Source organism: Echinicola arenosa (assembly GCF_014841125.1).
GTDB classification, from domain to species: domain Bacteria; phylum Bacteroidota; class Bacteroidia; order Cytophagales; family Cyclobacteriaceae; genus Echinicola; species Echinicola arenosa.
In genome coordinates, this window is record NZ_JACYTQ010000004.1 from 388,055 (window position 1) to 445,725 (window position 57,671).

The 57,671-nt window shown below is 40.4% G+C and carries 48 protein-coding genes (1 of these 48 cut by a window edge); 26 read left to right on the plus strand and 22 right to left on the minus strand.

All coding sequences use genetic code 11. The features are described from left to right. Positions 1-215 precede the first annotated feature (215 nt). Together IFO69_RS13765 and IFO69_RS13770 are read left to right on the plus strand one after the other, a co-directional pair. Positions 216-1,394 carry a 6-bladed beta-propeller gene (locus IFO69_RS13765; protein ID WP_192010701.1) on the plus strand — a complete coding sequence of 393 codons (1,179 nt, stop codon included), beginning with the start codon at positions 216-218 and terminating at the stop codon, positions 1,392-1,394. Positions 1,395-2,085: 691 nt separating this feature from the next. Then, positions 2,086-3,192: a redoxin family protein gene (locus IFO69_RS13770; RefSeq protein WP_192010702.1), complete on the plus strand. Its 1,107-nt coding sequence runs from the start codon at positions 2,086-2,088 to the stop codon at positions 3,190-3,192. A gap of 252 nt (positions 3,193-3,444) precedes the next feature. On the opposite strand, the gene IFO69_RS13775 is transcribed toward IFO69_RS13770, so the two are convergent. The 4 genes from IFO69_RS13775 to IFO69_RS13790 all read right to left on the minus strand — a co-directional run bounded on the left by IFO69_RS13775 (position 3,445) and on the right by IFO69_RS13790 (position 7,158). Beyond that, positions 3,445-3,864: a lipocalin-like domain-containing protein gene (locus IFO69_RS13775; RefSeq protein ID WP_192010703.1), complete on the minus strand. Its 420-nt coding sequence runs from the start codon at positions 3,862-3,864 to the stop codon at positions 3,445-3,447. 13 nt (positions 3,865-3,877) lie between these two features. Continuing rightward, positions 3,878-5,038 carry a zinc-dependent metalloprotease gene (locus IFO69_RS13780; protein WP_317173463.1) on the minus strand — a complete coding sequence of 387 codons (1,161 nt, stop codon included), beginning with the start codon at positions 5,036-5,038 and terminating at the stop codon, positions 3,878-3,880. Between the two features lie 63 nt (positions 5,039-5,101). Beyond that, entirely contained in the window at positions 5,102-5,524 is a 423-nt protein-coding gene (locus tag IFO69_RS13785; protein WP_192010705.1) for a hypothetical protein, read from the minus strand. A gap of 509 nt (positions 5,525-6,033) precedes the next feature. Next, complete coding sequence (locus IFO69_RS13790) at positions 6,034-7,158, minus strand: OmpA family protein (protein WP_192010706.1); 1,125 nt, start codon at positions 7,156-7,158, stop codon at positions 6,034-6,036. A 376-nt stretch (positions 7,159-7,534) separates the two neighbouring features. Here IFO69_RS13790 and IFO69_RS13795 point away from each other — a divergent pair, with 376 nt between their 5' ends. The 6 genes from IFO69_RS13795 to IFO69_RS13820 all read left to right on the plus strand — a co-directional run bounded on the left by IFO69_RS13795 (position 7,535) and on the right by IFO69_RS13820 (position 20,033). Continuing rightward, a complete protein-coding gene (locus tag IFO69_RS13795; protein WP_192010707.1) occupies positions 7,535-8,647 on the plus strand; it encodes a DUF4221 family protein in 1,113 nt (370 codons plus the stop codon). Between the two features lie 434 nt (positions 8,648-9,081). Beyond that, the gene (locus IFO69_RS13800) at positions 9,082-10,794 is read left to right on the plus strand and encodes an erythromycin esterase family protein (protein ID WP_192010708.1); all 1,713 of its coding nucleotides are present in this window, start codon (positions 9,082-9,084) and stop codon (positions 10,792-10,794) included. A gap of 445 nt (positions 10,795-11,239) precedes the next feature. Further along, complete coding sequence (locus tag IFO69_RS13805; protein WP_192010709.1) at positions 11,240-12,424, plus strand: 6-bladed beta-propeller; 1,185 nt, start codon at positions 11,240-11,242, stop codon at positions 12,422-12,424. Between the two features lie 131 nt (positions 12,425-12,555). Then, positions 12,556-13,635, plus strand: coding sequence for an efflux RND transporter periplasmic adaptor subunit (locus IFO69_RS13810; RefSeq protein ID WP_192010710.1), 1,080 nt, complete (start codon positions 12,556-12,558; stop codon positions 13,633-13,635). 3 nt (positions 13,636-13,638) lie between these two features. Then, the gene (locus tag IFO69_RS13815) at positions 13,639-16,668 is read left to right on the plus strand and encodes an efflux RND transporter permease subunit (RefSeq protein WP_192010711.1); all 3,030 of its coding nucleotides are present in this window, start codon (positions 13,639-13,641) and stop codon (positions 16,666-16,668) included. 239 nt (positions 16,669-16,907) lie between these two features. Further along, positions 16,908-20,033 carry an efflux RND transporter permease subunit gene (locus tag IFO69_RS13820; protein WP_192010712.1) on the plus strand — a complete coding sequence of 1,042 codons (3,126 nt, stop codon included), beginning with the start codon at positions 16,908-16,910 and terminating at the stop codon, positions 20,031-20,033. Positions 20,034-20,149: 116 nt separating this feature from the next. Here the strand turns inward: IFO69_RS13820 and IFO69_RS13825 are convergent, their stop codons facing one another. The 4 genes from IFO69_RS13825 to IFO69_RS13840 all read right to left on the minus strand — a co-directional run bounded on the left by IFO69_RS13825 (position 20,150) and on the right by IFO69_RS13840 (position 23,714). Beyond that, positions 20,150-20,842 (minus strand): hypothetical protein, encoded by a 693-nt coding sequence (locus IFO69_RS13825; RefSeq protein ID WP_192010713.1) that lies wholly within the window; start codon positions 20,840-20,842, stop codon positions 20,150-20,152. A gap of 89 nt (positions 20,843-20,931) precedes the next feature. After that, a complete protein-coding gene (locus IFO69_RS13830) occupies positions 20,932-22,092 on the minus strand; it encodes a 6-bladed beta-propeller (RefSeq protein ID WP_192010714.1) in 1,161 nt (386 codons plus the stop codon). Beyond that, a complete protein-coding gene (locus tag IFO69_RS13835) occupies positions 22,092-22,592 on the minus strand; it encodes a hypothetical protein (RefSeq protein ID WP_192010715.1) in 501 nt (166 codons plus the stop codon). Before IFO69_RS13835 ends, IFO69_RS13830 begins: the two co-directional genes overlap by 1 nt. A gap of 3 nt (positions 22,593-22,595) precedes the next feature. Further along, on the minus strand, positions 22,596-23,714 hold the full coding sequence (locus tag IFO69_RS13840; protein ID WP_192010716.1) for a 6-bladed beta-propeller: 1,119 nt from the start codon (positions 23,712-23,714) through the stop codon (positions 22,596-22,598). Between the two features lie 142 nt (positions 23,715-23,856). Between IFO69_RS13840 and IFO69_RS13845 the strand changes: the two genes are divergently transcribed. From IFO69_RS13845 to IFO69_RS13855, 3 genes are all read left to right on the plus strand, one after another. Beyond that, on the plus strand, positions 23,857-25,050 hold the full coding sequence (locus IFO69_RS13845) for a hypothetical protein (protein WP_192010717.1): 1,194 nt from the start codon (positions 23,857-23,859) through the stop codon (positions 25,048-25,050). A gap of 355 nt (positions 25,051-25,405) precedes the next feature. Next, positions 25,406-26,011, plus strand: coding sequence for a hypothetical protein (locus tag IFO69_RS13850; protein ID WP_192010718.1), 606 nt, complete (start codon positions 25,406-25,408; stop codon positions 26,009-26,011). 1,232 nt (positions 26,012-27,243) lie between these two features. After that, positions 27,244-27,828, plus strand: a complete 585-nt coding sequence (locus IFO69_RS13855) for a hypothetical protein (RefSeq protein WP_192010719.1) — start codon at positions 27,244-27,246, stop codon at positions 27,826-27,828. A 58-nt stretch (positions 27,829-27,886) separates the two neighbouring features. Here the strand turns inward: IFO69_RS13855 and IFO69_RS13860 are convergent, their stop codons facing one another. Then, complete coding sequence (locus tag IFO69_RS13860) at positions 27,887-28,594, minus strand: hypothetical protein (protein WP_192010720.1); 708 nt, start codon at positions 28,592-28,594, stop codon at positions 27,887-27,889. 604 nt (positions 28,595-29,198) lie between these two features. Here IFO69_RS13860 and IFO69_RS13865 point away from each other — a divergent pair. Beyond that, positions 29,199-29,789, plus strand: a complete 591-nt coding sequence (locus IFO69_RS13865) for a DUF3244 domain-containing protein (RefSeq protein WP_192010721.1) — start codon at positions 29,199-29,201, stop codon at positions 29,787-29,789. A gap of 63 nt (positions 29,790-29,852) precedes the next feature. Here IFO69_RS13865 and IFO69_RS13870 read toward each other — a convergent pair whose 3' ends face one another. Further along, entirely contained in the window at positions 29,853-31,850 is a 1,998-nt protein-coding gene (locus IFO69_RS13870; protein ID WP_192010722.1) for an alpha-ketoacid dehydrogenase subunit alpha/beta, read from the minus strand. A 143-nt stretch (positions 31,851-31,993) separates the two neighbouring features. Between IFO69_RS13870 and IFO69_RS13875 the strand changes: the two genes are divergently transcribed. Further along, a complete protein-coding gene (locus IFO69_RS13875) occupies positions 31,994-32,560 on the plus strand; it encodes a helix-turn-helix domain-containing protein (protein WP_192010723.1) in 567 nt (188 codons plus the stop codon). 52 nt (positions 32,561-32,612) lie between these two features. On the opposite strand, the gene IFO69_RS13880 is transcribed toward IFO69_RS13875, so the two are convergent. The 10 genes from IFO69_RS13880 to IFO69_RS13925 form a co-directional block, all read right to left on the minus strand. After that, positions 32,613-33,203, minus strand: a complete 591-nt coding sequence (locus IFO69_RS13880; RefSeq protein ID WP_192010724.1) for a porin family protein — start codon at positions 33,201-33,203, stop codon at positions 32,613-32,615. A 105-nt stretch (positions 33,204-33,308) separates the two neighbouring features. After that, positions 33,309-34,928 carry an alanine/glycine:cation symporter family protein gene (locus IFO69_RS13885; RefSeq protein ID WP_192010725.1) on the minus strand — a complete coding sequence of 540 codons (1,620 nt, stop codon included), beginning with the start codon at positions 34,926-34,928 and terminating at the stop codon, positions 33,309-33,311. 245 nt (positions 34,929-35,173) lie between these two features. Then, positions 35,174-36,106 (minus strand): SDR family oxidoreductase, encoded by a 933-nt coding sequence (locus IFO69_RS13890; protein ID WP_192010726.1) that lies wholly within the window; start codon positions 36,104-36,106, stop codon positions 35,174-35,176. After that, entirely contained in the window at positions 36,084-36,926 is an 843-nt protein-coding gene (locus tag IFO69_RS13895; protein ID WP_192010727.1) for a peptidylprolyl isomerase, read from the minus strand. The genes IFO69_RS13890 and IFO69_RS13895 overlap by 23 nt, the downstream gene beginning before the upstream one ends. 3 nt (positions 36,927-36,929) lie before the next feature. Next, complete coding sequence (gene hemC, locus IFO69_RS13900) at positions 36,930-37,865, minus strand: hydroxymethylbilane synthase (RefSeq protein WP_192010728.1); 936 nt, start codon at positions 37,863-37,865, stop codon at positions 36,930-36,932. Continuing rightward, positions 37,865-38,773 (minus strand): 30S ribosomal protein S6--L-glutamate ligase, encoded by a 909-nt coding sequence (gene rimK, locus IFO69_RS13905; protein ID WP_192010729.1) that lies wholly within the window; start codon positions 38,771-38,773, stop codon positions 37,865-37,867. Before rimK ends, hemC begins: the two co-directional genes overlap by 1 nt. Continuing rightward, positions 38,770-39,213 carry an ATP-dependent zinc protease family protein gene (locus IFO69_RS13910; RefSeq protein WP_192010730.1) on the minus strand — a complete coding sequence of 148 codons (444 nt, stop codon included), beginning with the start codon at positions 39,211-39,213 and terminating at the stop codon, positions 38,770-38,772. Before IFO69_RS13910 ends, rimK begins: the two co-directional genes overlap by 4 nt. Beyond that, positions 39,210-40,355, minus strand: a complete 1,146-nt coding sequence (locus tag IFO69_RS13915) for a DNA polymerase III subunit (protein ID WP_192010731.1) — start codon at positions 40,353-40,355, stop codon at positions 39,210-39,212. Before IFO69_RS13915 ends, IFO69_RS13910 begins: the two co-directional genes overlap by 4 nt. 14 nt (positions 40,356-40,369) lie before the next feature. Then, on the minus strand, positions 40,370-41,572 hold the full coding sequence (locus IFO69_RS13920; protein WP_192010732.1) for a GlmU family protein: 1,203 nt from the start codon (positions 41,570-41,572) through the stop codon (positions 40,370-40,372). A gap of 78 nt (positions 41,573-41,650) precedes the next feature. After that, complete coding sequence (locus IFO69_RS13925; RefSeq protein WP_186756068.1) at positions 41,651-41,896, minus strand: type B 50S ribosomal protein L31; 246 nt, start codon at positions 41,894-41,896, stop codon at positions 41,651-41,653. Positions 41,897-42,209: 313 nt separating this feature from the next. Here IFO69_RS13925 and IFO69_RS13930 point away from each other — a divergent pair, with 313 nt between their 5' ends. The 4 genes from IFO69_RS13930 (at position 42,210) to IFO69_RS13945 (ending at position 47,780) form a co-directional block, all read left to right on the plus strand. Continuing rightward, positions 42,210-43,886, plus strand: coding sequence for a hypothetical protein (locus IFO69_RS13930; protein ID WP_192010733.1), 1,677 nt, complete (start codon positions 42,210-42,212; stop codon positions 43,884-43,886). A gap of 33 nt (positions 43,887-43,919) precedes the next feature. After that, positions 43,920-45,752: an ABC transporter ATP-binding protein gene (locus tag IFO69_RS13935; RefSeq protein WP_192010734.1), complete on the plus strand. Its 1,833-nt coding sequence runs from the start codon at positions 43,920-43,922 to the stop codon at positions 45,750-45,752. A 32-nt stretch (positions 45,753-45,784) separates the two neighbouring features. Further along, entirely contained in the window at positions 45,785-46,150 is a 366-nt protein-coding gene (locus tag IFO69_RS13940) for a hypothetical protein (protein WP_192010735.1), read from the plus strand. 91 nt (positions 46,151-46,241) lie between these two features. Beyond that, positions 46,242-47,780 carry a YifB family Mg chelatase-like AAA ATPase gene (locus tag IFO69_RS13945; protein ID WP_192010736.1) on the plus strand — a complete coding sequence of 513 codons (1,539 nt, stop codon included), beginning with the start codon at positions 46,242-46,244 and terminating at the stop codon, positions 47,778-47,780. Positions 47,781-48,085: 305 nt separating this feature from the next. Here the strand turns inward: IFO69_RS13945 and IFO69_RS13950 are convergent, their stop codons facing one another. Continuing rightward, positions 48,086-49,195, minus strand: coding sequence for a trans-sulfuration enzyme family protein (locus IFO69_RS13950; RefSeq protein ID WP_192010737.1), 1,110 nt, complete (start codon positions 49,193-49,195; stop codon positions 48,086-48,088). Between the two features lie 189 nt (positions 49,196-49,384). On the opposite strand from IFO69_RS13950, the gene IFO69_RS13955 reads away from it, so the two are divergent. The 3 genes from IFO69_RS13955 to IFO69_RS13965 are packed head-to-tail and all read left to right on the plus strand — an operon-like array spanning position 49,385 to position 51,421. Next, positions 49,385-49,915: an RNA polymerase sigma factor gene (locus IFO69_RS13955; protein ID WP_192010738.1), complete on the plus strand. Its 531-nt coding sequence runs from the start codon at positions 49,385-49,387 to the stop codon at positions 49,913-49,915. Continuing rightward, positions 49,912-50,604, plus strand: a complete 693-nt coding sequence (locus IFO69_RS13960) for a hypothetical protein (RefSeq protein ID WP_192010739.1) — start codon at positions 49,912-49,914, stop codon at positions 50,602-50,604. Before IFO69_RS13955 ends, IFO69_RS13960 begins: the two co-directional genes overlap by 4 nt. A 58-nt stretch (positions 50,605-50,662) precedes the next feature. Next, a complete protein-coding gene (locus IFO69_RS13965; RefSeq protein ID WP_192010740.1) occupies positions 50,663-51,421 on the plus strand; it encodes a mitochondrial porin family protein in 759 nt (252 codons plus the stop codon). A gap of 119 nt (positions 51,422-51,540) precedes the next feature. Here the strand turns inward: IFO69_RS13965 and IFO69_RS13970 are convergent, their stop codons facing one another. Beyond that, the gene (locus IFO69_RS13970; protein ID WP_192010741.1) at positions 51,541-52,020 is read right to left on the minus strand and encodes a DUF4293 domain-containing protein; all 480 of its coding nucleotides are present in this window, start codon (positions 52,018-52,020) and stop codon (positions 51,541-51,543) included. 107 nt (positions 52,021-52,127) lie between these two features. Between IFO69_RS13970 and truA the strand changes: the two genes are divergently transcribed. From truA to hemE, 6 genes are all read left to right on the plus strand, one after another. Continuing rightward, positions 52,128-52,883, plus strand: a complete 756-nt coding sequence (truA, locus tag IFO69_RS13975; protein ID WP_192010742.1) for a tRNA pseudouridine(38-40) synthase TruA — start codon at positions 52,128-52,130, stop codon at positions 52,881-52,883. Between the two features lie 13 nt (positions 52,884-52,896). Further along, the gene (locus tag IFO69_RS13980) at positions 52,897-54,669 is read left to right on the plus strand and encodes an ABC transporter ATP-binding protein (protein WP_192010743.1); all 1,773 of its coding nucleotides are present in this window, start codon (positions 52,897-52,899) and stop codon (positions 54,667-54,669) included. Positions 54,670-54,839: 170 nt separating this feature from the next. Further along, positions 54,840-55,421, plus strand: a complete 582-nt coding sequence (locus tag IFO69_RS13985) for a hypothetical protein (protein ID WP_192010744.1) — start codon at positions 54,840-54,842, stop codon at positions 55,419-55,421. Position 55,422: 1 nt separating this feature from the next. Next, positions 55,423-55,941: a hypothetical protein gene (locus tag IFO69_RS13990; protein WP_192010745.1), complete on the plus strand. Its 519-nt coding sequence runs from the start codon at positions 55,423-55,425 to the stop codon at positions 55,939-55,941. Between the two features lie 120 nt (positions 55,942-56,061). Further along, positions 56,062-56,580, plus strand: coding sequence for a hypothetical protein (locus IFO69_RS13995; protein ID WP_192010746.1), 519 nt, complete (start codon positions 56,062-56,064; stop codon positions 56,578-56,580). Between the two features lie 136 nt (positions 56,581-56,716). Continuing rightward, positions 56,717-57,671: the 5' portion of a uroporphyrinogen decarboxylase gene (gene hemE / locus IFO69_RS14000; RefSeq protein ID WP_192010747.1), read on the plus strand. 95 nt of this gene lie beyond the right edge of the window; 955 of the gene's 1,050 nt are visible here — the first part of the coding sequence; it begins with the start codon at positions 56,717-56,719; the stop codon falls past the right edge of the window.

Here is a 57,671-nt window from a genome sequence, read left to right on the forward strand (position 1 = left end):
TGAATTACATCCATAATAATCCGGTTAGTGCGGGCATCGTAGAAAAGCCTGAGGATTATTTGTATTCCAGTGCAAGAAGTTATGCAGGCTTAGCAGGTCTTATAGAGGTCGATTATTGGTGAGGTACGTTTAACTATTCAATTAAGATTGGTAGAGGATAGGAGGGTGTAATTGCAAATTTCACCCAGTTAAAGAAACTTTTTAAAAGAAAAATAATGAGTGAATTTCATAAATCCCAATTCAAAATTACTTGTGTTTTACTATCCTTTATTATTCTATCATGCTCTGATAAGAACCATAATGAAGATTATTTTCAGGTGAAAATAGATTTGGATGATTCCAGAGCGGGGAAATTATCTGATTATTTTGAAGCACCAGAATTTATTTTTTTGCACTCCCAAGATACCTTGCCCTTGGTATCACCTTATGATTTTGAGTTTAAAAACGAAAAAATATATGTCCTTGATTACACCCTGAATAATATTTTGATTTTTGATAAAGAGGGGCATTTGCTGGACGCGCTCCTTCCACAAGGAAAAGGTCCCAATGAGTTTTTTCAGCCTGATGGCTTTCAGGTAGTGGGCGACAATATTATTGTCCAAGATACCTATCTCTCCAAGGACTTGACATTTGACAATAATATGAAGGTTGTTCTGGAGAGGAAAAACAATTTTAATACTACTTCCTTTTATTATGGGGAGGATTATATGCTATACTTTTTGGACTATAATCCTGAATTTGGAAGGCATAATTTCCTAAGGAAAGATTTAAGCTCTGGTGAAGAGGAAACCTTTGTGGACATCCCAGGTAATTTGGAGAATTTGACGAAATACAGCAAAAGAAATGATTTTGTAATTGATGAAAGAAACCAAAAGCTTTTATACACTATCCCCCATTCCACCAATTTAGCCGTGTTTGATAAAGAAACTGGTCGTCTGGATTCTCTGGTTTATTTTGATTTTGGAAAGCATAATATGGATGATGAATTTAGAAAACTAGACAGGAAGCAGAAAAATGAGGTGATATATGAAAGAGGTTATGTTGAACGGGTTGATTTGTTCGGGGGTTTTGGGAATACAAATTTGCTTTATGTAAAGCAGGGTGGAGAGGACCATCATCTTATCTTTCTCAACAAACAATTGGAGCTTACAGACCAAACGGTGAACCCAACAAATGACTTCAATAAAATCAAATTGAAGTTTCCATGGACATTAAATGAAAACGCTATTTTCTACCTTAAAAATTCCATCAGGTTCTATAATGAATACCTTGAAGCTTACTCAGGGAAAAAAGTGAAGGTCCAGGAAGGAAATGTGCATGATTTCTTTTCCAAAAATAAAGAAGAATTAAAAAATGAGGGTTGGATTTTGGTAAAGCTCAGGCTTAAATCTTAATAGAGGGAATTGCTGTTTTTGAATTGTCGGAATGATGATTATCGGTGACTTAGGTTTATTGTCAATGGGTAGGGATAGATGGGGTGTAATTGCAAATTACACCCAGTTGGGCCTGAAGACAACCCTGTCATTGTCCAGTTTGCCATAAAAAAGAAGTTGGAGTTAGATTGACATTCAGTTGTGCAGAAGGAGCCCTCTCTGTGATTCCTCCGTGTCTTCAGTGGTTATTAGCGTCTAATATCTAAAATCCATTCTTAGCTCCTTAATATTGACCTATAGTGTGACGATTATAAGGATTTTTAAGCTGCTTATGACCAAAATATTGAAAGGTATGTCCCTTATTGTTCTAGGACATAAGGTGCAGACACCCCTAAGACAAGCCTAAGTCACTGATAAGAGAAACACGGGTTAAACACGGGTTAAACACGGGATAAACACGGCTTAAGGAGGGGTTAAATATGGGTTAAACAAGACCGTTAAAAATGTTACATATTAATATGATTATCCGTTTTTACAGTGTGGGGTGGATCTTTAGTTTACACGGCTAAAAGGAAAAGGCAATTGCAATTTATACCCAGCTGTAGAGTAAGCTTTTATTAAGAATTGGTGAAATGGTAGAATTTGGGATAATTTATTTGCAAAGATCAGCGTTTTTATAGACTATAGTAGTAGGGTTTAAGATTATGTGAAAATGAAATACCTGATGTCTTTTCTTGGCTGTTTGTGCCTGGCAATTGCCTTTTCCAATGCGCAAAGCTTGAAGGTGGCTGAAAAGATCAGTGAAAATCAGATAGCCCCTTTGGCAGACCAAAAACTGCTGGTGATTGATTTTTGGGCTACTTGGTGCGGCCCTTGTATTCCGGCCACCAAGCAAATGGAGATTTACCAGGATTTGTATAAGGAGGAGATCTATTTTATGGCGCTGTCCGATGAATATTTCGGTACCATCAGTACCCACCTGCAAAAGCATCCCATCCAACTGGCGGTATTCCAGGATGCAGAGAATTACACTTTTAACAAATACCAAGTGACCAGTCGCCCTCATGTGGTGGTGTTGAACGCCAAGGGGAAGCTCCTTTGGCAAGGGAAGCCGGGAGATCTTCGGCCTGCAGATTTCGATAGGTTTCTAAAACGAGAAGCCAACGCCAATAGTGAAGATTTAGCTGAATTGATCAATTATCAAGTGGTCAATAAGGAAGTGGTGCCCGATGAAATTGTCAGTACAGTCCAAATAGATTTATGTGAGGGTGCTTGTTATGATCGTATGGAGCTTACGCCTCAGTATATTAATTTTCAGGGCCACCTTTCCCATTTATTGGCTGAGCTCTACCAAGTGTCAGATTTTGAGGTGGTCATGGAATATCCTGATGTCCAAGTCATGTTAAAAGCACCTTATCAAACTTGGAATGAAGCGCCTGATGACATTGTCCGTCAATTGGCTGATCAGTTTGGTTTGGAGATTAAAAAGCAATCGATAAAGATGAAAATCCAAGAACTTGACATCGTGGATCGCTCCAAACTTTGGGATGACCAACAGATCGACTGGGGCAATCCACAGGGGAATTTTTTGGTAGGAAACAGTAGGATGGAAGGAGATAATTTAAGCCTAAAAAGCCTGGCCAGACTTTTGTCTAAAGAGAAAAAGACACTCTACAAATACCAAGGAAAAGATAAGCTCTTACGGGATTGGAACTTTCATTACCTCTATGATGACCTGATGAAAAGTGAGTTGCTGGATCAATTTGGCATTGCCATCCGGCCTACAGTAGCTGATGTAGAAGTGATCCTGGTCAATTAATTTTTTTGCCTATAGAAAGAAAGTAACTAAGTATGGACTGATTATAGCTGGGAAATTATTCCAATAAAACCGATTTTGGTGTCCACAATATATCGCATAAAACTGAAAATTTTCTGATTACGAATATAAAAATCCAACGTATTTATTTATTCAACCAGAAACTAAAGCTAGTTAAAATTCAAAGAGCCCAAACTCTATTTCTGGGCTCTTTAAAAATGAATTTATTTTTTTTTCATGGCAAAATAGATGCTATCATTCCGATGATATTTTTTTAAATTTATCACCACACCCTTCGACACAATTTAAATAATCAGGCACTAAGATCATTAAACTGTTTTCGAATTCTAATTTTTCAACAAAAGTACCTTTGGGAGTTTCTATTCCCGTAGTAAATTCTTCACATCCAAATATTAATGTTAAGGAATTTGCGGAAAGAATATAAGTACCATATCCACATTCAGAATATTTATTTGAAACAAATGTGCCGTCGTTTTTAAATGAATAAGTATATCCATCATTAATAGGACTCCATTTTCCTTGACCAACATCACTAGTATACCTTTCTATCAGCTGCCAAGTACCAATAATAGACACTTCATTATCAATTTGTCCATTACTATTACAACTAGATATGGATAATAAAACACTTAAAAATAAAGTTAACATTTTCATAACTACCAATTTTTTATTCTAAAATAATGTGATGGGACTCAATTGCCCCATTTGATAAAAGCTTCAAAATATATCTTCCTCTCATAAATTTGGACACATCAATACTTTTATTACCGTTGATTTTCCCTTCCAAAACTAGATTAGAATTTGAGTCATAAAGCTGGAAGGTATCTTCACTGGATTTAACTTCACTATCTAAACTTTTTATTTCGGAATTAGTGCCTTCAAATTGTTCTTTAATATATAAAGTTTCTGATGAAGGATTTGGATAAACACTGTACATATAACTTCCTGAAGTTACTTCCATAGTAACAGGAAGGCTCCAGTTACTCCATCCACAGCAATTTAGTATACGAGCTCTTATGTAATAAGTTCCTGGTTGATGGAACACCATTAGCTTATTGGAGTTATTATCTATTACGCAAGGAAAACTTCCGTTCATTATAGTAACCCCCGACACTTGCTGCCATTCAACATCGAGAATATCACATCTATTTCCAGGAGGATATCCCAGTGTAAACTCCACAGGAGTATTCGTTGGGGTTGTATTATAAGGGTAGGTAGTTTCTGTGGAGTTCCAAATTTCAATATTACCTGCATTTAGCTTTCCTATACTTACATTTAATGATAATGTTTCAAAAGGTAATATTGCTTGAATTTCACCTGTACCTGTGGTAGAAGAATTATTAGGCCTAACAGTAATGCTTGAATTTGAGGATGATAGAATTTGAACATTTGATGGTACTTGCCAAGTAACTGAGTTCCCTCCATTTTGTAAAGTATAAGTCGTTCCTCCAGCTGAATAGCATAATGATTCATCTCCGGACAAAATAGGTATTGAACAATTATCTCCTATTGTCTGAGAAAGCAATGAAGAATTGGCAATTGAAAGTAACATTCTTTGACCTTGTCCATTAGTAAAATGATCTGCATCAGGATAATAAGACATGATGTTTGTTAAATCCGGATTAAATCCAAAAGTTGTACCAAAGCCATCATCTGCAGGAGTATCACATACTAGATCACCACAGGAATTGCAATTTGAACCATTAATTGCTTCAGCACATCCTGGAGTTCCAGCCATTGTACCTTGAAAAGTATGGAAAAGATTAAGGCAATGTCCCATTTCATGGGAAGAAACATGTTCCAAAACTTGGTCCCTTCTAATAACCAACCTATTTGATGTTATTGATAAAGCTGTTCCAAAAACACTTCCTTGCGGTGTATTCCATAAAGATTAAACTATATAATAATTTATTGCATCTGATTGATTATTGACTTGGGCTAAAGTTGCCGCTTCGGTTGCATCATCTATGGTTTGAAAATTAGTATTATCAATAAAATCATGTCCATAATTATTAAAATAAATATTGTGCGAATTATAAAATTGGCTTAAATCATCTATGATTCCATCAAGTTCATTCACTGTAATCCCACCACTGCCACTATTATTCCTTACAATATGAAAATATACATTAATGCAAACCCCTCCGTCAGTTGATCCAAAAGCTTCTACAATTGACTGATTTAATGATTCTTGTTGATCCGAACTATGAAAGATTTCTGAATTCAAATCATGTGGTGTTCCACAAACCCCCTGTCCATAAACCGTGACTGAGACACCTAAAAGAAAAAACACTAGTAAAATTTTCCTAATCATCTTTAAATAGTTATTTATTTTGTTTAATAAAAAAGACTATTCAAATAAATCCGTAGTTAAAACAACCTGAATAAGTATTTATTTAAATCTCTCAATAATAACCCAGGCCAATCAATTAAAAAATACCCCATATGAGGTATTTTTTAATTGATTGATCAAAACTTTCATAATTAAACCTGGGTATTTTACTAGTTAATTACATTTTTCTTACACTAAATTTCATTTATCTATTTGTAAGGGTCAAAAAAATATTTATAGAGCTTCTTCAAATTTTTTTGTCTTATAGAACATGGTTCTTACTTTTTTTAAATTTTTAATATTATAAATCTGTGAGAATAAAACTGAGGTATTAAATAATACAAATTTTGAAACTACCTTAAAGACCATAAAACCTCTTTTGAAAATTTAAAAAGGATATACCCTAACCATAAAAAATGATTAGAGGCATATCCTTTACCTAACTGACAGACTATAAAGTAAATATGTGGTTGATTTAATTGGGGCGGAGACTACTGAATAATCCTAAACTCTGTCCTTCTGTTTTCATGGTGCATGGACTCAGGACAATCCACTCCATTAGCACATTTATTGATCAGGCGGGTTTCACCATAGCCTTTGGCCACCAGTCTGTTTCTACTGATCCCTTTGTTGACCAGGTAATTGACCACAGATTGCGCCCGCTGCTGAGAGAGGGACATGTTATAGTCATCACTTCCCCTGGAGTCGGTATGGGACATGATTTCTATCCTCAGGGCTGGGCTATCCTCCATCAAGGCCAGTAAGTGTTCATCTATGATATCTTCAGATTCAGGGGTAAGCCTGGCACTGTTGAGCTCATAAAGGATAGGCAGTAAGTTGATATTGCCTACCAGCTCGCAGTCTACTTCTTCCCAAACGGTCATGCCGCCTTTGTTGACCAAGACGGTTTTGGTGATGGTTTTGGTCACAGCAGGGACGACCTCTTTTTCTGTTCTGGCAGGCTGGTCAACCACTTGTCGGGTGATGGTGGCATATTCTGCCGGGATCTCTATTTCTTCCATTCTGGCAGGAGTTCTGACCACTTGTTTTTTATAAGTAGCATTTTCTTCAGGAATAGGAATGGGGGCAGTGCTGGCATCGGCCACCAAGGTTTGGGTGGGGACTGTTTCACTTTTAGAAGGATATTCTACATAGCAGGCGACCATACAGTCTTCCTTGTCGACTGATGGACAATCTTCCAGGATGCGATATTCCCATCTACCCACCATGGGATAGGTTTCTACTTCCTCCAAATCATCACCAAAAGAAGCAGGGATTACCTTAAGGTTTTGGGCCTCTTCCTTGGAAATGTAGGGAACCTCGATGGTCTCATAAACCGCAGGAACATACCTAAGTTCCTTGGAAGCTTCTTTGATGATCACCCGGTCTTCCACCGTCTTGTAGGTGGCGGGATAAGTGACCAGCACGGAGTACTCCGGCTCAACGATCACGGTAACCGTCTCATCCTGGAATTCATCAGGCGTGATACATTTTACATAGCATTTTCCAGGTGATGGACTTTCAGTAGGGGCTTCTTCTACAGGGGGCTGACTTTGGGCGGTTGCATAGCTAATGACCCCCACTAAGACAATAGTGGTTAATGTAAAAATTTTCATTTTTTGTGTATGGTTGGTTTGGACTATACTAAAATAATCATAATAAATCTGTTTTAAATATTAAAAATAGCTTTAGGTGATATCTGAAATGATTTAGATTATGGAAGCGTTATTTTTGATGATAAAAAAAGTTTTGAAGGTTTAGTATTAAAAGTTTAATAATGAAATGGTCAGGGTTGTATTGGGAGTTGCTTGCTTAAGGTGTTGATTATGAAGGATAAAATCATCTGGGGAAATGGGCGGTGGATTATGGAATGGTTGTCAGTGATAGCTAAGACTAAGCTTATTTAAGAAAGCTTAACTTTTTTGATTTTTAAGTGTGTCCGGAATTAGGCTATTTGAATCATTGATAATTCTTTGAACTAATTGCTTTTTTATGATCCAATGGAGATATGTTTTGTTTTTTGGATTGACGTTAGCTTCTTGCCAAAAGTCAAAACGAGCTACTTTTAGTAGAAAAGTGGAAATCACCCATGTTAAAATTCCTATTACCCACATGCAGTTGAATGCTTATCCTATTAGTCATGCTTTTGAGGAGCAGGGAACTCCAAAGTTGGTAGGATACAATAAGCCTGCTCATGCTTTGGATTTCTTTGACCTGGAGGCCGAAAAAGCGGGAGAAGTGGTTCCTCTGGAAAAGCAAGGTCCCAATGGGATCGGTGACATCAAGTCCATCTATTATCATAATCAGGATTCAATATTTCTATACGAGCAAGGGAAACTACAAATCGTCAATCTTCAGGGCAGATTGACCCAGTCTGTGGATCTGTTCGAACTGGTGGATGTGAAACAATATGGCATGCCTGTTTGCAATTTGTTCTTTAAGCTGAATTATCAAGCAGAAAACCATGCGTTACTTTTTACGTTGATCAACCGGAAAAATCCTATTGAGGGGAGCTTGGTAGTTGCACTGGACATCAAGAACAGGCAAGTAGCTTACCTACCTATTTCCCATACGCAGGTATTTAAAGACAGGAAAGGACAGGTGGGCTATATGCGAAACATAGGTTTTTATGGCTATTGGCAGGGTAAAATTCTTTATAACTTCCAATATGCTTCTTCCCTTTTTCTATATGACCCTAATGGCCCTGAGCCCCTAATCCAATCAAGTGGTGTGGAAACAGCGGAAGGGGAAACTGTAGCGATGTTGGAAGATAAAGCGCCAGGCGAGGCCTACGACCAGCATATGCTTCAAAGCACCTGGTATTTTACGGCGATTCCCGACCCATGGCGCAACTTGGTCTATAGGTTGGAATGGGGCGCACCTAACCCGAAGTATGCGCATCCCAACAATATGGAAAAGTCTATGACTTTTTCGGTCTATGATGAGCAGCTGCAATACCTTTACAGCTATCCCTTACCGGATCACACCTATGAGCTCAACAATTGGTTTGTCAATAAAAATGGCCTTTACCTCAATGCATCCCATCCCAAGAACACAGCTTACAGTGAAGACTTTTTGGAGTTTGATGTGTTGAAGTTTGAATAGCAAGTTAGGTTCCTTTGGTTATAGAGTGATCCAGCTATGTTTAGGTTATTAGGCTTCTTGGTTTTGGTGAAAAATCAAAGAAAACAAGCCGTTAACAGATTATGTCTGTATCAAAAGCAATTATTTTTTCAAAACAAGGAGTAATTTACCTTGGTCTGGGATTTTTTAAGTAATTGGCTACCCGTGTTTGATCCAGTATATGGAATATTGAGATGTGATTTTGTATTGCCTTTTTTAATGTAGAAAGTGCCGTTACTGTTTGATTGAGGCAAAAGGGATCATGTTATTACCAATAACTTTAATTTGCTGATTTTAAAAATGAAAAGAGATATCACAGTTTTTGATTTAGATATAAGCTTCTTTTCCATCGCAAGTATGTTCAATTGATCTAATGACCAGCCAAGAAAATCAACTATCAGAAAATAACTTAAACTATGAGAACAGCTAATTTTTATTTGGTCATACTAATGACATTTTTTATTTCTTGCAGCAATCCTGTTAAAGAATCCAAGTCGGATATCTACAACTTCAGTTTTGATAAGTACAATAGTTATTTGTCCACTGAAGGGAATTGGCAGTTTGGTGGTTGCTATATGGGTATGTTGAATCATGATACCATCAATGTAAAAGAAGGCTATGCTTCCGGAAAAATCGAGGTGCAGAGCCCCCAGCACTTCAAAGAAATGCCCTATTACGTTTTTCAAAAGGTCCCTTTGCCAGGTGAATTCAATAAAATCAATATTTCTTTTTGGATGAAGACCGATCTTTTGGCAGAATCCAATTTCACAGTAGTGGTCCAGGATCAAGATGAAACCACTGTAAATCATCAAAAACTACCCCTATCAAGGAGTAAGGATTGGAAACTGGTCAATACCCAGTTGTCTGTAAGGGGGGGGAAGGCTATTTTCTTAAAGTTTGATGTTAAGCCTGAAGGAGTCCTGTGGCTGGATGATATGGAGATCACTGTTGAAGGAAAGGGGTACTATGAGTATTTGGATGAAATGATTGGCCTCCAATCTGAACAAGAAACAGTAAAAAGTGAGAGTATAAAGGAGTTTCCTTCAGAGATAGGAAACATCATAGAGGATATTGGTGATAGCAGAATCATTGGGCTTGGTGAAAGTAGCCATGGAGTAGAGGAAATGCAGGAGGCCAAAAATGAAATGGTAAAGGCCTTGATTGAACAAGGCAATTGCAATCTAGTGATGTTTGAATTACCGGATCTTTTTATGCTAAAGATGAATGACTATGTTTTGGGAAAGACTACGGAAGGTTTTCCTCAAAAAACACCTCAGGTAGGCTTCTTTGGATTAACGGTTAAAAACAAAGAACTGTTTGATTGGATAAGGGAGTACAACCTTAAAAATAAAACTAAGGTATCTGTAGCAGGGATGGATTTTTCTTTGAAATGGCGTGAATTAGTAGAGAAGAAAATAAAAGAATACAAAGAAGGAAGCTGTTATAAAGGACTATGGCACCATTCAAGCAAGTTGTACCCTGATAGCCTTTACAACTATATCAAAAATAACCAAAAGAAACTGGAAGCAGAAGCTGGCAAATCAAATTACAGGCAACTACTGGAATATTCACAAGGCTACAATCAGGCTTTAAATGTTTTATCTGTTCAATTATATCCACAAATTAGGGATTCAATTATGGCAAACAATGTGATCAACTTAGTTGAAAAAAATCTTAAAAAAGGAGAAAAAGGTGTAGTATATGGGCACCTATCACATATCAACAGGCTAAGAACAAGTAATTCTGATTTTGTCTCTTTGGGCAACCGACTGGCAAAACATTTTGGAGACCAATATTTTGCCATTGGAATATTGGTTGGAGAGGGAGAAGTTCAGGGAATGCCCGGACATGTTAGTGGAGATAATAAAACAAATATTCAAGAGCTGTCCTCTCCTCATCCTTTAAGTATAGAAAAATACTGTATGGATCAGTCCATCTCCCCATTTTACTCCAACATTAATGATATTCCTTCACTTGGAGATCAAATGCTTATGTATCGGTTTGTTGGAGGGCAGCCTAGGGAGAATCAATTTTTTCCGGGCAATATTTTCCAAAGACTAGATGGAATTATTTGGTTACCAAAAGGGTCACCCTTAAAGCTTCTACCCTACTTTAATGAATTTATGTAATAAGTAGAAGTAGCTTAATGGGACAACTTAGCTTTAATTTAGTTAATCATTTGATGAAATGATACTGGAGTTTAGGCTTGATCTTTTTAACGATATTCATGGCATGACTCCAAGTCATGCCATGAATTGCAATCCTAATATCTTTCCCCCTTGGTGTAAATTGAATATACATCATTCATTTTGTTGAATTTGTAATACCAGCATCGACCATTGCTTTTCTGTTCTTTTTAGATAAAATACCCTACGTGGGGTATTTTTTGTTTACAAAATATTTCATTGTTTTAAAGATTGACGTTTTAATGAATGGGATAAATGGTTTTCTACTGCTCTAAATAAGTGGTCAGGGTTGAGTTTTTAATAGACATGTGTCAATCAATATAGAAAATTGGAAATAAGGTTTCCTTGTGAAAGCTTCAAGATTAGAATAAGAGAATTATTATTAGAAATGAAAGGATATATTTTATTAGTTCTTATTGGGATAATAGCGCTTGGTAGTTGTACTAAGAATAAGCATGAAGCTGGTTTGGTCCAATCCCCAGATCACCTTGACTTGACTATTACTTCCCAATTGGATAATATGGCCAATGGTTTTAGCGATATTTTTAATGAGGGGACTTTTATACCAATTGATTTAGGGGAATCGCTTTACCTCGCTTCATTGGATGAACTGGAGCTGGATGATGACAAATGGATTATTTTGGATCGAAAGAGCTCACAGCTGCTGGTTTGTAATAATTCTGGAAGGTTGATAAAGAAAATTGGAGAATTGGGGTCCGGTCCAGGGGAATTTCAGGGGCTGAATGATTTTTTTATAGATAAAGGAGAAAAAGAGCTGATTGCATTTTCCAATTCAGACATGTCCTTCTATTGTTTTTCGTTAGAAAACGGGGATTTTATAAAGAGGGTAAAGTTAGGCATGTATGGGGATAAAATAGAGCAAGTAGATAAAGATTCCTATTTACTTTACTTAAACCACAATCTAAGTGATAAAAGTGGAGAGTTCAATCTGGTTTTGATTGATAAAAAAGGTCAGATTAGAGATAAGTTCTTTCCAATTGATCCTCAAAAATCCAATATGGTAATTCCATTCTCAGGATTTCTTACCAAGTCAAATGGTGAACTGCTTTTTTCATCTCCATTTAGCAATGAGGTCTTTCAATTTGATGGGGAGTCAAGGAGTTTTCAGAAAAGTATCAGCATGAATATTAACAGTGATTATATGGAAGAAAACAAAGCGGATTTTCAAAAAATAGTAAATGCCAATGTGTTGGTACATGATAAATCAGTAAGATTTCTTGGTGAAACATTCATGAAAAATAATGACTTCATTTTATTTAATTATCAATATAAATCCCAGAGAAGATTTGGATTGTATAGTGTCAAGGAAGAATCACTTAAGTCTTTTAGTAAATCTTTAAATGACCCTCTCTTCAAATTACTTGAAAAGCCTTTATACTTGGATGAAGAGAACTTTGTCTACTTTGGAATTTCTTCAGACCAAATTGCTTACCTAAGAACGAAAAGTCCTGATTTATATCAATTACTCAATTCGGAAACGCGACAAATGTTTGAAGAAAATAGGGAGCAGATCAGCCATTATGTTTTAAAAACTAAAATAAAGGATCGTTAATTCATGGCATGTCTTCAAATCAAAGCCAGCATGCTCAAGTCTAGCGTTTAATACCTGATATCTCTCCTAGTTTCTTTTCTATTACTTAATAATTTAGTTAATTAAGGATTCGAAAATTTTAAATTAAATACATGAACTTAAAGCCACTTTTTTTTCTACCATTACTGGCAGTATCGGTCTTCTTTTCCTGCGAAACCAAAGGGGACAAAGCAGAGGAGATTCCCATAGAATCCATGCGCAAGGAGGTAGCGGGAACCAAGGTCACCGTAGCCAAAGCAGAAAAGCGTTCTTTTGATTACCTGATCAATGCCTCGGGCAAGGTGGAGGCCGCCCAGCAGGTGACTGTAATCATCCAAAGACAGGGCTACCTCAAGGAGCTTGATGTCAAGGAAGGCCAGTCCGTGCAGGCAGGCACCCTTATCGCCCAGCTCGACAATACCAACAATATCTTCCAAAAAGAAAAGGCCTGGGTCCAGTTAAAAAATGCCCAGGCTTCTTACAACAGTGAAAAGCTGGGCTATGCCACCATCTTTGAAGGAGAAAATACCGATCAGATTACCATGTTGGAGGAACAGCTCAAGGCCAGCAGTGGCTTATTGTCCGCAGAGATCGAACTCAAAGAGGTAGAAATGGAACTGGCCAAAGCGGCCATCAAGGCCCCGATATCCGGTAAGGTGGCTGACCTGAAGATCAAGCCCGGCAGCTTGGTCAATGCCGGGGATGAACTTTGTGAAATTCTCAGCACCAACCTTCTGGAGCTCCATGTCAAGGTACTGGAATCCGATATTCCCTTTATTGCTTTGGGACAAATAGCTGAAGTCTATCCGGTTTCCGGAGGCACAGGCAGCTTAAGCGGAAAGGTCAGCAGCATCAACCCTAAAGTGGATGAAAATGGTCTGGTAGAAGTGGGGATACAGCTTTCGGGCGCATCCAAGCTCCTTCCCGGGATGAATGCCCGTGCCGTCATCCGGGCCCCGCAGACCAACAGTGTCGTAGTGCCCAAACAGGCACTGGTATACCGTTCTGGCAGACCGGTGGTCTTTACCCTCAGTGGCACGGAATCCAAATGGAACTATGTGGAGGTCGGCAAGGACAATGGTCGCGAAATCGAAATCCTGGATGGGGTAAAGGATGGGGAAACGGTTATTACCAGTAATAACCTCCAGCTTGGCCACCAAGCCCAGGTTCAGGTAGTAGAAGAAAATAAATAGCCCATGGTCAGATTTTTATTGGCTAGGCCCATCGCAGTGACCATGGTCTTTCTGGCCCTGATGGTCTTTAGCCTGATAGCATTCACCAAACTTCCGATATCCCTGCTGCCACCTATAGACGTGCCCCAGATTGTGGTCAAGGTCAGCTATCCCAATGCTTCCCCGGAGGCCATCGAGCAAAATGTACTGCGGCCGGTGCGGGAGGGACTGCTTACCCTCAATGGCCTGGAGGACATGGAAAGCAAGGCGGGCAGCGAAGTGGGCACAATCCGCCTGCAGTTTGCCTTTGGCACTTCCATGGAGCTGGCCTACATCGAAGTAAACGAGAAGATCGATCGCCTGACCAATAGCCTGCCGGAAGAGTTGGACCGTCCTCAGGTCATCCGCATCAACACCAATGACATTCCCATGGTCCGCATTCAGGTGACGCCCAAAGAAGGCATCGACCATGCGGAAGTGACCAAGTTGGCAGAAAATGTCCTCAAGAAAAGGATCGAACAGCTGCAGGGCATTTCTCTAGTGGACATCAACGGCAAGCAAGAAAGGGTCATCACCGTAACGCCCAATAAGGCCGTCCTGGCAGGACTGGGCATGACTGAGCAAAATGTCATCAATGCCATACAGTCCGGCAACCGCGAGCTGCCTGGCATCAGCGTAAAGGATGGGCAGTACCGTTACTTTTTAAGGCTGGCCAGCAGGGTAGATAGCCCTACTGACATTGAGGGTCTTCCGGTCAGTGCAGCGAATGGCCATACAGTGCCACTGGGAAAAGTGGCCCAAGTGCAGTATGAAATGGGCGAAACCATGGGCTACCACCTCTATGGTCAGCAGGAAGGCTTGGTGGTCACGGTTCATAAGCAGGCTGCGGCGAAGATGAATGAACTGATGGAAAAGGTCAGGGCGTCCGTGGAGCTGTTTAAAAAAGACTACCCACAAGTGGACTTTGCCATGACCCAAGACCAATCTACCCTGCTCAATGCCGGGATCAGCAACCTGCAGACCAGTTTGCTTTTTGGTGGGATTTTTGCCTTTGGGGTGCTCTTTGTCTTTATGGGCAATTACCGCATGCCCATTATCATTGGACTGAGCTTGCCCACTTCCTTGGTGATCAGCTTTCTGGTCTTTTATGCCTTTGGCATCTCCATCAATGTGATTTCACTCAGTGGCTTGGCACTGGGCCTGGGCATGTTGATCGACAATGCGATCATTGTACTGGACAATATTACCCGCAAGCGGCAGGAGGGGCTTCCCATATTTGAGGCTTGTGTGACCGGGGTCAATGAGGTGATGTCAGCCCTGATTTCCTCGGTATTGACAACCTTGGCGGTATTTGTGCCCTTGGTCTTCCTAAGTGGGATTTCAGGAGCCTTGTTTTTTGATCAGGCTGTATCTGTGGCAGCCATTCTCTTTGTATCCTTACTGGTGGCCTTTGTGCTTTTACCTTTGCTTTACAAACTATTTTTTGCCAAACAGGAATGGAATTCAAAGCAGGAAGACAGTCGCTTTTTCAAGGCCATTCTCAAACTATACAAAGGAGCTTACCAAAAACTCATGACCCACAGAAAGCTCAGCTTGGCCTTGCTTTTTGCTTTGGTTCCGCTCTTCCTGCTGGTTGGCCTGGCACTGCCCACAGCAGGTTTGCCGCCCATCGATAAAAAAGATGCCGTACTGGAAGTGGATTGGAACGAGCCCATTGGGGTGGAGCAAAACCGGGACCGGATCAAAAACATCATGGCCAGCTTGGAGGGCCAATATGAGCAAGCAGAAGCGGATATAGGGGTAAGGCAGTTTTTGCTTTTTGATGGGGAAAATGCGGTGCAGCAGGCTACCGTTTATATGGACTTTGAGGACAGGGAAAGCAAGGAAAGCCAGATGGAGCAATTGGAAGGTCTCCTGACCGAGAATTACCCCATGGCAAGCATGGAGATCAAGGATGCCCCCAATGCCTTTGATCAGCTGTTCAATGCCAATATCCCCTATTATGAGTTGCGCTGGAAAATGCTGGAAAGCAAACAGCCCGTGGAGGCCAGCACCATGGGCACTTGGTTGGAGAAGCTGCCTTTGCAGGATTGGAAAAAAGGACCGGGCCTGCAAGAGGAATCAGCGGTGATTTTCCGTATTGACCTGGAGAAGCTGGCCCTGTATGAAGTGGAGATCGGTGCGCTGACGGGGGCTGTGGAGAAGCTCTTTGGCCATTACCCCATCGATGAGATCAAGCACTTCAATGAGGTCACCCCAATCAAGCTTCAGGGCAATAAAAATGATTTTGGGCAAATCCTCAATAACAATTACTTGCAAGGCAAAGAGGGACAGCGATATGCCTTGTCCAATTTTATCCAGGTAAACTATGAGAACCACTACAAATATGTGACGGCAGACAAAATAGATGTGTACCAATCCTTGGAGTTGACAGGGGAAAACCCAGCGGAGCATGAGCTGGCCTTAAAGCAATGGGGCAAGGACAGAAGTCTGAGTGTTTCCTTTTTTGGGCAGTACTTTAAGGATCAGGAAAATGTCAAGCAGCTGATGGGGATCCTGGGCGTTTCGGTACTCCTACTCTATTTTATTTTGGCCGCCCAGTTTGAAAGTTTTGTGCAGCCCATGATCGTGATATTTACCTTGCCCTTGGGAATTGGTGGGGCATTATTGGTGCTTTGGCTGACAGGAACTTCCCTGAATGTGATGTCAGCCATTGGCTTGGTGGTGATGTTGGGGATAATGGTCAATGACGCCATCCTAAAGATCGATACCATCAACCGCTTAAAGGTAAAATACAAGGAACAGGAAAAGGAATGGTCGCAGGCAAAAGTATTGGACAGGGCCCTGTATGAGGCAGGAGAAATCAGGTTGAAACCCATCCTGATGACCTCCATTACCACGATCTTGGCCCTCTTGCCGGTGATCTTCAGTGCTGGCTTAGGAGCCGACCTGCAAAGGCCACTGGTGTACAGCGTTATCGGCGGCCTGACCATCGGTACCCTGACGGCATTGTACTTTGTCCCTTTGGCGTATTGGGCGGTAGTGAGGAAGTAGGTGGAGTAATGCGTATTAGGGAAAACCAGTTGTGTTGTGTTGTGTTGTACCAAGTCTCTGACTTGGTACTGGTGACCTAGAGTCTCCGACTCAAATAAAAGTAGAAGTGGAGTAAGAGACTCCAAGTTATTTGATCCCGCGACAGAGTCGACGGGATAACGGCAACTTAAAAGAAATAAAAGCTAAGATAAATAAATACTTATATCAAATTTCATTTCTAAAATCCAGCATCTAAAATATTGAATTCATTCAGAATAGTCATATCGTTTTTTGTCCTGGCCATAATTGGTTTTGCCTTGGTGCCCAAGCTGACAGTGGAGCTCAACCCTCGTGAGCAGCAGCCGGTATTGACCGTTTCTTTTTCCGTGCGGCAATCCGCTCCCGAATTGGTGGAGAAACTGGGGACAGCGCCTTTGGAGGGACTTTTTAGCCAACTAGCAGATCTCAAGAAGATTGAGTCGGTATCCAATTATAACAATGGCCGGATTACCCTGCGCTTCGACAAGCATACGGACATGGAGTTCAAGAAATTTGAAGTGGCCTCGCTGATCAGGCAGGTTTACCCTTCTTTGGACCGGAAGGTCAGCTATCCTTTGATCTACCAGTCTGCCCAGCGCAATGATGAGCCTCCTATTCTCCAGTACAGTATCAATGCTCCTTTTGCTGCTTTTGAAATCAAAAAGGTCACGGAAGATGTACTGAAGTCCGTGATCAACCGGTTTGATGAAGTGGAGGAAATCCAGGTTTACGGAGCCAATGACCTGCAGTTGTATGTGACCTACGACATCCAGAAAATGCAGGCTTATGGGGTCAACCGGGGCATGTTGACTGGCATGCTGCGCAGTGCCTTTGGAACCAGTTATCCGGGGATGGCGCTGAACCATCAGGGAGAAGCCTTATTTATCCAAGTGGACCGGTCATTGACTGATGTGCAGCAACTGGAAAACCTGCGCATTACTACCAGGGGAGGCAAGGAAGTGTACCTGCGTGACCTGGCCAAGCTGACCCTGGAGGAGGCAGAGCCGAACCGCTATTACCGTATCAATGGCAATAACTCGGTGACCATGAGTATTACCAGCCGCGCCGGGGTCAACAAGGTAGTGTTGGCACAAAAGCTTAAACAGGCGATGGAAGAAGCTTCGGAATTGTTGCCTGCTGATTATGATGTGCGATTGGAGCAGGATGATACCGAATACCTGTCCAAAGAGCTCCATAAGATCTATCAACGCTCTGGGCTCTCCATTTTGATTTTGGTGGTCTTTATCTTTTTGATCAACCGCAATTGGCGTTACTTGACAGTATTGTTTTTGGGGATCTTGGTCAACCTTAGTGTCACGGGCATTATCCTTTATGCTTTGGGGACCCATTTGCACCTCTATTCCATTGCGGGATTGACCATTTCTTTTGGCTTGATCGTGGACAATGCCATCATCATGATCGACCACCTGCACAAGCACAAAAACAGAAAAGTCTTTTTGGCTTTGTTGGCGGCTTCCTTGACGACCATTGCCGCTTTGCTAATGGTGTTTTTATTGCCGGAAGAGGACCAGAAGAACCTGACGGACTTTGCGGTGGTGGTGGCCGTGATGCTGGCAGTGTCGCTGCTGGTAGCTCTCCTGTTTACCCCGGCCATGTACCAAATGCTGTTTGGGGACAAAGTGGGTCAGGGAAGAAAAATTACTTTTATCAAGCTGAGGAGACGGGTACGGTGGTTTGGAAGGTACCAAAGGGTCATTGGCTTTGCTGCCCACTATCGAAAGACTTTTATTATCCTCTTGGTCCTGCTTTTTGGCCTGCCCATATTTTACCTGCCGGCCAAATGGGAAGGGCAGGAATGGTACAACAAGACCATTGGCAGCACGGTTTACCAAGAGGATATCAGGCCTTATGTGGACAAGGCCTTGGGAGGTTCCTTGCGCATGTTTGTTCGTGGGGTGTTCGAAAAGTCAGGTTATCGGGAAGCTGCCCAGACAAGGTTATATGTCAATGTGCGCCTGCCCTTTGGCAATACCTTGGACCAAATGGATTTTATTGTCCGTGAATTTGAAGAGTTCCTAATAGGAGTGGAAGGGGTGGACAAGTTTGTCAGCAATGTTTCTTCTGGACAACAAGCCTCTATCACCATTACCTTTAAAGAGGCCTACGAAAACTCAGCAGTGCCTTATCAACTCAAGGGAAGGTTGTCCGTCAAAGCCACGGACTGGAGCGGGGCAAATTGGGGTATTTATGGGGTCGGGCAAGGCTTTAGTGCAGGACCGGGAGGGGAAGGCATTCCCTCTTTTACGGTGATGATGAAAGGCTATAACTTTGACGAACTGGAAAGACAGTCAGAAGTCCTGGCAGAAAAGCTGCTCAAACATAAAAGGATTCAAGAAGTCAATACCAATGAACGCTTGTCCTATGGCGAAAAAAGCTCCGAGGAATTGGTGCTGCGCTTTGATCAGCAAAAATTGGCCCTCCAAGGCACCAGCCAATATGAAGTGATCGGGGCATTGCAGGATGTATCCAAACCTAGCGGCCCCGCCCTGTATTTGAACCTGGATGAGGTAAATTACGGGGTGATGGTTCGGGAAAGAGCGGCTGAGGATTTTTCCCGCTATGATTTGGAAGAGACTACTTTGATTGGCAGTGAAGAGCGAATGTTTAAGGTGTCCAGCTTTGGATCCTTGGACAAGGAAACCACCACCAATTCCCTCTACAAGGAGGATCGGCAGTATATCCGACGCGTTGCCTTTGAGTATATGGGCTCCAGAAAATTCGGAAATGAATACCTGGAGGAAGTCCTGGAAGAGATGAAAACGAGTATGCCCATTGGTTACTCGGCAGAAACTTCCTCCTATGGATGGGGCTATGGCAAGACCAAAAGGCAATATACTTTGCTGCTGGTGCTGATTTTAGCCATTTTCTTTATTTGTGCGGTGTTGTTTGAAAACTTGAAGCAGCCTTTCTACATCATTGCCGTGATCCCTATTGCCTTTATCGGCCTGTTCCTGATCTTTTCGGTTTTTGACTTTTACTTTGACCAAGGGGGCTATGCCGCCTTTGTGATGCTGGGAGGATTGGTCGTTAATGCCGCCATCTTCATTGTCAATGACCTCAACAGCCGGGAAGCTTTTGGGGTGTACAACCGTAATGTGCTGAAGGCCGTAGCCGGAAAAGCCATTCCCATTTTGCTGACGGTGCTGTCTACCTGTTTTGGGCTGATTCCTTTTATCATGGAAGGTCAAAACGAGATCTTTTGGTTTTCACTGGCCATCGGCACCATCGGTGGCTTGGTTTTCAGCATGGTCGGGGTGTTTTTGGCTTTGCCCGTGTTTTTATGGAGAAAAGGGAGTGGGAAGTATCAAATATCAAGTACAAAGTAGGAAGTACAAATTGAATAAAGAGCTAATTACGCCATAATACCGCTGGAAGTATACAAGTAACTTCAGGTCTGAGTTAGGCTATAGATTATTTACCCTTTCAAAAATTCTAAGAGGCCTCAATCAAGTAGTATCCGAACTGCTATACCCGGCCTGAGAAGTTCGAATGGACTGCGTCGGGGATGGAAGAAATACGCTCCTTCGGAATCGTAGGAGGTGTCCTTGCTGGTAAGGTATTCCGTGATGGCGGAATGGAGATAGTCCATTCTTAGTTCCAAGGAAAGCCTTCCCCAGCTTTCAGGAGTAAGGACCATGCCCGCTCCAAATTGCCAAAACTCTGCCCAGTCATAAAATTCCGTTCCTTCAGAATAGGGTTCGGAGAACCGGTCTTCCCTGACTTTTGATCGGGTATAGGTGTGGAGCCCTCCTAATTGCCCTTCAATAAAAGGCCTGACAATGCCTGGTAGTGCTGGCATCACGCGAACGATACCCGATAGGGTGACAAGGTTATTGTTCCTACGGATTCTCCAGCTTTGCTCTACTCCATCAATGATTTCATGGTCTATGGTGAGCTTGGTGCCATATTGGCCATAACTCAAGGCAGAGCCAATGAATATGGGTGTTTCTGGAATTTGATAAAGGATATCTATGCCTAAGCTTGGTAAAATAAGCGTGCCAGCATCCTTTTTCATTTTTCCATGGCTTATGCTCGGGCTGAGGGTGGCTCCAAAGTAGAAATCTTGGGCATGACTGGGTAATCGACAGCCAAAAAATATCAATAGAAAGAGCGAAAACAGTACAGGACTTCTCATGTTTCAAAGAATTTATATGGTGTTTTATACGTCCTGCGCTGTTTTAAGTTGGGTTTGGAGGTTGTGCTTTTTTATAGCTTAGAAAAGGACTATTTCAAATGATACTTGACCAAGATACTCCCGGAATCGCGATTGAGTTTTTTGGCCATTTTGGTGAATGCATTATTAACCTGTGATAATTGTTCTTGGTGTTTTTTATCATGTTCCATCAATGATTCAGGAGAAAAGATATTGAAGATAATATTATCCTGGAGAAATCTGGGGCTTAGGTAGGATAGTCCATGATCAATATCGTTTTTGAATTGAGTACTCGAAATGGATTTTCCAGTGTGCCTATTATAAATTAAGGTGCCATTGCCGTTTTCTTGATAGGAATCAATCATATAATCCTCACTGGCGAATAGTCTGGCAAAATGATAAATATACCTTTCTCTTGTATTGGGATTATTCAGTAGCTCGACCATGTCATTTTCTTGTAAAAGCTTCATTGGGATTAGTTTGTTTCTAAACTCTAGATGATATTTTTGGACTACTTGATCGCCCCTGATCCAGTAGATGGAATCGGTAAATGATTTGGTGAAGAAGTAATCCTTATTTACTTTTTTCAGGATATTGGATTCGCTCATAAAGGGGATTTGACCTTCATAGGGATTGGGTAAAATGGGTGTTAAATCATTTGTATTGGTGTTCCACTGATACAGTAAATAGTTGCTTAAGGATTCATTATTTTTAGCAGTAATGCTTTTTACCCAAGGGTGGATATGAATGATATAATCATCGTTCTGAAGGTGTTCCAGTTTGGAAATAATATAGGGCACTTTGAATTCTTCGATAAAATCCCCCTTAAAATCAAAGCGAAGAAGCTTGTGGTTAGAAAGGATGTCAAGGCTTTTCTTGGAACTATTGATGCAGGCATCAGTGATGTATTGGTATTCACCCGGTCCCTCTCCATAGTTTTCGATGGTGCCTTTTAAATTAAAATTTTTATCAAGAATAGCTATTTTATAAGTATGTCCAAAGTCACAGAAGAAATAGTACTCCCCTGTAAAAAGGATTTCGTCGACAAAGGAGAAGTTGAAATTATCAGGCAGCACAATATATTCGATCTTGCTGATGATCTCACTCATAGGGATTTCCTTTTTTTCGGATAAAGAAATGCTGATGATGTTTTCATCCGATTGGGTGGGCTTTTTGCAGGATAGACAAAAAAACAGAATAAATATGGAGGCTGTAAAAAAAGTTGATTTCATTAATTCTCTTTTAGTAGTTCTTCAAGTTGTTGGTAAAAGAAATTGATCATGCCAATTTGGGCCAGACCCTTAGATTGATGGTTTTTAATCAAAAAAGGTAAAAGGTTTTTGTTGTCCAGCGATACCGTGTCCAATTTATTCAGTTGGTAAAATGAACCGGAAGGATCATAAAGCACTGGGAAAGGAAAATGGTAACCTGAGAGCTCTCGCTTGATTTTTTCTTTGTCCTTACCGCTTAGATAGAAGATAAAGGCTATGTCCGGGTATTTTACCTTTGTGTCAGCCCATCCAAAAGCGCCTGAAAGTGCATGTAGGTTAAGTTTCTCTGCGTTTAAATAGACCACGACCTGATTATCACATTCAAAGCAAATATGTTTGGTACCGTCATTTGTTGGAATGACCTCAAGCTCTTGGGGAAGATTTAATGGTTTGGAGTTATGATTACAAGCGCTGAAGAAACAGATGATTAGACAAAGATAAAATAGATGATACTGTTTCATATATCAAGGAGTTAGGCTGACAGAAATGATAACTGGGAAGTTGAAATCACTTTCAGGCAGAGAAAAGCTAAAAGGCTGTCCTGATTTAGCTAAATAGTCTTTGAGCGAATCTTGATAAGTGAGAAAGAGAAAGTGTCCCTCTTGATCTATTCCTATAGGGTAATAGAAAACAGGAGATTCATCTTCATTTATTTGAATACTGTATTTTGAATTTTTATCATCTTCCAAGAATAAAAGTTGTTTATAAACACCAAAAGGTCCTTGGAACATACATTCAATCATAGTGTATAGATCTGCTTGGAAAATGGCAGTGATGTTGCCAAACCCCTTTTCATTTAGCATGGAAAATCCTTCCATAAAATCCATATCCCAATAAGATGATGGAATGGCATATGCACCGAAGTCTATTTCAAAAATCGGGGTTAATGAATCCCCTATATATTGATAGACTTGATGATCGAATGACTCAATAAAATTGACGTTATCACCAGAGGGAAAGAAGTTTCGCTCTGTCATGGGAAGTAACTTTCCTGAATAATCATTTGGAAGATAAGTATCTGCTATTTCACCTGTTGCTGATACTTTGACCACCCTGTTTTTAATTATAGGAAGGTTATATCCGCCACAGAGTAAGTACTCATCATTTGGGAGTTTGGTGAAAGATGTCGCTACATATTCTGATTTGAATTTGACATTAGGACTTCCTGATGTGTCGATTTGATAAATGGTGGCCATGTCTCCCACCGTGGATAGTAGTTCCAATTTTCCATCAGAACCTATAAAGAAATCATCCAAGGATGGAATGTTTTCAGGGCCTTCACCTTCTTCAATAGCTTTTCCGATATAATTGCCGGTTGGTGCAAAAACATGGAGACTTTTTCGTTTGCTTTCTTCATCCATGATATATAAATGGGATGAGGATTTTCTGATTCTTAATCTGTTTCCCATCAAGTTCTCTGAGGTGGTTTCCAAAGGAATGGCATTGATGATTTCAAGGTTCTTTGCTTGAAGTTTTTTGGTATTTTCCAGTGAGATTATGTTTTCAGCGTTCTGCTCAGAGGAGGATGATCTACAAGCAGATAATAGCAAAGAGAATGTGATATAAGTAAAAATGTATTTCATGATTGAGTTTGAAAATGCTTGACGTATAATAAACCTATAAAAATAGTTTTGAAACTAAAAGATTTTTAATACGTTTTCTTAACTTGTTGTTGAAAATGGCAATCGTTTTGTAACTCTCTCAAAAATCATATTATCCATCACTATGAAATTTCCACACATTCAGTATAGTTATGCCCTTACTTTAGTTTTAGGGCTATTTGCCTGTAGTACATCTGAAAAGAAAAAAGAACAAGGTCCCACTTCACCGCTTGAACTGGAAGTGGTGGATTCACTCGTGGTGCATGAGCTGGAACCTTTGGTGATGGATGATCATATGGCCAGTTTGGGTTATTACCTTTTGAGAAACACCAAAAGCCGTCAACCGCTTTTGGTAGATGAGAAAGGGGCAGTCATCAAAGAATTTGATATTCTTCATGATGGACCTGATGGCATAGGAAGTTTTGGTACAGGGTACAGGTTGTTGGATGATAGTCTGTGGGTAGCCCAAAACCTTATGACAGGCTATCATGTTTTTGATTATCAAGGAAAGAAGATCAAAGAGCTTCCCTCTGAGAGAGCTGGGCTTTTCTCTATTTCCATTTATAGCAATAGGACCACCTTCACCCCTTATGTCAAAAACGGGAATGGCTATATCATAGGCGAGGAACCCAATGCTTTTGATCACAAGGAGATCAGTGCCGAGGAGTTAGGGCCGAAGTTTTATGGCTTGGCAGAGACAATATTTAACTATGATATTGAAAAAGAAAGTCAGGAAATGATTACCACTTTCCCAGAGACTTGGGAGCCTAGGGCCAAAGAAAGGTTTGTAGGTCAGGCCTTCCCGTTGGTGGCCATGAATAGAAAAACTATGGAAATGGCCCTGCTGCCTACCGTAGGCAATCAGTTGTTTATTTATGATTATAAAGGCGAGGCGCCCATATTGATCGATACTGTGCGCTTGACTCACCGTTACAGGCCTGATGAAGCTCGGGAAGTAGACCTGAATACTGAGCGATGGTTTGATGACTATCCCTTATTTACAGATTTGAGGGTGTTTGGAGATGGTTATCTGGTAGGGTTTTATACGAGGATTCCGAAAGAGGTCATGAAGGAATTGAGAGCAAAAAGTGAGGAGTATTATAAGTTGCCGGAATTCCAAGAGGCCAATGATCAATATGCCAAGCCTTATTATATCTATGTCAAAGATGGTGAGCAAATAGGAGTCATTGACAAGCTGCCGGTACATGGGGTTGTGGACTTCGCAGATGAATTAGGTGTCTTATTTGTGAATGACAATGGAGATCCGGAAATAGAGCGGGATTACAATGTTTTCTATAAATTAAAGGTTAAAGAGTGATTTTTTTTAACGCATTAAAAGAATATTTTTTGAGGGTAAAATTTTAAAATTTGTAAATAATCAGTAAAAAAGATGGCTTAAGTTGTGTTTTATAGATGTTGCAAACGGTTTCTAGGTGAAAATATTGAATAATTATCGGTTAGTGCTTATTATTGCTAAATTGTTAATGAATAATATTTATTGTTGTAGTATTTGCAATTATGAATCCTCTTTTTTACGTTTGAATTACAATCACGTGATTCACTAATTAATAGTACCTGCCCAAAGTAATTAGCCTCAGTAATATCTGGCTGTTCGGACGGACAGCTGGGAGGTTTGAAAGAGTTATTTTATTAACCCTTAAAATTTTAAAACCATGAGATTAATTATTGCAACAATGATGGCGCTATGCATTTCACTTAATGCAACAGCCCGTACCGCAGGTCACACAGACCTCAAGAAAGAAGAAAAAGAAGCAAAGGTGGTCCTGGAGAAAATCGGGGACAAGAAAGTACAGCTCAAGTTTTTGACCGAGCCAAGCGGAAATGTTTTGGTAAGGATCAAGAATTCACACAAGGGCGTTATCTATAAGGAAGTTATCAAAACAGGCAAGGAATTCAAGAAGAACTATGATTTGTCTGCTTTGGCTGAAGGTGACTATGAAATTGAGGTGTTTACCCGTGAACAGGGAACTATCAATAATTTTGAAGTGACTTTAGGCAAAGAGAAATCTGCTGGTTCCAATTACTTCACCAAGGTGAAAGTGATAGACAATAAGAATGTGGCTCTTTTGGTGAAATCTAAAGGTGATGACAAAAAGTACATCCGTATCTTGGACAAGGGGCATGTGATCTTTGAAGATTCCTTTGAGGGAAACAAGTACGGTAAACTATTCAAATTCGAAAAAGTAGCTTCTCTTGATGACCTTGTATTTGAGGTAAGAGACGAAGATGGAGATGGAAAATACCTTTCTGCTCTTTAAAACTAAAACCAACAAAGAATTTGGAGGCTGTCTATTTATAGGCAGCCTTTTTTTATGCGTATATGTTTTTGAGTTGGTGTTATTGGATTGGTTTACGTTTTTTGGTGTGTTGATTCAGAATTAAAAATATTGGATTTAGCCATATTTCCGAGTGAGAGGTAAATCAGTCTTAAGCTTTATGGACTTGCTTTCTTAAAATAATTTTTGAAACACTTAGATAGAGGTCTGTCTTACTACTAGTCAAGCAAACATAGATGTGATTATTTGTCTTCCAAAATATTTACCATGCCCAAATGCATTTTGGATTGCTTATTCTGAATCCAAGAGTATTTGCTAAGGATGAGGAGAGCAAGTCATTGAATCCATGGACAAAAGGATGTTCTAATGTTTAAGCATATCAAGATGTACCAACGGCAGGATAAGTCATATTTTCATTCATAAAACTATAGAAAAGTCAAGAAAATTATGCTCATTACAAGTTGGTTGAGGTTGGGACAAGTGACATCTTTCATGGTCTAAGGTAATGTTTGGTGCCATCATTCTGAATGGTTTGTTGGAAGGCAAAGGTTGATAATGACCTTGTCCTTTGATACAGTTTTTGTTACCAACAAAAGGAATTATGGTTGTGAGCGCCAGAGGGCACGATGCAATCATTTTACATCAGCCAATTTAAATTTTGTCGACTCTTGTGCTATCGATTGCTCAATTTGTGTGTGGGCTTAAACTGTAAGTAAGGTGTGAGTGGTTTGAGATTTCAAGATATTGACTTCTTTTTTTGCAGTTATTGATTTTTAAGGTTTGATAATAGTGTTCATTTTATGAGAGAATTGTTGAATAGCGTAAAATAGGTTTATTTTTTTGAGCGGAAACGTTTGCAATAAATCCCTAGATAATGTCAGGAAAACTTTTTTCAAGTTATTTATCGCTTGGTTCTCTATGGCTTATAAGAGTTTTATCCAAATAATATTTGGCGCCTAGCCGGCGTCATGTATATTCATAGTTTAAAACATGGAAATACAAAATAACTAATGATTTACTTATAATATTATTGAATCGTTAATTTTGAATAATTATTATTATATATTTTGTAATTAATAACACTATGTTTTACATTTGTAGTGTGATCAATGATCAAACAAAGCACCCAAAATAATTAGCCTCTAGAAAATACAAGTGCTCAGCAGAGACTTGGAGGTTTAAAAAAATTCAAAACCTATTAACATTTCTAAAAAATGAGATTAATTATTGCAACATTAGTAGCGTTAAGTATTTCAGTAAGTACATTCGCGAAAACAGGTTCTGACCTGGACGAAAAAACAGTTAAAATTGAAAAAGTAGGAGACAAGAAGGTTCAGTTGAAGTTCTTGGCCGTACCAAGCGGTAAAGTACTTTTAAGAATCAAAGACGAAAATAGCTCAGTTATTTTCAAAGATATCATTTCTAGTGACAAGCTTTTTGCTAAGAAGTATGACCTTTCTGCCTTGGCAGACGGAGAGTACAACTTTGAAGTATTCACTCCAGAGCAAGGAACTATACAAAATAAAGATCTTTTCGTAGGCGCTACCGCAGCGAAAGCAGATTTCTTTACTAAAGTAAAAGTTCTTGATGACAATAATATTGCTTTCTTGGTGAAGTCTTCGGGAGAATCTAGGAAGTTTGTAAGAATCCTTGATCAAGGAAACGTGATCTTCGAACAAGAGATTGCCGGTAACAAATTTGGAAAAGTTTTCAAATTCGAAAAAGTAGCTTCTCTTGATAACTTGGTATTTGAAGTAAGAAACGAAGAAGGACAGGGTAAATACATCTCTGCTCTTTAATACAAAAAGATAATTTTTGATAAAGGCGCTTTGAATGCTCAAAGCGCCTTTTTTATTTTTAGTCTGTGGATATGCTCAGGGCATTTTCCAAATTGCCAATAATGGTGAGGTAGATGTCCCTATTACCATCCAAGTTATTGGGTTCAATTTCAATGGTGCCATTACTATTTCCATCCACGGCCAAGGTAAGGTCTACATTTTCCAATAATCTGTTCAGGTCAAAATTAAGGTACAACTCCTGATTGCCTTCAATATTTAGACTTCCTCCTTCAGCCATGGCTGATAGTATTTCTTCATTATCCGTATAAATTGTCAATAGCTGCTCATTAACATTGCCATGGATCTGTAATGTTTTTTCAAACATCGCGTCACCATCCATCAAGCTGTCATCACTTTGGAACTGCAAAGAGATTTTCGAATAGGTCCCCTGATCCAAAGTCACCGTTTCCAAAGTTTTGCTGAGAGGCAAAGCGCTTTGGACAAGTCCAAGGGTAAAGGAACTGCCCTGCTTGATTGGAACTTGAGTGCTGTCAGAGCTCTCACTTCCTCCCTGTATGCTTAAGTTGGCAATGGAGGCTTCGGCACTAATAATATTGGCGCCTGAGATAAGACGTGCATTTTCATCAGGCTGACTGTCATTTGCAATCGTCCTTGCCTTAACAGTCACACTGGCTTTGGGCATCTCATCATTTTCATCATTGTTACAGGAGATCAATCCAAAAGTGCCTACGGCCATAAGACCGATCATTAATAATTGCTTTTTCATAATATAGTTGGTTATGTTTTTTCGTGACTGGCCAATCATTATGCCATATTACTCCAAATGGTTTTCTGTTCGGTAATTATGGTTTTTAGTTCTTGAGATGATCAAAAAGCACTTGATAAAAGAGAAAGTCTGAGAAGTTAGAGGAAGGAATAGGGGCAATTATGTGTGCCAAACTATTGAAGAAGTAGTGAAAGTATGCTGAATTTTGTGTCACATTAGTACAGTAATCTGTCCGATATAGAACAATCGTACAGTCTTAATTGAGGAATGTCAAAATTAATTTAAGAGAAAATTAAAATAATAAATATTAATTTTTTGATGTTGGAACAATAATTTGAAAGATGGATTTTAGCATATAATCGATTAAACGTGTACTGTTTTCGATCAATTTAGCGAACAGTTATCCTGTATTGATACAGGTGTATGGATTTTTACCCCATGCCAAATAGGGGGAAATCAATAACTTTTAACATTTTAGTCATTTTGAAAAAATAAATTATTCCAAATAAAAGAGGGTAAAATTGGTGTGGTACGCAATTGGTGTTAGTGGATGTACAACTGAAATCAAAAACTATAACATTCAAAAAAATAAACAAACACCGTCATGAAAGCATTATTAACATCAATTTTTGTATTTGGAATGATATTCCTAGCAAAAGCTTCAGAACCAGAAACACCAGCGAAAGAAAGTTTAATGGCCGTAACTATGGTCGAGGCAACCAATGAAAAAGTAAACATCACTTTTAGGGTGCCAGTGGGAAAAGTAGTAGTCTCTATTTTAGATGAGGACAATAAGCTCCTTGCGCGAAATAAATACAATGCGAAAACTCCCATGAAGATTCCTTATAATCTTTCAGAATTACCAGAAGGGGACTACTCTATCAAAATCAAAACAAAGGACGAGGTAGCCATTTATAACGTAGAAACTGAGGAGAAAAAAGTGGTTTTTGAAATGCCGATTGTAGCCTTTGGTAAAGCTACGGATAATCATACCATTAACCTGACTGTTATCGGTATTGAGCAGGCTGGTACTCAGGTAGATATTTTCGATGAGAGCAACAGTAAAATTGCCAGCGATCATGTGAAAGTTGAGAAAGGCTTTGAAAGAGATTATAAAATTACCAACAGAAATGTGGAAGGGTTATATGTACGCATCAAGGATGCCCAAGGGAGAAAGAAATACATTTATTTCTAATCCCAAATTAGCATAGGTTTGGGCATGAGGCTGTCAGTATCAGGGGCAGCCTCTTTTTTTGTTTTAATATTCCAGTAAGCGTTGAAGTTTTTCTTTGAAGCGATTTTTGGGAAGGAAGTTCTCTTCCAAGTTTGAACTAAAAGGTACTGGGGTGTCCAAGCCAGCTTCCCTCATCACAGGTGCATCGAGTGACTCAAAACAGTGTTCGCCTATCCATGCAGCGATTTCCCCGCCGATTCCTCCAGTCAAGCAGTCTTCGTGGAGGATAATTACCTTGCCTGTTTTTTCAGCAGTTTTCCTTACAGCCTCTTTGTCCCAAGGCAGCAAGGTTCTCAGGTCCAATAAATCTCCATTGACATCTAATTCCTCCATTACAGCCCTGGCCCAATGTACCCCCATGCCATAGGTAATGATGCTTACATCCTTCCCTTCCCGGATCCAGTTTGCTTTTCCAATTTCCAAGGTGTAATAATCATCAGGAACCTGCTCGCTGATGGCCCTGTAAAGTGCTTTGTGTTCAAAGAATAAATAGGGATTGGGGTCTTCAAGTGCTGTAGCAAGCAGACCCTTGGTATCAAAAGGAGAAGATGGATAGACAATTTTTAAGCCAGGGGTATGAAAAAACCAAGCTTCATTGGATTGGGAATGAAATGGCCCAGCCCCAACGCCTGCGCCAGTAGGCATGCGGATGACCACATCGGCATGCTGCCCCCAACGGTAATGAATTTTGGCGAGGTTATTTACAATTTGGTTAAAACCACAGCTTACAAAGTCAGCAAATTGCATTTCCACCATGGCTTTATGGCCATTGATGGAAAGACCTAAAGCAGTACCTATAATGGCGCTTTCACACAAAGGTGTATTTCTGACGCGCTCGGCACCAAATTCTTCCATAAAGCCATTGGTAATTTTGAACACACCTCCATAAGTGGCGATGTCTTGCCCCATCAGGATCAAGTTGGGGAATCTTTGCATGCTTTGCCGTAGCCCATCACTTATGGCATCGATGAATCTTTTCTCGCTAGTTTGATTATGATCGGCTATACTAGGCTTGCAAGTAAAAGGCTTATAAAGGTCACCGATTTCTTCTTCAGTAAAGGCTTCACTTTTCATTTCTGCAAAAGCACTTTCCAATCCCTTTTCAATCTTTGTTGAGATTTCATTGATAATCTTTGATTGCAATTTAGGATTTAAGATGCCCTCCGATATTAAGAAGGCCTCAAAGTTTTCCACGGGGTCTTTTGAGCTGCCTTCTTCGAAATAAGCTGTAGGTACGTATTTAGTGCCAGAAGCTTCTTCGTGCCCCCGCATCCGATAGGTCATGGCTTCTACTAAAATGGGATGTGGTTTTTTACGGATGTCTTTTGCCAGTTTGCTCAGGCACTGGTAAGTCTCTAAAATGTTATTGCCATCCACCTTGATGGATTCTATGCCATAACCTGGGCCTTTATCAATAAACTGCTTGAATTTGAATTGCTCCTCACTGGGAGTGGAAAGACCATAGCCATTGTGTTCTATTACAAAAATAACGGGAAGCTGCCAGACAGCAGCCACATTGAGTGCTTCGTGGAAGTCCCCCTCAGAAGTGGCACCATCTCCAGTAAAAACCAGTGTGGCCTTCGGATTTTTTTTGAGCTTATGGGCTAGGGCAATTCCATTGGCTACAGCCAGTTGAGGGCCGAGATGTGAAATCATTCCTACGATATGATGGGGTATTGACCCAAAATGAAATGATCGATCACGGCCTTTGGTAAAACCTGACTTTTTTCCTTGAAACTGGGCAAATAGCCTTTCCAAAGGGATATCCCTAGCTGTAAATACACCCAGATTTCGGTGCATGGGCAATATAAACTCATCTTCTTCCAAGGCCTTTACCGCGGCAATGGATATAGCTTCCTGACCCCAACCGCTAAACCATTTGCTGATTTTTCCCTGCCTCAGGAGGATAAGCATTTTTTCCTCTATCTTTCTGGGAAGAAGCAAAGAGCGGTAGAGGTCCAAAAGCGTTTTGTCATCCATGGATTTTCGGTCAAAGATCATCTTGATAGTGTTATTGCTCATAGTACTGGGGCCATGCTTAGTCCAAAATAAGGGAAGATTATTTGAAAGCAAAGCTATTAATGGTTTTGGATTTTATCTACTCTTAAGTCATGTAGAGGAAGAAAATTTCCGAACTTCCTGCCAGAAAGATCAGTTTAAAGAGTATGTCAGAGATTTTGATCAAAAATATGGTTTGCCCACGCTGCATCATGGCAGTTGAGGACATTTTTAGGAAATTAGAGGTGCCGATCAGTGGTGTTGAATTAGGAAAAGTGACCGTCACTCATGCCTTGACCAATGAGCAGGAAAAACATTTGGAAGATGAACTAAAGTCCTTGGGATTTGGGCTGATCAGGACAAAAGAGAGTAGGTTGATTGAGAAGGTCAAAAGTAAGCTTTATCAGCTGCTTCAGGAGGAAGAGATCCCGACATCTTTGAATTTGTCAAGTTATCTTATCAAGGAAATCAATGAAGATTATAGTAAACTCAGTCATTTATTCAGCCAAGATCAGGGGATAACCATTGAGAAATTCTTTATTCGGTTAAAACTGGAGAAGACCAAGGAGTTGCTTTTTAATCAAGAACTGCAGCTTAGTGAAATTGCCTGGAGGCTAGGGTACAACAGTGTGCAGCATCTTTCCAATCAATTTAAAAAAGTAACAGGTATTACTCCCTCTGCCTATAAGAAAATGAAAGAAAAACCTCGGGTAGGTTTGGATGAGGTAAAATAAAAATGCGGATGAAAATCATTTTCCATCCGCATTTTTATCAATGGCTTTTGGCTTAGAACAACCTGAGGCCAAGTGATAGTATCAACTGATTTTGTCTTTGGTCAGTTTCCAGTCCAGCAATACTTTCTGCCTGCTTGCTCAGAGATCCTTCATATTTCAAATCAATGATCATATTGGCGATGTCTACGCCTATACCGGCCTGATAGCCAATGGTGGAGCTTTTATAATCTGGAACAGTTGCTCCATTGAGTTCATCCTCAAATTCTGAGTTCAGAAGGAAACTGGCCACTGGACCTCCTTGGATTCTGAAGATATCTCCCAACTTAAATCCTAGCATCACAGGGACATCAAGACGGTTGAAGGACGCTTCATAGGTTTTTTCTTCCATTCCTTGGGTTTCTTTGATTTCGCCACCAGTGTTTACATAAAGAACTTCTGGTTGGAGATAAAGTGAGTTGCCGCCCATTCTCACAAAGGCACCTACATGATAACCGAACTTATCACTTCCGCTCTCATACCCATCACCATTCACTTTGATGTTTCCTTGAGAAATACCCAGCTTAGGACCAATGGAAAAGTCCTGGGCTTGAAGAGAAGCACTGATCCCTAGGATTGCGATAATTACAAGACAAATTTTTTTCATTACTGTGGAGCTTTTACTTGATAAGATTTAAATACTACCTCCATTAAATTCAAATACCTTGCCATTTAAGTAGGACAAGGTATTTATCACACGAAAGTTTATGGGTTACATTTTTTTGATGGCATCAGTGTATCTCTTCAGCTCCTTTTTTACTTTAGGGAAAAGGAAGAAAAGCCCAATCATGTTCGGGAATACCAGTGCCAAGATCATGGCATCTGAGAATTTCACGACAGCATTTAAGGTAGTGGATGCACCGATCACAATAAAAGCAATGAAGAGCATCTTATATGTGAGGTCGGCTGTTTTACTTCTTCCGAATAAGAATTTCCAAGATTGAAGTCCATAGTAAGACCAAGAAATCATGGTAGAGAAAGCAAACAAAATAATAGCTACGGTCAATACATAGGAGAAATGAGGAATTACTGCGTCGTAGGCCATAGTGGTCAACTCCACTCCACCGACAGATGCGCCGCCGTCTTTTAAGATTACATTTCCACTTCCATCTCCCCCGTAATTAAAGATGCTTTCTACATTTTTCAAACCACCGTCAATATTGAAAAAGATGATGACCAAGGCGGTCATGGTACAGACGATCACGGTATCGATAAGCGGTTCCAATAAGGCTACCACCCCTTCACTGGCAGGGAATTTGGTTTTTACAGCGGAGTGAGCAATGGCTGCTGACCCAGCTCCTGCTTCATTGGAGAATGCCGCACGCTGGAAGCCTACGATGATTACTCCCACCATACCACCTAGTCCGGCCATTGGTGTGAAAGCTCCTTCTATAATCAAACCAAAGGCATCATCAATATAGTCATAATTGGCTCCTAGGATGATCAAGGAGGCCAATACATATACACCGGCCATGAAAGGAACGATCTTTTCAGTAATGTTAGCGATTCTTTTGATGCCACCAATGATCACAATGGCTACCAAAACAGCAAGTCCAACACCTATCCAAAAGCCATTGGTTTGAAAGTTGATTCCCAATAAATTTGAAAGCTGGGAAGCTGCCTGGTTAGATTGGAAAGCATTACCGCCACCAAAAGAAGCACCCACACAAAGTACAGCGAATAGGCCACCCAAAAACTGACCCAAACGACCTTTTTTCAGGTCATGACCTAATCCACGAGAAAGGTAGTACATCGGTCCGCCGTGTACTGTTCCGTCATCTTCAATATCTCTATATTTTACTCCGAGAGTACATTCAACAAATTTTGTGCTCATACCTAAGATGCCACAAACAATCATCCAGAAAGTAGCTCCCGGTCCACCAAGAGCAATGGCAACAGCTACACCAGCGATGTTTCCAAGCCCCACTGTTCCAGAAACTGCAGTGGCCAAGGCTTGAAAGTGACTTACTTCTCCTCCTTTACTTTCATCTACTACTATATCTCCACTTTCAGGATCTTTATAAGTTTTCTCCATATCGTCATATTTGCCTCTGACCGTGTTGATGGCCAATGGCATCTTTGTGATACCTGGGGCGGCAAAATAAATGGTGAAGAAAGTAGCACCTACTACTAATAAAATAAGGATGAAAGGGATGTTGTATTCGCCGATTGGAATGGGATAAAGTACCAGGCTTTCCCAAGCATCTGCAACTGGCTGAAAGGATTGGTCTATTCTTTGTCCAAAACTTAATTCTTCCGCAGGAGCAGCCTCTTGGGCAAATAGGGAAATGGGAAGTAGAAAAATTAAGAAGGATAGAAGTTTTCTATACATAGTGAGTTTAAATTTGAATTGTATATTTGAGTCTAAAACCTAGATTTTTAATTATTTATAGTTCATAAACCCAATTCCTATCTTTCCACTTTTCTATTTCCATCCTTCCAAAATATCAGACTGTCATTAGGCACTTTCCTTGGTTGGGAATGCATCCTTCATAACATAGATAATAACTTATTTTGGGAGTGAATTTCATAGTAGAGGAGAAGAAATTGGACTTCTTCAAATAAATATTAATTTTTTCAATTAGCTAAATTAAGTTGTTTTGCTAGAATATCAATCCCTTCATTGAAACTTTTTGGCTGATAATTTAACTGAGTTTTAGCTTTTTGAATGTTAAAACCTGTTTTAAGGGGTCTTTTTGCTGGTTGGGTAAAGGTACTTGAGTTTGTTCTATTGATCTTGGATTTGTCCAATTTAAAAAAGTCAGCTGTTTTTATTGCCATGTCGTAGGGGGTCAATAACTCTTCCCCAGAGATGTTAAAAATACCCTTGGCCTTTTGTTCTGCCATCAATATACAGCCCTCGGCTAGGTCCTCCGCAAGTGTAGGAGTTCTGAGTTGGTCGTCTACCAGTTGTAGGTCTTTGCCCTGTTCGATGGAGTTTTTTACCCAAAGCACAATGTTTGAGCGGCTCATATCGTGGGAAATACCATAAACCAGCACGGTCCGGGCAATCCCCCAATTGATGTTTGATTGTTGGATGAGCTCTTCAGCCAATAATTTGGTCTCTCCATAATAATTGACCGGATTTGGTTTGGCAGCCTCATCATAAGGTCCATCTTCTCCATCGAAAATAAAGTCAGTAGAGACATGAACCATGTAGGAGGCATGTTGCTCACAAGCTTTGATGATATGTTGCACTGCAGCCACATTCTGTTGGTAGCATGCCTCTTTTTCCGTTTCACATTGGTCCACATTGGTCATGGCTGCTCCATGAATGACTAGGCCCGGTTTGAATTTGGTAAAGACACTTTTGACATCTTCCTGAGAAGTGATGTCCATAGAAGCATAGGTATAATCCTTCCAAGACTCAGGAAGCCTGCAAGCGCCCCTTCCTGTGGCGATAATTTCAAATGAACCTTTTTCGATCAAACGCTTTACCAGCTTTTGTCCCAAAAGTCCATTGGCTCCAGTAATTAAGATTGATGGTTTATTGTTCTTCTGTGTATTCAAAACCGTATTCTTTGGTGATTTTTTTCTTTGAGATGTTTTCCACTTCTACTGTGATATAGACAGGGTCGACAGGTACGTCCATATCATCTGTCTTTTCAGCAGCGATCTTCTCTACCACATCCATTCCTTTGATGACTTTGCCAAATACAGTATATTCCTCATCTAGATGTGGTGTGCCTCCAACAGTGGTGTAGGTATTGATTTGTTGTGTCGTAAGCTTTTTGTCCAAGTTGATATTGAGGAACTCTTCCATTTCATCTTTTTTGGAAAGCATCAATTGGGTCATTCCATTAAAATCTCCAAAGTTGTATAGATCGATGTAACGCTTGGCCAGATCCTTTCTACTTTCCAAGGTGATGTATTTCATGAAATACTTTTGTAGCCTTTTCATGTCCGTGGTCAACTCCAACTCGGAATAGACTTTTCCTTCCACAATATAAAATTGGCTGCCATTGGAGCGTTGTTCCGGATTGATGTTGTCACCTTGGCGAGCAGCAGCTATGGCGCCTTTTTCATGGATGAGGTTTTTATTGAACTCCGCCGGAATGGTATACTGTTCGGATTCCGGTAACCCCTCCTTGGTAAAAACATCGCCTCCTTGAATCATAAAATCTTCAATGATCCGATGGAATTCTGTTGAATCGAAACGGCCAGATTCCGCTAGGTCGATGAAGTTGGCCTTATGCTTTGGGGTTTCGTCGTACAAGATCGCATAGATGTCTCCATGACGTGTGTGTATTTTGATTAAAGCATCTTTTTCAGAAGCACATGAGAATACCAGTGGAAGTAAATAGGCAAACCATAAAAGTTTCTTGTTCATAAGTTACTTGTTAAGGTTCCTTTTGATTTCTGCTAATATTCTGTCTCCACCGGATTGGATCACTTTTTCTGCTAGCATTTTACCAAGTTCTTCTGCTTTTTCAGCAGCTCCAGAAATACTATGCTGTATTCTTTCTTGGCCGTCTAGGCTTACAATGCCTCCATTGAGGGAAATTGTCCCGTTTTGATAGTTGGCCAAGCAGAAGACAGGAATGCTGCATCCACCTTCCAGTACTTTTAGATAGCTGCGTTCTGCAATCAACCTATATCCTGTCTGTTGATGGTGGGTGGCTGCAATGATAAGTTTTTTAAGGTCGCTATCCAGTCTGTGTGAAGCTTCTACTGCAATGCTTCCCTGACCTACGGCAGGAGTAAACTCATCCAAAGAAAGTTCATGACGAATCATGTCATCATAACCCATTCTATGCGCTCCCGCATAGGCCAAAAGTAAGGCGTCACAAACTCCGGATTCCATTTTTTTAATACGGGTCTGTAGGTTGCCCCTTACTTCTACGGTTTGGATATGGGGATAGAAATGCTTCAACGTGGCAACTCTCCTAGTGGAAGAAGTGCCCAGTAATAAAGGTTTTTCTGGATTTTTATAATCAATCTCAGGTTTGTGGCTGAGAATAATATCATTGACTTTTTCACGCTCGGTAAAAGAGATTAACTCAAAACCTTCAGGTAAACTGGAAGGCATGTCTTTGGCGCTGTGAACAGCGATATCCACTTCACCAGAAGCTAACTGGTCTTCCAATTCTTCAGTAAAAACCCCTTTGCTTCCGATTTTTGAAATGGAGACATCGAGAATTTTATCTCCTTTGGTTTCTATAGTGACAATTTCTGTTTGGAGTCCTTTTTCCTTAAGCAGGTCTGCAATGTGATAAGCTTGATACAGCGCAAGTTTGCTGCCTCTGGTTCCTATTTTGATAGGCTGCATTATTCTTTGATTTTTCTTTTAGTTGTTTTTCTGTTGGCGGAAGCTTCGATGAATTCAACGATTTTTCCTGCAATATTGATTCCTGTAGCCTTTTCAATGCCTTCCAGGCCGGGAGAGCTGTTGACTTCTAGGATCAAAGGGCCCCGGGCAGATTGAAGCATGTCCACTCCAGCTACTGTCAACCCCAAGGCTTTTGCTGCGCCCAATGCTGCTTTTCTTTCTGCTGTAGAAAGCTTGATGACCGTGGCTTTTCCTCCTCTGTGGAGATTGGACCTGAACTCACCTTCTTCTCCCTGTCGTTTCATGGCTCCAACTACTCTTCCGTTAACCACAAAAGCCCTAATGTCGGCTCCTTTCGCTTCTTTGATGAATTCTTGGACTATAACCCTGGCCTTCAGTCCATGGAATGCTTCTATTACAGATTGGCCGGCTTTTCTGGTTTCTGCCAAAACAACCCCGAGACCTTGCGTGCCTTCCAGCAATTTGATGATCAAAGGTGCTCCACCAACTTGGTCAATCAATTGTTTTTCGCCTCCTTTAGAGAAATTGGTAAAGGCTGTTTTGGGCATCCCTAAACCTTCTCTTGAAAGAATTTGTAGGCTTCGAAGTTTATCTCGGCTTCTTACAATGGCTTGGGATTCCACAGCAGAGAAAGTGCCCATAAGCTCAAACTGACGGACTACAGCCGTACCATAAAAGGTGACCGATGCTCCGATTCTTGGGATAATGGCTTGTATGTTGGACAACTTTTCTCCTTTATAGAAGATGGAAGGTCCTTCTTGCTCAATCACCAAATCGCATAGTGAATGGTCAATGACCAAGGCATCATGCCCGGCGGCCTCGATGGCTTCTTTTAATCTCCGTGTAGAGTATAAATTTGGGTTTCTTGATAATATGGCTATTCTCATTTCTGTGAGGCTTTTGATTTTTTGGATAGGTTGGTTTCATCGACATCTACGATAAACCGGCCTTTAAGCATTTTTCTGCCCAATAAAATGGCATTTCGCATTTTAGAACGGTCAGATAAGGTGAATTCCGTCTCGAATTCCTCATCAAACATCACCACTTTGGTAGTGATTTTATACCTTAATTCAGCTCCTCCAAAAGAGTTTTTGACTTTTTTGAGACTATATCTATTTGTCCTAAAGGTAGTGTCTTTAAAAAGACGGTGTTTTGGAGAAAGCAATTTGAATTCCAGAACTTCTTCACCGTCAATAACTTTTTCTTCCATCCATTCACAATGAATGGCATTGGTGTAGGCTCCGGTATCCACTTTAGCGGAAATCATGAACAAGTCCCATTCTGGAAGGCTTATTTTTTCTCTTCTGCCAATAACATGTTTTTTCATGCAGGTTCTTTTCTTCTTAGAACTTTGGCCATATCAAAAGAAAGGTCGGCAAAAAGAATTTTTGCATTTGCATTTCTTTCTAAATGATAATGGGCCGTGTTGAGCAATTGATAAATACTCATAATCTTGTCTTCTGTCATGGCATTGAGGCTGAAATTCTCAACAAACTCCCTATCAGAAGGGGCTGTTCTCATGAGATTTTCCAGTTGGCTTCTCTTCAAAAGGCTCTCGCGTAAAATGTTCAAGCCAGTGAGGAAAAGCGCTTTTTGCCCTTCTTTGTCAATGGTTTGGAAGTTGTCTGACCAAGACATAATATTGTTAATGTCTAAAGTAAAGCAAATTCGCATCCAATCACGAAATTTTGCCGTGTTTTCATCGACTACCTGATCAGCCAATCGATAAGCTTCCCGCATATTTCCATTGGCCAATGGAGCAATCTGTAAGGCGGCTTCCCTGGAGCTTAAGCCCTCTGAAATGATATGGTCTTTAATTTCATCATCTGTAAAAGCCCGAACCAATACTTTTTGGGTTCTGGAAAGGATGGTTGTCAGCAATTGCTCAGGTTGATGGGCTACCATCAGGAACAATGTCTTTTCTGGTGGCTCTTCCAGCACTTTCAATAAAGCATTGGCAGCGGCAGTGTGCATTAATTCCGGCATCCATACCAAAATGGTCTTGTAGCCTCCCTCAAAGGATTTTAGTGATACGGTCTGGATGATTTTTTTGGCAGCCGCTTTGGAAATATTGGGTTGTTTCTTTTCGAAACCATTGTGATAGATCCAGTCTTGGAGATTTCCATACGGCTTGTTCAGTACAAAGTCTCTCCAAGGGGCAAGGATGTCTGTTTTTTTGCTGTTTCCATCATCATCTTCTTTGACCAAGCTGCCAGGTACGGGGAAAGTAAAATTCAAGTCAGGATGAATGAGCTTTGCCATTTTTTGACATGAACTACAAGTGCCACAGGAATCCTGATCACCCTTGTTTTCACAATTGACATATGTGGCCAAAGCCAAAGCCATTTTTAAATTGGCAGCCCCTTCAGGTCCGTGAAATAACAAGGCATGGGCCAAGTGATTGTTGTTGATGGCCTGGATGAGTTTTTCTTTAGTTTCCTGTAAGCCCGGTATGGATGAAAATAGCATGGGTTAGTTTTTGCTTAGACTTTTTTATCCCAAATACGATAAGCTTGGGTCATTTCAAATACCCTATGGAGGATTGATTCTTCTTGCTGATCAAATGCGAGTCCTCTTCTCTCCATGACTTTGCTGGCGGTATCTTCAAACTTCCTGAACTGGAAAGTGGAGAAGCCTGCAGCCCCGCCCCATGCAAAGGAAGGGACAAAGTTACGTGGAAAGCCATCTCCGAATACATTGGCCCCAACACCTATTACGGTGCCTGTATTAAACATGGTGTTGATGCCACACTTGGAGTGGTCACCCATCATTAGCCCACAAAACTGCAGTCCTGTATTGCTGAAGCCTCCTTTAGTGTAATCCCAGATTTTTACTGGGGCATAATTGTTTTTTAGATTGGATATATTCGTGTCAGCTCCGAAATTACACCATTCGCCAACTACCGTGTTGCCCATAAAGCCGTCGTGGCCTTTGTTGCTGTAGCCAAAGATAACCGAATTGGAAACTTCTCCTCCTACTTTGGAGAAAGGACCAACGGTAGTATCTCCTCTCATTTTTCCTCCCATGCTTACTGCTGATCCCTCACACAAGGCAAAAGGTCCCCTGATCAAAGCGCCTTCCTGAACCTGTGCATTTTTGCCAATATAAATGGGGCCATTTTCAGCATTGAGCACCGCTGCTCTGATTTCAGCTCCTTCTTCCACGAAGACCATCTCAGGGTTATAGACAATAGTGTGTTTGTCATGGATTCCTACAGATTGCCTATTCGCTGTAATCAATACAAAGTCTTTTCTGATCTCCAAAGCATTGTGCTGGAAGATGTGCCAACTACGATGGATCAAGGTGATTTCTCCCTCGTATTGAACTTGTTCAGCTTGTTCTTTGACCTCGTCAATGGAGAAATTATCAGGTTGGTCTACATAAGTAGCCAATAAATACTGGTCTTTGAAAATGGCCTGACCTTTTTTAAGCTTTTTAATGGCAGTGACCAGTCCATGGTCAGGGCAAAGTCCACCGTTGATGAATAATTTGCTTTCTTCAATAAGAGGGAATTTGTCCTTCAGGTAATCCTGGGTGAAAAAACCAGCAGAAGTTTGAAGGTACTTTTCCCATTTTTCTTTGATCTTTAATATCCCCACGCGAATGTCAGCCACGGGGCGCGTAAAAGTAAACGGTAATAACGAACCGCGGAATGCTGGGTCGTCAAATAATGTGATTGGCTCCATGCTACAAAAATAGAAAAGTCTCTCGGAATACAATTTCCAAGAGACTTTTAAAACGCTTTTTTACAGAAAAGTAATTGATTACTTCTTCTTGTATCTTCTGTTGAATTTCTCTACTCGACCAGCAGTGTCCAATAGCATCTTCTTACCAGTGTAGAATGGGTGAGAGTTAGAGCTTACTTCTATTTTGTAAACTGGGTACTCATTCCCGTCTTCCCAAGTGATAGTCTCGTTAGTTTCGATTGTAGACTTGGTAATGAATTTATATTCACTGGAAGTGTCATAAAAAACAACCTCTCTGTAGTTTGGATGAATGTCTTTTTTCATGGTAATCCCTATTTATATTAAATGTCGCTTTTTCAAATGGAGGCACAAAGTTATCCTTTTTTCTAAAAGCGTCCAAATGTTTATCAATGAATTATTTAACCAGAAGGCATTCAGTGATCTAATTGTGCCCAAATTTCTAAAAAATCAAGCACTTTGTCATTACCTAGCCTGATTTTTCTTTTTTAAGAGCTTTCGGTGATAGGAGTATTCAAAATACAATTGGGGGAATATTTTTGAGAAAAAATGTGGATTCAATAATTATTGTTCTAAGTTTTGTGGTTGAAAGGTTATTTTAAGTAAATAAAATTAGCTGATGAAGAAGCTTTTAATGCTAGCACTATTGGGTGTTTTTGTCTCTGGGGCTTTAATGGCTCAAAGTGCGTATATCACTTTTAATCGGGATTATTACCATTTATTGGATAGGTATGAGGTATTGAAAGGCGATTTTAATCCGTATTTTCACTCAGGGATTAAGCCATATAGAAGAGATGATGTAGCGCCTTTTTTTAACTCACTAAACAGCGATGGATTAAATAGAGTTGATCAATTTAACTTGCAATACCTCAAAAATGATAATTGGGAGTTTGTGGATGGGGAAACCGATAAATCAAAAAATCCTTTGTGGAACACTATATATAACAAGCCTTCGGATTTTTATTATCATCGGGATGATGTATTTGACGTTCATGTTAACCCTGTTATTTACTTTCGGGGAGGATCTGATTCCAATCAAGATGAGATGAATTTTAGGAATACACGGGGGGTTGTGCTCAGGGGAAGTATAGATAGAAAGGTCGGCTTTTATACTTATTTTACTTCCAATGAAGTGATCTTTCCTTCTTGGACCAGTGATTATGTCCAGCACAATGGAGCAGTACCGGGAGAAGGGTTTTGGAAGCCATATGGAGATAATGGTTACAGTTATTTTTCTGCAAGAGGATATGTAACAGCGCAGGTGAGCAAACATATTTCTGCACAGATGGGACACGATAAGAATTTTGTAGGAGAAGGTTATCGATCTATGATATTGTCCGACTTTTCAAATGCCTATATGTTTTTTAAGCTGAATACAAGGGTGTGGAAACTTCAGTATACCAATTTATGGGCTCAGATGAATGCTGACGTGTTTTTAAATGGTAACGGACGACCAACGGACGGTAGGTATCCTAAAAAGTGGTTTTCGATGCATCGTTTAGGGATGAATCTTGGAAAGCGCTTTAATCTTGGTGTGTTTGAGTCTGTGATGGCCAATCAAGCTGACTGGTCCTATTACAATCCTGTGATATTTTTCAGATGGGTAGAGCACCAGTTGGGTACTCCGGATCAGGTGATGGTGGGGACGGATTTTAAGTGGAACTTTGCCAAATCCATGCAGCTATATGGGCAGTTTGCCTTAGATGAGTTTGTGTTTGGAGAGTTTTTTGGCATTGATGGGAAAAACTCAAGTAGAAACAAGCATGGCCTGCAAGTAGGTTATAAGTACATTGAGGTGTTCAATATTCCTCATTTGGATTTACAACTGGAGTATAACCAAGCCCGTCCCTATACTTATCAAGAAAAGCAAGAATATCAAGCTTACACCAATTACAGGACGCCTCTTACCAACCCAAGGGGAGCTAACTTCCGTGAAATGATTAGTATAGTAAGGTATCAGCCTCTTCCAAAACTTTCTCTTAACTTTACAGGAGTTTACCATTACTATGGAGCTGATCCTGATGAAGAAACCAATATGGGAGGTGATTTGTTGAAAAACAGATTGCAAGGGACAGATGGTTTGGGACTTTATGGGCATACCATAGGTCAAGGTGTGGAGAACAAGGTGATGGTGGGGAGTTTGACTGCATCATATATGCTTAGACATAATTTATTCTTGGATTTAGGGCACAGCTATCGGCGAAGAACTGCCCAAGATTTAGACAGTCCAGAGGTAACCAACTATTCGCAAATGTCCCTAAGGGTGAATATCGGAAGGGAAGACTACAATTATTAATCTTAAAATTTACCTGGTTACAGACCAAATCTGATGAAGACTTATCTCAGAATTTTGGCATATGCACGCCCTTTTAGGAGGTACTTGCCTTTCTATGTCGTTTATGCCCTTTTGGCCATTATTTTCGGCTTGTTGAACTTCACTTTATTGAAACCGCTGTTTGATGTGATCTTTGAGCAAGTGGAACCGGAGGCTTTACAGCGTTTTGCTGAGAAGCCCGAATTTGCTTTTACAATTGAATATTTTATGCACCTATTCAATTACTATTTCATTCATGTATCTGAGGTTTATGGGAAGTTCGGGACTTTGGTCTATGTCTGTATCATAATAGTGGTTTCAGTATTTTTGGCCAACCTATTTACCTATTTGTCCGGTGTGGTCTTGGCCAAAGTAAGGGCGGATGTGATCAAAGGCATGCGAATGCATATTTTTGATCAAGTCAGTGGGATGCATATCGGTTATTTTTCCAATGAGCGAAAGGGCGATTTGATGTCTAAGATGACCAACGACGTGCAGGAAGTGGAAAACAGTGTGGTGCAGTCTCTAAGGGTAGTGTTTAGGGAGCCGGTAACCATCATTCTATATTTTGGGGCATTGTTTTTCATGTCGGTAAAACTCACCCTTTTTACTATCCTAATCATTCCTATATCAGGTGCGATAATAGGAGGCATTACCAAACGATTAAAGAAGAAGGCCATTCAGAGTCAAGAGTCTTTAGGAAGAATCGTCAATATTCTCGATGAAACTATTGGTGGGATGCGTGTTATCAAAGCCTTTGGTGCCAGGGGCTATGTGTACAGTAAGTTCGATGAAGAAACCGATCAATACTCCAATATCAATGTGTCCATGGCCAAAAGGAATGAGTTGGCTTCTCCTATTTCCCAGTTTTTAGGGGTCTTTGTGGTTGCAGGAATACTTTTGTATGGTGGCAGTCTGGTTTTGAACAATGCTTCAGACTTAAGTGCGAGTGAGTTTTTGGCCTATATTATTCTCTTTACACAAGTACTGAATCCGGCAAAGGAAATCTCTAGGGCCATGAGTACCATCCAAAGAGGACTTGCCTCTGCGGAAAGAATCTTCAAGGTAATCGACACAACACCTGAAATTCGGGAGGTAGCTTCTCCAAAGCACCTCAATAGTTTCGAGAATAGCATTGAATTTGATCATGTGTCATTTGGATATGATCAGGAAATGGTCCTTAAAGACATTGATTTTATTTTGGAGAAAGGCAAGACAATTGCATTAGTTGGACCTTCGGGGGGAGGGAAATCCACTATAGCAGATCTGGTGCCCAGGTTTTATGATGCCATGAAAGGGGCTGTCAAAGTAGACGGAGTAAATATAAAAGAGTTGAGAATAGAAGATTTAAGAAGCCAAATTGGGATAGTGACCCAAGAGTCCATTCTTTTCAATGATACTGTTTTCAACAATATTGCTTTTGGTTTGGAAGAAGTTTCTAAGGAAGCAGTGGTGGAGGCGGCAAAGATCGCTAATGCACACGAATTTATTGAGCGCTTGGAGAATGGTTATCAGACTAATATTGGAGAAAGGGGAAGCAAGCTTTCTGGAGGTCAAAGACAAAGGCTGAGCATTGCCCGGGCTGTGCTTAAAAATCCACCCATTTTGATCTTGGATGAAGCAACATCTGCATTGGATTCGGAATCTGAGCGCTTGGTTCAGGAGGCTTTGACCAATTTGATGAGCAACCGAACCACTCTGGTGATTGCACATCGCTTGAGTACGATTCAGCACGCGGACGAAATATTGGTGATCCAACAGGGTGAAATTGTAGAAAGAGGTACTCATGAGTCATTAATTAGTCAAGAAGGATTGTATAAGAAACTTTCCTCAATGCAGTCAGTTTAGTATATTAGGTAAGGAATCTTAACTTTACACATATGAAAAAAGTAACAAGTATATTTCAGCTTTTAGTGGCACTGTTTTTTGCCATAGCGCTGGTGTTTTTTCTGGCGTTTGACAGCGTAAAGAATGGCTTTGGGATAGAGGAGTTGACAGCTGGTAAAGTGGTGGTTTGGCTGACGGTAGGCTTTTTACTGTTTTTAGTAACCTGGATGTTTCAGAGCATGTATGCCAATAGTCTTGTTAAAAAAATCAAAAAAATGGAGACAGAAAGCAATGGTTTGAAGGCCAAGCTATATGATTTGGAGCAAGGTGGGAAAATAGCCAAGCCTAAGGTGTTAGCGCCTGATTCTGAGGAAGAAAAAGATAGTTCAGCCATCAAGCCCAGACAAAACATCAAATAGTCGGTAGTATTCAGGACTGGTTTAAAATTAGTATATTGGGAAATCTCGACCGGAGATTTCCTTTTTTTATGATAACAGATTTGAGATCAAAATGGTAGCAAAGACTTTTGGAAGTACGGTGTCCGGTGTGGATGCCATACTAATTACGATTGAGGTGAATGTGGGGCAGGGCACGAGTTTTTATATGGTGGGACTGCCAGACAGTGCTGTCAAAGAAAGCCAGCAAAGGGTAGAATCAGCGCTAAAATATTTTGGATACCGAATGCCACGTCAAAAGGTGGTTATCAATCTTGCGCCAGCAGATATTCGTAAGGAAGGTTCTGCTTATGATTTACCCATTGCTATGGGGATATTAAAAGCATCAGAACAAGTAGCTTTTCCTGAATTGGAGCAATATGTCATTATGGGGGAGCTATCATTGGATGGGAATTTGAGGCCCATTAAGGGAGTATTGCCCATTGCTATTGAGGCTCGGAAAAGAGGGTTTAAGGGAATTGTATTGCCTAAAGTTAATGCTGCTGAGGCATCAATTGTGAATAATCTGGATGTAATAGGGGTGGAGACTTTGGAAGAGGCGATCGGTTTTCTGGATGGTGAAATTGATATCGAGCCTTTAGTGACCGATACCAGGGATATTTTTTACAGTTCCTTGGAAGGCTATGCCTTTGATTTTGCAGATGTCCAAGGGCAGGAGAATATCAAAAGAGCCATGGAGATAGCAGCTGCTGGAGGACATAATGTCATTATGATTGGGCCTCCAGGTGCAGGGAAGACCATGTTGGCAAAGAGGCTTCCTTCGATATTGCCTCCATTGACTTTACAGGAAGCGCTTGAAACTACCAAGATTCATTCTGTGGCGGGGAAATTGGGAAGTGAGGCATCATTGATAGCCCAAAGACCTTTTAGGTCCCCACATCATACCATCAGTGATGTCGCGTTGGTGGGTGGTGGTGGTAATCCCCAGCCAGGAGAAATTTCATTGTCTCACAATGGCGTTTTGTTTTTGGATGAGTTGCCTGAGTTTAAGAGGACAGTTTTGGAGGTGATGCGTCAGCCTTTGGAAGAAAGAAGGGTGACGATCAGTCGAGCACGTGTTTCTGTGGATTATCCTGCAAATTTTATGTTGATTGCCAGTATGAATCCCTGCCCATGTGGGTATTACAATCACCCTGAGAAAGAATGTGTCTGTGGTCCGGGTGTCGTTCAGCGCTATTTGAATAAAGTAAGTGGTCCTTTGCTGGACCGAATAGACTTGCATGTGGAAGTGACACCGGTGAAATTTGATGAGATGACCTCTTCTAGAAAGTCAGAAAGTAGTGAGGCCATTAGGGAAAGAGTGGTGATAGGTAGAAACCGCCAAGTTGATCGATTTAAAGATTACAAGGATATTTATTGCAATGCCATGATGCCATCGCATATGGTCAAGGATGTCTGTCAGATCAATGAAGGTGGCAAGGTCTTATTGAAAACGGCTATGGAGCGACTTGGTCTATCAGCTCGAGCTTATGATAGAATTCTAAAAGTGGCGCGCACAATTGCAGACTTGGCGGATGCTGATGAGATTCGAGTGGAACATTTGGCGGAGGCGATTCAATATAGAAGCTTGGATAGAGAAGGTTGGGCAGGTTGATAGTCAGTAAGATGAGGAGATTAAAAATATAATTATTGCTGCATTAATTTTAAGTGTCAATAATACATATTAAAATTTTTAATTTGAATAATTATATTGAATTATTTTTATGAAATTAATTGTACTTTATTTAGCGGCAAGTTTTGTGTTTAGAAAAAGTTATGTGTTAATTTGCAACAAAAGTTGTGATCACCCAAAGAATAAAACAATCCAACTTGTACAACACACTTTTTTTAGATTAGTAAAAGTCAGTTAAATCATTAGGCCATTCGCAGAGGCGAATGGCCTTTTGTATTTTAATCGTTTTAGCTTACTTTATCAAGGGCACTTTCCATGTCTTCTAATAAATCATCAAGGTGTTCCAATCCTACTGATACACGGATAAGGTTTTGTGGGGTTTTGGTGTCAGGCCCTTCTACAGCAGCTCTTCTTTCCAGTAAACTTTCTACTCCACCCAGGCTTGTTGCGTTGTTGAAGTATTTAAGATTTGATATCACTTTATCGGCATCATCTGGGCCTCCTTTTACCAAAAAAGAAAGGATTCCTCCAAAACCGCTCATTTGACTTGACGCAACTTCATGCCCAGGGTGGTGGGTAAGGCCAGGATAGAATACCCTTTCCACCTGTTTGTGCTGATCCAGAAAAGTAGCTAGCACACCAGCATGTTCAGCATGTCCTTTCATTCTATAAGCAAGGGTTTTGATACTTCGACAGAGCAAATAGCAATCAAATGGAGAAGGCACAGCGCCCCCAGTTTTTTGAATATTGACAATTTGCTCCCAAAAGCTGTTGTTTTGTTTGGTGATCAAAGCACCTCCCAAGATGTCACTGTGCCCACCAAAGTATTTGGTAGAACTGTGCATGACGATATCAGCACCAAGTTTTAATGGGTTTTGGAAAACAGGTGTGGCAAAAGTATTGTCACAGACAGTAATCAAATCATTTTCCTTTGCAACAGTACAGAGGCTTTTGATATCACTTATTTTCAGAAGTGGATTGGAAGGTGTTTCGATCCACAGCAACTTGGTATTGGGTTGAAGGCACTTTTTGAGATTTTCAATATCGGTAAGGTCAGTAAACGTCAATTCGAGTTTGTCCTTGAAAACATCCACCAATAATTTTTTCAAGCCATGGTACATGTCTGCGGGAGCAATGATATGGCTTCCGAGAGGAAGGGCTTGGAAGACTGTCATTCCTGCAGCATTTCCAGAACTGAAAGCGGCAGCGGCTGTTCCCATCTCCATTTGTGTTAGCAGCTGCTCCAAAGCCATTCTATTGGGGTTATTTGCCCTGGTGTATATCAGGGATCCTTCTTGATGCCCAAAAGTTGTGGATAAAGTAATGGGTTGAATGACGGGCTTTTGGCTGTCTGTGATCAAGTTGCCACCATGGATGGCTAAAGTCTCAAATTTCATGTTTGGCTGTTTTGTATAAAATTAAAGAATTTGGGCCAGAATGATGCAAAGCCCCACTGAATTGGATAAACTAAATCGGAACGAATAAGTTCATCCCTAATTTTTAATAAATTGAAAGAAGGAAAAAAAGTATGTCCCATTCCAACCTTTATCTGTAAATGCACCTCTTTATATTGGAAACCAATAAAAATGAAATCAATTTTTGAAAAGGATCTCATTGCTGCTTGTGTAAAACAAGACCGAAAAGCTCAATTTGAGTTATTTGAGCGATATAAGGTGGCGCTTTATTCTTCAGTATATAGGATCTTGAATGATGAGGCAGAGGCCCATGATGCGCTTCAGGAGGCTTTTATAGAAATCTTTAAAAGCATAAGGAAGTTTAGAGGAGATGGAGCCTTGGGTGCATGGATGAAAACCATAGCGGTGCGAAAAGCCATTTATATGGCTAAGAAGAAAATGTATTTCACACCTTTGGATCAAGTGGACGTCCAAGCAGGAAAAAGTGAATTGGATAGCTGGATCGATGGAGAGATGCTAGATCAAGCCATAAGGGAATTACCTGTTGGCTGTAGGAGTGTATTTCTACTGGTGGAGGTAGAAGGTTATAAGCATGCGGAATGCGGAAAACTGCTTTCTATTTCAGAAAGTACTTCTAAATCACAGCTTTTTTATGCCAAGAAATTGTTGAAAGAAAGTTTGACCAAACTCCTAAAGGCATGAAAGGAAAATATGATTTACCAGAGCATCTTCCCAATGACGAGCTTTGGAGAGACTTGGAACGGTCCAAGGCATTGGATAACCAGCTTGCCCGAGAGTTGAAAAATTTGCCTTTGTCAACACCTAAAGGCAACCTTTGGCTGGGTATTGAGGCAGAAATGGATCAGGAAAGTTCCAAAGGATATTACTGGTGGAGTGCTGCTGCTATATTGCTATTGATGAGTTTTGGGTATTTGTTATGGGGGCTTTTAAGTAATGAAACTCCTGTAAATGAAAGGAATTATTTACTAACAAACACCTACTCCAATTTAGACATAGTCATGTCACCACCTAAAAAGGAAGAGATAAAAGAGGAAATAGCAGTAAATGAAAAACCATTCATAAATCAACACCAAGGTGATTGGCAGAAGGTGAAAGTAGAAGAAGAGTTAGCTTTAGAGGAAGTGGATGTTCCCGTATTGCTGCTTCCTGAGTTGGAACCATTGGTTCCTCAGATAGTCTCTATTTCTGAGCAAATGATTGCCAAGAATCAATCATTCCATGAAGTGGCCATTTCCTGGGGGCTGAATGACAAGATAAAAATAAGGACCGCTTTTTCAGACAAAAATGAAGCATTACAAAATCAAGAAAAGCTCCAACAGGTAAGGAATCCCTCTGGAAAGCTTGTCTTGAAACTTTCCAAAACACCATAAAATTGACTCCATTGGTTTCCATCCTAAATAAGTCAATAATCTAAAAAATGATGAAATAATGAAAACGACAGGTTTGATTGCCATGTTGCTAGGGATCATTGTGTTCTCTGCCAAGGCGCAAGAAGTAGAAAATAAGCTTTCTCGAAACCAACAGGAATGGTTGGATAAAGGGTGGCCGGTGACCGACACTTTACAGTTTAGTCTGCCCAATGAAGGAAAGGTCTTGTTTTATTTTAACAATACAGAGTTTTCCGTAGAGCAGCTTAATTCTGAACTGGCACCACTAATGAAGAATGCGACCAAATTTCCTGAATTTGAGACCAAAGCTTTTCGTGTAGCGGATAACTTTTACCCTACAAGTCTGAATACCGTCAAGAACAGTATCGATAAGAAATATACAAAGCACTTGGAAAGCATTGAGTTGGGGATTCCGGTGGGCTTGGATTTTATGGCCGGATACTTTACACCGGAAGTTGGGTTTAGGGCTCATTTAGGCTTGCCGGGGTATAGTTTGGGTGCTTCTATTACCAATACCGTGTATTTTCCGGAGAGAGAAGCGGGAGAAATACAGGTCAATAGCAACTGGTTTTTAAATGCTGAATTTTCATGGAACAAGGGACAACGGATTGTAAATAATGATCAGACTATACAATTGGGTATTCTATTGAATCAGGGCAGCTACAAGCTGTTCAAAGGAACCACTTTAAAGGCAGTCTATCGACACAGGGTCAACAATCACCTTTATATTCAGGCAGGTGTGGTCGGTACAGATGATTTAAAAACCTTTTACCCGACAGTTGGTGTGAGGTTTTGGTAAAGGGTGCTGCTGGAAATAATGAATCATCCAAATCCGTAATTGATCTAAAAGTAAACGATGAAAAGGGAATAAGAAAGGCCAAGCAATGCTCGGCCTTTCTTATTCATAATTGATTAATATTATCTGATCCTATCCACAGATTTTACCAGCATTTCATCTTTACGGATAAACCTATTGGCTACGATATTAAAAACCATCGCGGCAATAATACAATAGAATCCAATCATAAATGCCCCGCTGGCCGTAGGGTTGAAATCTATATTGAAACTATAGGTCAAGTACACGATAAGGCCAAGGTTAATCACCATGACCAAGGAATTGATCATATTCAAGAACATCTGTTTGGTTCTGGTTTTAAATTGGCTCAAGCTATAAAGGGCGATCAATGCCGCCAAAATGGCCAAAGCTCCGATATAGAAGGTGCCTGTTTCTTCAATTACACTATCATTAGCTACATCCCAATGGGTCAAAGACCAAGCTGTCAAAGTCATGGTTTCGGTTTGGCCCACATTCACCTGAGACCAAATTGGGAAATAGGTGACCAATAGCATGGCTACAGCTACTAAGAATAGAAAGATCGTTTGTACGCGTTGTATCATTGTAGAATTTTAAAACTTTTGACAAAGAAACAGGGTAATTTGAATATTCGCAAGGATTAGTGACAAAGCACTTTTAAATTCCGTTGGAATAGTATCTTTGTAGATTGATGGAAACACTTAAAAGGTATTTTCTGGAAGTAGCCTACATGGGCACCCATTATCATGGTTGGCAGATTCAACCTAATGCCGTTACCGTACAGGAGAAAATCAACGATGCACTCAAAACCATATTGAGAAAAGAAATAGAAACCATGGGCAGTGGCCGGACGGATACAGGAGTGCATGGAAAGCAACAATTTTTGCATTTTGATTTTGAGGAAGGCTTGGAAAGAAAAACATTTCTCAAAAAGCTGAATGCTGTTCTACCGAAAGATATCAGTGTCTATGATTTACGGGAAGTGCGGCAAGAAGCCCATGCAAGATTTGATGCAGCATGGAGAAGTTATGAATATTACATCTCTTTGCGGAAAAATCCGTTTGAACAAGAGTTGTCCTGGCATTGTTATTACCAGTTGGATTTAGAGAAAATGAATAAGGCCGCACAACTTTTACTGAATCACAGAGATTTTGAGTGCTTTAGCAAAGTGAAGACAGAAGTGAATCATTTCGAATGTGAAATAAAAACAGCTTTTTGGGAACAAAAAGACCAACATTTGATTTTCCATATAACAGCCAATCGATTTTTGAGAGGAATGGTACGTGCCATAGTGGGTACCATGGTGGAAGTGGGGATGGGAAAACTTGATGTAAAAGGATTTCAAGACATTTTGAACAGTAAAAATAGAGGTAAGGCAGGGGCAGCAGCTCCATCACAAGGCTTGTATTTGAGTGAAGTGACTTATCCTGAAGAAATATTTATATAAACAGCATTAGATTTTGAGTCTGGAAAAAGAAAATGAAAAGAGTGGAGATATTATCGACACCCAAGTGTTGAAAAAGCTCTACCAATTTGTACAACCTTATCAGGCCAGGTTTTTCTTTTTGATCTTCCTGACGATTGCCTTGGCGGCTTTGGCTCCAACGCGTCCCCTGTTTATCCAAAAGGCCATTGATGATTATGTGGCGGTTGGTGATCAAGAGGGTTTACTTCGCATCATTTATCTCTTGATAGGACTATTGGTCTTGCAGGCGGTAGTTCAATTTGCACATACTTATCTGTCAGGATGGATAGGGCAGGTGATTATCAGGGATATCCGTACCAAATTGTATCGCCATTTGCTAAAAATGCGTTTGAAGTTTTTTGACAACACACCAATTGGTCGCTTGGTGACTCGGAATATTTCTGATATCGAAACATTGTCCAACGTCTTCAGTGAGGGATTGGCGGCGATCATAGGGGATTTGCTGCAATTGGTTACCATTTTGGGAGTAATGTTTTGGGTGGATTGGAAGCTGACTTTGGTCAGTTTGTGTACTTTGCCTTTGTTGATCATTTCCACTTATGTTTTTAAGGAGAAGGTGAAGGTGGCCTTTAATGAAGTGAGGAATGCTGTTTCCAATTTGAACTCTTTTCTTCAAGAGCATATCACGGGGATGAATATTGTGCAAATATTTAACCGTGAAGCCCGTGAATACCAGAAATTCAACGATATCAATACGGAGCATAAAAAGGCCCATGTAAAGTCGGTGATGTATTATTCCATTTATTATCCTGTTGCGGAAATTATTCAAGCTATAGGGATAGGTTTGGTGGTTTGGTATGGAGCCACTGGGGTGTTTGGTTTGGATTTAAAAGTGGGGGTGCTGATCTCCTTTATCATGTATTTGCAATTGTTCTTCCGCCCAATCAGAATGTTGGCAGATCGTTTCAATACCCTTCAAATGGGAGTGGTGAGTTCGTCTAGGATCTTCAAACTACTGGAAAGTGATGAGCACATTGCGAATGAGGGAGAGCTTAAACCTGAAAAAGTTAAAGGAAATATCAAGCTTGAAAATGTTTGGTTTGCTTATAATGATGAGGAATGGGTGCTAAAGGACATTAATTTCAAAGTGAGGCATGGTGAGACGGTGGCCTTAGTAGGTGCCACAGGAGCTGGGAAATCTTCCATCATCAATTTGATCAGCAGGTTCTATGATATCAATAAAGGTAGTATTAAGGTGGACGGCACAGATATCAAAGACTATGAGTTGGGGGTGCTTCGCAAGCACATAGGGGTGGTGCTCCAAGATGTGTTTTTGTTTTCAGATACAATTTATTTTAACATTACCCTAGGTAATCCAGACATCACCCGTGAACAGGTGATGGAAGCAGCTGAACTTGTGGGTGCTAGAAGGTTTATTGAAAGACTTCCTGGAGGACTGGATTATAATGTGATGGAAAGAGGGGCTACCCTTTCAGTGGGGCAAAGACAGTTAATCTCTTTCGTGAGGGCCATGGTGTACAATCCAGAAATCATCATTTTGGATGAAGCGACTTCCTCTGTGGATACAGAAACAGAAGAGCTGATCCAAAGTGCTATTGATAAAATGATGAAAGGAAGGACTTCTATTGTTATTGCTCATAGGCTATCCACTATTCAAAAAGCGGATAATATTATCGTATTGCACAAAGGGGAAATCAAAGAGATGGGGACCCACGAGACGTTGCTGGAAAAAGAAGGCTATTATGCACAGCTTCACCAGATGCAGCTCAAATCAATGGTCAATTAAGGCAAAATATTCTTATGGAAATTCAGCTATTTGATAATAGCGATTAATTTTGCGCCGTTAAAGTAAAGAATCACAACAAATTTTATAGAATCCATAGGGACTTGCTGGCATTGGGTGTCATATAGTAAATCACTATGGTTTCATCTCTCCTTTAAATTTTAAAAGAACAAATGAAAAAACTATTGCTATTGATCATCTTTAGCTTGCCTGTTGTGGCATTTGCTCAAGAACAATCTATTGGTTTGAGAATAGGCGAACCATTGAGTATTACTTACAAAACTTTTATTGAAGAAAAGATTTCCATTGAAGCCATGATTGGTCGCGGTAGTGCCAATAGTTCCACTTACTACAGAAAGGTGTTTGATAACAATAAGCCGGCACCAGGGGCCTTTTACTTAAATCATAGTGCTGGAGGTGGGGTGTCTTTGAATGGTCGGGTGGCCTATCATGAGGATATCACGGCTGAGTTTGATATTACAGAAGGTACCTTGTTGGCTTTTGGGGGAGCTGGTTTACAGCTGAGAAGTATTGGTTTGGAATATGCTTACGAGGAAGCTCCTGATGCTAACGTGGTAAGGTATGAGAGTAGAAATAACATCGACTTCGGCCCAGAAGTATTTGGTGGTGCAGAGTATTATTTTGAGGAAATGCCAATCAGTGTTTTTGCGGAACTGGGTTTGATGTTGGAAATTGCCGATCGTCCTGGGCATATTAAGTTACAAGGAGGGATTGGCGCTAGATATATTTTCTAAGATGAAAATTGCGGCCATTATTGTGGGAGTCATTGCTTTGCTTGGCTTTGGGGCTTTTGTCTATTTGGGCGGTTTTGAGGAAATTCCATTTAGGGTGGAAGAAGTGGGTGATGTTCGGCTTTATGGTTTGACTTATAGAGGGACCCCACAAGATGAAGGGCTTAAGCAAACCTTTGAAAAGGTGGAAGGGTTGAAACAGTCAAATCCCTCGGCTGTATTGCATACCATTTATATGATCGAGCCGGCAGGGAAGTTGGATACTATGCAAGTTTTTGTAGGTCTGGACCGTTTGGAGAATAGCGATGGCGGTAATTGGGAGGAAAAGGTTATCTTCGTAAAGTCAGCTGTTGTAGCGGATCTAAAATTCAATAAACTGGTGATGCCCAGACCTGCAAAGGTGAAAGATGGAATCAAGGGATTTGCAAAGGAAGAAGGCTTGGCATTGCAAGGTATTTATATTGATAGGTTGATAGCAGAGGACCATGTTCAGGTCATTGCGCCAATCAAATCCGGAAATTAAAGATTTTGTGAAAACTGGTACGGTTTTAGTAAAACAAACGAAAAGGTTATTTATAAAGAAAGAAACATAATTTCTAAAAAACCGTCTAGAGAAAATAATGTAATACTAAACTCCCCTATTATGAAAAAACTATTTTTGATTTTATTCGTGGCCACAGGAATCATCATGCAAGCATGTGAAGGGCCAGAAGGACCTCCAGGTGAACCGGGGATAAATATTGTTGGTGAGGCTTACGAGGTTGAAGTTAGTTTTAATGCCGAGAATAATTATATCGAGTTTTTTGATTTCACAGAGCCACTTGTTGAAGGAGATGCAGTATTGGTTTATATGTATGAAGCTTCACCAGTAGATTCAGAGGCGTTTGCATGGAGACTTTTGCCTCAAACCTTTTACTTTGAAAATGGAATTTTGGTTTATAATTTTGATTATACACCAGTTGACTTCAGTATTTTCTTGGATAACTCTCCTATAGATTTTGCACAATTAGACTCTTACTGGACAGACAATCTGTTGTTCAGGGTAGTGGTTTTGCCGGCAGATTTAGTCAGCTCAAGTGCAAGAATGGATTTCTATGACTATGAAGCAACTATGAAATATCTTGATATTGAGGAAGGGGATTTTATTAGACTGACTAGATAAATATCCTAAAGGAATTTAAAAGCCACCAAAGATCTTTTGGTGGCTTTATTGTTTTTTAGAAGTCCATGAATGGAAAGCTAAGTCCATTTAAGTTTGATGGTTCGTATTATTTATTGTAATCAACTATCTTTGTGCCATGCAATTTAAAAATGACTTGATATTGAGGGCTGCCCGTGGGGAGCAAGTGGAAAGAACACCTGTTTGGTTGATGAGGCAGGCAGGAAGGATTTTACCCGAATACCGGGAAGTGCGGAATAGCGTTAGCGGATTTATAGAATTGGCACAAACCCCAGAGCTGGCGGCTGAAGTTACCATACAGCCTGTGGACCTCTTAGGGGTGGATGCAGCTATTATTTTCTCGGATATCTTGGTGATTCCGGAGGCAATGGGCTTGCCTTATGAAATGATAGAAAAGAGAGGACCAAAATTTCCTAATACCGTGTCCTCTGCCGCAGATTTAAAGAAGTTGAGAATTGCAAATGGGGTGGATGATTTAAGTTATGTGATCGATGCCATCAAAATCACCAAGAAGGCCTTGAATGGCCGCGTGCCACTGATTGGTTTTGCTGGAGCTCCTTGGACCATTTTTGCCTATATGGTAGAAGGCTCAGGAAGTAAGACTTTCTCTAAGTCCAGGGCCATGCTTTATCAAAACCCAGATTTGGCTGAAACGCTATTGGATATGATCACCAAGTCCACCATTAATTACCTGAAAGCTCAAATTGCAGCTGGGGCAGATATGGTGCAGATATTTGACAGTTGGGCAGGGATATTGCCTCCTGATCATTATAAAAAGTATTCTTTGAAATATATTTCCACAATTTGCGATGCCATCACCGAGGTGCCGGTAACTGTTTTTGCCAAAGGAGCATTCTTTGCAAGGGAAGAAATGGCCCAACTCAATTGTGAAACTATTGGCTTGGATTGGAACATGGGCATTGCAGAGTCGAGGAAGCTTATCGGAGCGGGAAAGACGTTGCAAGGTAACCTAGATCCTGCGGCCTTATATGGTTCAGCAGCTGAGGTAGAAGCAGCAACCAAAAGAATGCTGGATCAGTTTGGGACGGGAAGGCACATTGCCAACTTGGGGC

What these genes read in the sequence shown, in the direction of transcription:
- IFO69_RS13765 (WP_192010701.1), top strand. Translation starts at nt 216, where the DNA reads ATGAGTGAATTTCATAAATCCCAATTCAAAATTACTTGTGTTTTACTA.
- IFO69_RS13770 (WP_192010702.1), top strand. Translation starts at nt 2,086, where the DNA reads ATGAAATACCTGATGTCTTTTCTTGGCTGTTTGTGCCTGGCAATTGCC.
- IFO69_RS13775 (WP_192010703.1), bottom strand. Translation starts at nt 3,864, where the DNA reads ATGAAAATGTTAACTTTATTTTTAAGTGTTTTATTATCCATATCTAGT.
- IFO69_RS13785 (WP_192010705.1), bottom strand. Translation starts at nt 5,524, where the DNA reads ATGATTAGGAAAATTTTACTAGTGTTTTTTCTTTTAGGTGTCTCAGTC.
- IFO69_RS13790 (WP_192010706.1), bottom strand. Translation starts at nt 7,158, where the DNA reads ATGAAAATTTTTACATTAACCACTATTGTCTTAGTGGGGGTCATTAGC.
- IFO69_RS13795 (WP_192010707.1), top strand. Translation starts at nt 7,535, where the DNA reads ATGATCCAATGGAGATATGTTTTGTTTTTTGGATTGACGTTAGCTTCT.
- IFO69_RS13800 (WP_192010708.1), top strand. Translation starts at nt 9,082, where the DNA reads ATGAGAACAGCTAATTTTTATTTGGTCATACTAATGACATTTTTTATT.
- IFO69_RS13805 (WP_192010709.1), top strand. Translation starts at nt 11,240, where the DNA reads ATGAAAGGATATATTTTATTAGTTCTTATTGGGATAATAGCGCTTGGT.
- IFO69_RS13810 (WP_192010710.1), top strand. Translation starts at nt 12,556, where the DNA reads ATGAACTTAAAGCCACTTTTTTTTCTACCATTACTGGCAGTATCGGTC.
- IFO69_RS13815 (WP_192010711.1), top strand. Translation starts at nt 13,639, where the DNA reads ATGGTCAGATTTTTATTGGCTAGGCCCATCGCAGTGACCATGGTCTTT.
- IFO69_RS13825 (WP_192010713.1), bottom strand. Translation starts at nt 20,842, where the DNA reads ATGAGAAGTCCTGTACTGTTTTCGCTCTTTCTATTGATATTTTTTGGC.
- IFO69_RS13830 (WP_192010714.1), bottom strand. Translation starts at nt 22,092, where the DNA reads ATGAAATCAACTTTTTTTACAGCCTCCATATTTATTCTGTTTTTTTGT.
- IFO69_RS13835 (WP_192010715.1), bottom strand. Translation starts at nt 22,592, where the DNA reads ATGAAACAGTATCATCTATTTTATCTTTGTCTAATCATCTGTTTCTTC.
- IFO69_RS13840 (WP_192010716.1), bottom strand. Translation starts at nt 23,714, where the DNA reads ATGAAATACATTTTTACTTATATCACATTCTCTTTGCTATTATCTGCT.
- IFO69_RS13845 (WP_192010717.1), top strand. Translation starts at nt 23,857, where the DNA reads ATGAAATTTCCACACATTCAGTATAGTTATGCCCTTACTTTAGTTTTA.
- IFO69_RS13850 (WP_192010718.1), top strand. Translation starts at nt 25,406, where the DNA reads ATGAGATTAATTATTGCAACAATGATGGCGCTATGCATTTCACTTAAT.
- IFO69_RS13855 (WP_192010719.1), top strand. Translation starts at nt 27,244, where the DNA reads ATGAGATTAATTATTGCAACATTAGTAGCGTTAAGTATTTCAGTAAGT.
- IFO69_RS13860 (WP_192010720.1), bottom strand. Translation starts at nt 28,594, where the DNA reads ATGAAAAAGCAATTATTAATGATCGGTCTTATGGCCGTAGGCACTTTT.
- IFO69_RS13865 (WP_192010721.1), top strand. Translation starts at nt 29,199, where the DNA reads ATGAAAGCATTATTAACATCAATTTTTGTATTTGGAATGATATTCCTA.
- IFO69_RS13870 (WP_192010722.1), bottom strand. Translation starts at nt 31,850, where the DNA reads ATGAGCAATAACACTATCAAGATGATCTTTGACCGAAAATCCATGGAT.
- IFO69_RS13875 (WP_192010723.1), top strand. Translation starts at nt 31,994, where the DNA reads ATGTCAGAGATTTTGATCAAAAATATGGTTTGCCCACGCTGCATCATG.
- IFO69_RS13880 (WP_192010724.1), bottom strand. Translation starts at nt 33,203, where the DNA reads ATGAAAAAAATTTGTCTTGTAATTATCGCAATCCTAGGGATCAGTGCT.
- IFO69_RS13885 (WP_192010725.1), bottom strand. Translation starts at nt 34,928, where the DNA reads ATGTATAGAAAACTTCTATCCTTCTTAATTTTTCTACTTCCCATTTCC.
- IFO69_RS13895 (WP_192010727.1), bottom strand. Translation starts at nt 36,926, where the DNA reads ATGAACAAGAAACTTTTATGGTTTGCCTATTTACTTCCACTGGTATTC.
- hemC (WP_192010728.1), bottom strand. Translation starts at nt 37,865, where the DNA reads ATGCAGCCTATCAAAATAGGAACCAGAGGCAGCAAACTTGCGCTGTAT.
- rimK (WP_192010729.1), bottom strand. Translation starts at nt 38,773, where the DNA reads ATGAGAATAGCCATATTATCAAGAAACCCAAATTTATACTCTACACGG.
- IFO69_RS13910 (WP_192010730.1), bottom strand. Translation starts at nt 39,213, where the DNA reads ATGAAAAAACATGTTATTGGCAGAAGAGAAAAAATAAGCCTTCCAGAA.
- IFO69_RS13915 (WP_192010731.1), bottom strand. Translation starts at nt 40,355, where the DNA reads ATGCTATTTTCATCCATACCGGGCTTACAGGAAACTAAAGAAAAACTC.
- IFO69_RS13920 (WP_192010732.1), bottom strand. Translation starts at nt 41,572, where the DNA reads ATGGAGCCAATCACATTATTTGACGACCCAGCATTCCGCGGTTCGTTA.
- IFO69_RS13925 (WP_186756068.1), bottom strand. Translation starts at nt 41,896, where the DNA reads ATGAAAAAAGACATTCATCCAAACTACAGAGAGGTTGTTTTTTATGAC.
- IFO69_RS13930 (WP_192010733.1), top strand. Translation starts at nt 42,210, where the DNA reads ATGAAGAAGCTTTTAATGCTAGCACTATTGGGTGTTTTTGTCTCTGGG.
- IFO69_RS13935 (WP_192010734.1), top strand. Translation starts at nt 43,920, where the DNA reads ATGAAGACTTATCTCAGAATTTTGGCATATGCACGCCCTTTTAGGAGG.
- IFO69_RS13940 (WP_192010735.1), top strand. Translation starts at nt 45,785, where the DNA reads ATGAAAAAAGTAACAAGTATATTTCAGCTTTTAGTGGCACTGTTTTTT.
- IFO69_RS13945 (WP_192010736.1), top strand. Translation starts at nt 46,242, where the DNA reads ATGGTAGCAAAGACTTTTGGAAGTACGGTGTCCGGTGTGGATGCCATA.
- IFO69_RS13950 (WP_192010737.1), bottom strand. Translation starts at nt 49,195, where the DNA reads ATGAAATTTGAGACTTTAGCCATCCATGGTGGCAACTTGATCACAGAC.
- IFO69_RS13955 (WP_192010738.1), top strand. Translation starts at nt 49,385, where the DNA reads ATGAAATCAATTTTTGAAAAGGATCTCATTGCTGCTTGTGTAAAACAA.
- IFO69_RS13960 (WP_192010739.1), top strand. Translation starts at nt 49,912, where the DNA reads ATGAAAGGAAAATATGATTTACCAGAGCATCTTCCCAATGACGAGCTT.
- IFO69_RS13965 (WP_192010740.1), top strand. Translation starts at nt 50,663, where the DNA reads ATGAAAACGACAGGTTTGATTGCCATGTTGCTAGGGATCATTGTGTTC.
- IFO69_RS13970 (WP_192010741.1), bottom strand. Translation starts at nt 52,020, where the DNA reads ATGATACAACGCGTACAAACGATCTTTCTATTCTTAGTAGCTGTAGCC.
- truA (WP_192010742.1), top strand. Translation starts at nt 52,128, where the DNA reads ATGGAAACACTTAAAAGGTATTTTCTGGAAGTAGCCTACATGGGCACC.
- IFO69_RS13985 (WP_192010744.1), top strand. Translation starts at nt 54,840, where the DNA reads ATGAAAAAACTATTGCTATTGATCATCTTTAGCTTGCCTGTTGTGGCA.
- IFO69_RS13990 (WP_192010745.1), top strand. Translation starts at nt 55,423, where the DNA reads ATGAAAATTGCGGCCATTATTGTGGGAGTCATTGCTTTGCTTGGCTTT.
- IFO69_RS13995 (WP_192010746.1), top strand. Translation starts at nt 56,062, where the DNA reads ATGAAAAAACTATTTTTGATTTTATTCGTGGCCACAGGAATCATCATG.